The organism is Arthrobacter sp. CJL-S3, assembly GCF_056711635.1.
Window position 1 is genome coordinate 509,274 of sequence record NZ_CM160046.1, and the last position, 55,064, is coordinate 564,337.

The following is a 55,064-nucleotide window of genomic DNA, read 5'->3' on the forward strand; positions in this document are numbered from 1 at the left end:
CTAACCGGTACCGGCGTATGACTTGTGCGCACCTCCTGCGGCCGATACCCTGATCGAGGTTGAGCCGTCGGCCATAGACACCCTTTTTTGGAGTACCTATGGACACCTCGTTGAACGCCCACGCCAAGCTGGACATCGCCTCAGATGTCCTCCGGATCGATGTCCGGGGCAGCCTCACGCAGCACTCCCGCCCCAGCCTGATGCAGCTGATCCAGCGCGTCCGCCGGATGGGCATCACGTCCCACATCCGGGTGGACCTCGGCCGCGCCGCCTTCGTGGAGTCCGCTGCCCTGGCGGGCCTCCGCAACGACCTCAACGCCATCGACGGCGCCGCGGCGCTCGTCGACACCGCCGGAGCCCTGCCGAGCTCGGCCGGCGTGTCCCTGGAGCTGAGTCCGTCCCGGGATACCGCCGTCGCCGCGCTGCCGTCCCTCGATCTCTCGGCGGACTTCACCGCGTCCATTGACACCTCCGGGACACGGCCGCTAAACGTCTTCTCCGACGCCGAACTGCTCGCCGCGAGCGACTCCGTGTTCGGCCTGCTGGACAATCCGGCGGACATGGCCCGATCGCAGCTCCTCGCGACCTACGACGAAATCGGCCTCGAAATCAGCCGCCGGGAAGCCGGACCGGCAACCGTCCGCCACGACGTCGGCCTGGAAATCAGCCGCCCCGGGTTGGGCCGGGAACCGGAACCGGCCTAGGCGGCGCCAGCCGACCACGCTGTAACTGAGCTGTTATCCGGCACCGTTTCTGATCCGCGTTCCTCGGTGGCTACGGTAGAGATGTGCCGCGTGAGCCTGAAGTTGAGGATGTGGGCGGGAACGGCGATGCCGACGCCCGTGTGCTCCGGCACGCCGCCGAACTCCGGCGGTTCTCCCGGCGGGGCTTGCTGATCGGTGCCGGCGCCGCCTCCGTGCTGGCGGCGGACATGCTGCTGACCCGTCGGGTGCAGGCCGAACGCCGCGTTCATAAAATCCTCACGGTGCCGGACGAGACCGCCGAGAAGTACTTCCCCAACGCCAGCTGGTTCCTCTTTCCCGGCTACAAGACGAGCTGGGAGGAAGCCCTGTGGATCCTGAACGCCCTGCGTGGTGCGCTGAACAAGCGCGGCCAGCTCGCCGCCGTCGGGTACTCCAATGTGGGCCTCGACATCGACCAGATCGTCATCGCCGTGGTCGAGCACGCGCGGGCGCATCAACTGACCACGTTCTACTTCTACGGCCACAGCTTCGGCGGCATGGTGGCCACCCAGGTCGCGGCCCGGCTCCGGGAACTGCACGGGATTGAGGTGGCGTTTATCCTGCTGGACTCCAGCCCGTACAGCAAGTACGACGTGCTGGACCAGAGCTGGTTCGAGGGCGTCGTGTTCCTCTACGAGAGCGGCTTCCGGTTCCCCTCGGTGCTGCGCGGCGGCTACGAACTTGGTGAGCGAATGATGCACAAGGACGAGCGCAGCTGGGGGCAGGTCGTGGACCAGACCCTGGAGCAGCTCTCGCCGATTGCACCCTCCAGCGTGCTGATCCAGTCCGAGTCCGCCTACATCTACCACTATGACGCCACCCGCTTCGCCGGCAAGCTCGGCGGGACCCGGATGGCCTTCGTCGGCAACCCGCGGGACCGGACGGTCGACTACGAGACTGCCCGGGACTCCTGGTCGCTGATCTTCAAGGACAACATGGCCGCCGATTCACTGCGGACCGACGGCGCCCAGCCGGCGCACGCCAGCCCTGGCTGGAATCCGTTCATCTACCGGCCGATCATCGAGGAGCTGCAGGACGGGATCCTCCCGCTGCCCTCCGGCGGAGGCAAGAAGACCGCCTTCTAGGGTGCTAGATCTGGTTCTTCAGGTCGGCCACGGAGTTCAGGATCTGGTTGGGCCGGAACGGGTAGGCGGCGATGTCGTCCTTGTGGGTGATGCCGCTGAGGACCAGCACCGTGTGCAGCCCCGCTTCCATCCCCGCGATGATGTCGGTGTCCATACGGTCACCGATCATGGCCGTGGTCTCCGAATGCGCGTCGATCTGGTTCATGGCCGAGCGGAACATCATCGGGTTCGGCTTGCCCACAATGTAGGGTTCCCGGCCCGTGGCCTTCGTGATGAGCGCCGCGATCGCGCCTGTGGCCGGCATCGGGCCGTCCTTCGAGGGGCCGGTGGCGTCAGGGTTGGTGGCGATGAACCTCGCCCCGCCCAGGATCAGCCGGATGGCCATGGTGATGGCTTCAAAGGAGTAGGTCCGGGTTTCGCCGAGCACCACGAAGTCCGGGTCCTGGTCGGTGAGGATAAAGCCGGCCTCGTGCAGCGCCGTCGTCAGCCCCGCTTCGCCGATCGTGTAGGCGCGGTTGCCGGAATCCGAGCCGCGCACCTGGTCCTTGAGGAACTGGGCCGTGGCCAGGGCGGAGGTCCAGATGTTCTCCTCGGGGATTTCCAGGCCCGAGCTCTTCAGCCGGGCGGCGAGGTCCCGGGGGGTGAAGATCGAGTTGTTGGTCAGGACGAGGAAGCGCCGGGACGTGTCCACCCAGCGCTGGATGAGTTCAGCGGCGCCGGGGATGGGCTGGTTTTCGTGGACCAGGACACCGTCCATGTCCGTCAGCCAGCACTCGATCTCCTGGCCGCTGCGGTACACGGATTTGGATGAAAGCACGTGGTCCGCGTCTTCCCTGTGGTCTGCCTGCTGCTCCGCCATGCTGTCCTCCGCCGATAATGTGCCGATGCCAGTCCCAGTCTAATGTTGAGTCGTGACTGAACCCGAGATCCCCAGCGAAACCCTTTCCGGCACCCCGGCGGAGCCGGAGCCGGAGGCAGAGGCCAAGGCGGAGGTCGGCGTCGGGCCCTGGGAAGGGGAACTGCCGGAGGGCGCTCACTGGGACCCGGACCTCCTGGCGGACGGTGACCGCCGCAACGTGGTCGATAAATACCGCTACTGGAAGCACGAGTCGATCGTCGCGGACCTGGACTCCAAGCGGCACAACTTCCACATCGCGATCGAAAACTGGCAGCACGACATGAACATCGGCACCGTCGTGCGCAGCGCCAACGCGTTCCTGGCCAAGGAAGTCCACATCATCGGGCGACGCCGGTGGAACCGCCGCGGGGCCATGGTCACCGACCGGTACCAGCACATCCGGCACCACCCCACCGTCGCGGACTTCGTGGCGTGGGCAGAGGGGGAGGGCCTGGCCATCATCGGCATCGACATCTTCCCGGACTCCGTTCCGCTGGAAACCTATGAACTGCCCAGGGACTGCGTGCTGGTGTTCGGCCAGGAGGGCCCGGGACTTTCCCCCGAGGTCCACGAAGCGGCGGTGGACACCCTGTCGATCGAACAGTTCGGCTCCACACGATCCATCAACGCCGCCTCCGCCGCCGCCATCGCGATGCACGCCTGGATCCGCCGGCACGTGTTCAACCAGCTCCCGGGGTAGGGGCGCGGCCGGCGCGCTCACATCGAGTTGGCATTTCGTGGCAATGTTTCACGCCAGCACTGCCACGAAATGCCAACTCGATGCCCCCGGCTGCATAGGGCTGTGGATAACTCAACCGAGACGTGATCGAAGCAGGCACAATGGGCCATGCGCAGGGCACCGCTTCCGCTCCATCTCACTACCGGATCCTTTTCCCTGCGTGCCGCGGACCAGGCGGGCGTCACCCGCACGCGCACCGCGGCGCGGGACCTGGTGACGGTCTCTCGCGGCATCCGGATCTGTGCGGGCTCCGCCGCCGCCGGAGCCGCCGCGCTGCGGGCCTACACCGATCTCGACGACGAGGCCACCCTCAGCCTCGGGTCGGCGGCGCGCCTGTGGAGCGCGCCCCTGCCCGGCTGGCTGGAGGAGGACTGGCGCATCCACCTCGCCCGGCGCAGGGGTCTCAGCACACCGCGTCGGGTCAACATCGTAGGGCACCAGTTGGCGCTGCTGCCGGACGAGGTGGTGGAGCTCGACGGCGTCCGGCTCACGTCGCCCGCCCGGACCTGGCTGGATCTGGCCTCGGTACTCAGCATCGACGACCTTGTCATTGCCGGCGATTCCATGGTTTGCCAGCACGGGCCGGAGTTTCCCGTTCCCCGGGAAGCCTTGTGCAGCATCGAAGACTTGCGGCGCATGCTTGAGCGGCACCGGGGAAGCCGGGGCGTGCGGAAGGCGCGGGCCGCCGTCGAGCTAATCCGGGTGGGTGCCGATTCGCCGCCCGAAACGCGGCTGCGCCTGGCGCTCGTGCGTGCCGGGCTGCCCGAACCCGTCCTGAACCATGTCATCTGGAGTGAGGACCCCTGGGGCGGCCCGGGCTCTCCCGTCCTGTGGCCTGACGCCGCCTACCCGCAGCGGCGGATTGCCCTCCAATACGAAGGGGCGCACCACAATGGGGAAGACCAGTATTTGCGTGACATCCGGAGGGCAGACACTACGGCGCGTTCCGGCTGGCTCGAGGTGCGCGTATCCCGTTGGGACCTCGCAGGGGAGCGTCCGGCAGCCGTCCGCAAGGTCCGCGCCGTCCTCGAAGGCCGCATCAGGCCCGCGAGTTGACAGTTCGCGGCAATGTTTTCGCATGATACTGCCGCGAAGTGCGAAATCGATGGGATGCCGCGCGCCGATCACGCGGTCGAGTATTACAGGCACGAGTGACCGGAACCACTGCCCGGGCGAAGGAATGGCTAGGATGGTTCCTAGCCGACGAGGTTCACTCCAGGGTGAGCCCAGCCCGCAGACGAAACTCACTTTAGGAGTCAGCATGCCCATTGCAACCCCAGAGATCTACTCCGAGATGATCGACCGCGCCAAGACGGGTGGCTTCGCCTTCCCCGCCGTCAACGTCACGTCCTCCCAGACCCTCAACGCGGCCCTCCGCGGCTTCGCCGAGGCCGAGTCCGACGGCATCGTCCAGGTCTCCACCGGCGGTGCCGCCTACTGGTCCGGGGCCTCCACCAAGGACATGGTGGCCGGTTCGCTCGGCTTCGCCGCGTTTGCCCGCGAAGTCGCCAAGAACTACGGCGTCAACATCGCCCTGCACACCGACCACTGCCCCAAGGACAAGCTGGACGGCTTCGTCCTGCCGCTGCTGGCAGCTTCCGAGGCCGAGGTCAAGGCCGGCCGCAACCCGCTCTTCAGCTCCCACATGTGGGACGGCTCCGCCGAGACCCTGCCGGAAAACCTGCGCATCGCCCGTGAGCTGCTGGAGCGCACCGCGGCCGCCAAGATGATCCTCGAGGTCGAGATCGGCACCGTCGGCGGCGAGGAAGACGGCGTCGAGAACGCCATCAACGACAAGCTGTACACCACGGTCGAGGACGCCCTCGCCACCATCGAAGCCCTCGGTGCCGGCGAGAACGGCCGCTACATCACGGCACTGACCTTCGGCAACGTGCACGGCGTCTACAAGCCCGGCGGCGTCAAGCTCCGCCCGGAGATCCTCAAGGACATCCAGGAGCAGGTCGGCGCCAAGATCGGCAAGGCCAACCCGTTCGACCTGGTCTTCCACGGCGGCTCCGGCTCCTCCGAGAAGGAGATCGCCGACGCCGTCTCCTACGGTGTGATCAAGATGAACATCGACACCGACACCCAGTACGCCTACACGCGCCCCGTGGCGGACCACATGTTCCGCAACTACGACGGCGTGCTGAAGGTCGACGGCGAGGTCGGCAACAAGAAGCTGTACGACCCGCGCGTCTGGGGTGCCTCCGCCGAGGCCGGCCTCGCGGCCCGTGTGGTCGAGGCCGCCCAGCAGCTCGGCTCCACCGGCAAGACGTTCTAGGCATGTCGGACGAGTTCCGCAAGAACCTGATGGGTCCCGAGCCTACGCTCCTGCCCGCCGAGACTGAGGTCTACGCGGCGCTGGACGCGGGCCAGGAAGCCCTGGACCTGGTGGAAAAGCACCCGACATCCTCGCTGCTTTGGGCAGTGCTGGCCGAGGAAGCGTGGAGCGAGGGCCGGACCATCGACTCCTACGCCTACTCGCGGGTCGGCTACCACCGCGGCCTGGATTCGTTGCGCCGCAACGGCTGGCGTGGCGTCGGGCCCATCCCGTGGGAACACGAACCGAACCGCGGCTTCCTGCGTGCCCTGTATTCGCTGGGCCGGGCTTCCGCGGCGATCGGCGAGGCCGAGGAGCCGGAACGGATCGAGAAGTTCCTCAACGACTCGGACCCCTTCGCCAAGGCAGCCATCGAAGCCGAAAAGCGCTAACCACAACGCGGGGTCGCTTTCGGCCCATTCCGCACCTTGGGATGGGCCGAAAGCGACCCCGCGTTGCTAGTTAAAGTCCGACGGCGGGCGCCCACCACTCAGGTGGGCGCCCGCCGTCGTTGTGGCGAACAATTAGCTGGTCTTGGCCAGACCGGTCCGGGCCATGGCGTCAGCGTAGACGGTGCCCATCTCGTCGAGGTACTGCTCCTGGCGGGCCGGGGTGCCGGCGAAGGCGCGGCCGCTGAGCGAGCGGACCTTGTAGGTCTTGAGGCCGCGGCGCCAGATCATGGGCACCTCGGTCTTGAGAAGCAGGTTCGCGAGGCGGTTGGCCTCGGTGCCGTGGGCCACAATCACCGAGGCGCGGGGCACGACGGCGAGGAACTTCAGCAGCGGCTTCAAGCCTGCGGAGATCTGGTCCGGCGTGAACTTGCCGTTGGGTTCGCCCGGCACGTACCAGGGGTGGACGTTCCACGGCATCACGTACTCGGGCCGCAGGCCGAGCTTCCACTGGACGCCGAGCAGGCGGGTGGCCGCTTCCTCGTCGCCGGCGGTGATGAATCCGGACTCGTCCTCGGTTCCAATGTTGGAGAAAAGGCTGATGATCCGGCACTCGTCGACGTCGTGCAACGGGTCCACATACGGGACGTTCGTGCCAGCTTTGGTTGCCTGCAGCGTGTCGCACAGCTCGTTGACTGCTGCAACGCTAGGTTCGTAGCGGCGGCTCAGAAGCTGTTCGCGTGAATTTTCAGTGGCCAAGGCTGTCATATATTGCTGAGTCTCCTGCGGGTTTGGTAAAGCTGCCAGACCGTACGCGGCATGCCGGGCACCGGGGCATGCCAAGTACGGTGTGGTTTGAAAATGTGGTGTGGACCGATTCCTGGTCGATCCTTATTAGTCTATCAAGCCCTGCGAAATGCCGTTTCGGCCGACGCCGGATTACCAGAGCCGCGTGGTGGCGCGGCGGGCGCCTTCCCCCAGGGATTCCAGCTTGGCGAAGGCGATTTGCGCGTGCACGCGGCCGCCGAGGCCGCAGTCTGTGGAAGCAATCACATTTTCCCGGCCCACCAGGTTGGCGAAGCGTAGGATCCGGTCCGCCACTAGGTCGGGGTGCTCCACGACGTTGGTGGCATGGGAGACGACGCCGGGGATGATGACCTTGCCGTCGGGGAGCCTGGTGTCCTCCCAGACGCGCCATTCGTGCTCGTGGCGGACGTTGGCGGCCTCGAAGGAGTAGCCGCCGGCATTGATCTGCAGCACGGAGCCGATGATGTCCGCGAAGGGGATGTCCGTGGTGTGCGGGCCGTGCCAGGAACCCCAGCAGACGTGCAGCCTGATCTGCTCCGGGGGGAGGTCGCGCAGGGCCCAGTTGGTGGCTTCAACCCTGAGCTGGATGAATTTGAGATAGTCCGCAAGGCTCGGTTCCGGGTTGATCTGGTCCCAGCTTTCGGCCAGCGACGGATCGTCGAGCTGGACCGTGAGCCCGGCGTCGACGATGGCCTGGTACTCCTCACGCATGGCGTCGGCGCAGGCGTAGAGGAGTTCCTCATCGGTTTTGTAGTACTCGTTGGCGACGCGGGCGCAGGAGCCGGGGGAGAGGGAAGCGACGAAGCCTTCGGTCAGCCCGGCGGCGGCCAGGCCGGTTTTGAGGTTGGCAATGTCCGAGGCCACGAGGTCCTGCCCGGTGTAGTGCAGCGGGCCGGCAATCTTCGGCTGCGTGACACTCTTGCGGTGCGCCAGGATCCCGGAGGACGGGTCGTTGTAGGCCTCGTTGAACTTTTGCCGGTCGCGACGGTCCGGGAAGGAAGTCAGCACGATGTTGCCCGGTGTGGAGCGGTGCACCGCGGCGTCGGCCCAGCGGTCGACCTCCGTCGGCTCGAGGCCGCCGAGCCGGCTGAAGGAGTAGTTCCACCACGCCCCGTAGTCCACCGAGCTGGACATCGTGTGGCCGTATTCGCCGTCGTTGGGGATGTCGATGCCGAGGTCCTTCTGCCGCTGGACGATGTCCACCACGGAGGTTTCCAGCAGATCCAGGAACTCGGGGGTGACGCCGTCCGCTTCCCTGGCCTCGTTCGCGGCGATGAGTTCGGGGGTACGGGGCAGGGATCCGGCGTGCGTGGCGCGGATATGGTCGGTGTTCTGGCGCACGGGGTGCTTCCTTTCCATCGGTCCTGGCGGTAGCACCCTTCGCCGGCACAAGGCTGTGTCCGGCCAGGGTTGCTGCGGCGTCAGCGGTCCAGGTCCCTCGGCCGCTCGGGATGGTCAACTCTCACTTAATTCCACCCGGCCGGCCGGCGCAAGTGCGCGCGCCGAAGTTCCGCTGGCTGGACGCCTGGGCGCGGGCCGCAGCCAGCGGGAAGTCCATTGGATGGTCAAATGAACTGCCGCGACCGTGATCGGCTAAACTTGGGTGGTAAGAGCCCCGGACTCTGGCGTTGATGGTAAGAGCACAGCGGTAGATTCGGGGCATTCTCATGAACGGCGCTGAGTTCCGTTGACCACCCTGGTGAGTCACGCGGACTTCGGCCCGAACGAATGGGGGAGGATCCCATGCCAGCAATCGTGATCGTCGGAGCCCAATGGGGCGACGAAGGCAAAGGTAAGGCCACTGACCTGCTTGGTGGCCGAGTCGACTACGTCGTCAAGCCCAACGGCGGCAACAATGCCGGGCACACCGTCGTCGTAGGCGGTGAGAAGTATGAGCTCAAGCTCCTTCCGGCCGGCATCCTGAGCCCCAACGCGATACCGATCATCGGCAACGGCTGCGTGGTGAACCTCGAGGCGCTGTTCCAGGAGATCGACGGCCTCGAAGCCCGCGGCGCCGACACCTCCAAGCTGCGTGTCTCCGCCAACGCCCACCTCGTGGCGCCCTACCACCAGGTCCTGGACAAGGTCACGGAGCGGTTCCTCGGCTCCCGCGCCATCGGCACCACCGGCCGCGGTATCGGCCCGGCGTACATGGACAAGGTGGCCCGCCTCGGCATCCGCGTCCAGGACGTCTTTGATGCCTCGATCCTGCGCCAGAAGGTCGAAGGGTCGCTGCGGCAGAAGAACGAACTCCTGGTCAAGGTCTACAACCGCCGCGACATCGAGGTGGATGAAATCGTGGAGTACTTCCTGTCCTTCGCCGAACGGCTCCGCCCGCTGGTCATCGACAGCACCTATGTCCTGAACACCGCCCTGGACGAGGGCAAGGTGGTCCTCATGGAAGGCGGCCAGGCCACGTTCCTGGACGTTGACCACGGCACCTACCCCTTTGTGACCTCCTCGAACCCGACGGCCGGCGGCGCCTCCGTGGGCTCGGGCATCGGCCCCACCCGCATCTCGCGCTCCATCGGCATCATCAAGGCGTACACCACCCGGGTGGGCGCGGGCCCCTTCCCCACCGAGCTGTTCGACGAGATGGGCATGTACCTGCAGAAGACGGGCGGCGAGTTCGGCGTCAACACCGGCCGGCCGCGCCGCTGCGGCTGGTACGACGCCGTGCTGGCGCGCCACGCCTCGCGCGTCAACGGGTTCACGGACTACTTCGTCACCAAGCTGGACGTGCTCACGGGCATCGAGCAGATCCCGGTCTGCGTGGCCTACGATGTTGACGGCGTCCGGCACGATGAAATGCCGATGACCCAGACCGAGTTCCACCACGCCAAGCCGATCTTCGAGCACTTCGACGGCTGGACCGAGGACATCACCGGCGCCCGCACCCTGGAGGACCTCCCGGAGAACGCCAAGAACTACGTGCTGGCGCTCGAGAAGCTCTCCGGCACGCGCTTCTCGGCGATCGGCGTGGGCCCGGACCGTGATCAGACGATCGTGATCAACGACCTGATCAACGACTGACGCTTCAACAATTGAGGTACGACGGCGGCGGATCACCTGGAAAGGTGCCCGCCGTCGTCGTCATAGTCCCCGTGATTGCCGGCTGGGCCGGCCCGTACGGGATGCCCGGGGATATTGACCCGGAATCCTGTCCGAGCCACGATGAAAGAAGCAGCACTCCCGGCACACCGATGGCCCCCATTGCAGACTCTTGGGCAGCGACCCGAGTCAAGCAGGGGAAGCCACACGAAAGGACGCGACATGAGCGACATGCCCGGCGCAGAACGTCGCCACAGCGAGGCTCCGGCTGAGGGGGATCCGACCGCCGACGTGTCGGAGATCCGGCTCCATTCCCAGGAACCGGCCGAGGGCGAAGATTTCGTCGACGCCGCACCCGGCACGCCACCGACCCCCGGAACAGCAGGGGTCGACGACGCCGGCCCGGCCCAGGAACCTTAGGCCAGGACCTGGCGCCTGGAGGATATGACCCCGGTGTCGAAGCCGGCCAGGTGCAGGCCGCCGTGGAACCGGGCATGCTCAATCTTCACGCAGCGGTCCATCACGACGTCGAGCCCTGCAGCTTCCGCTTCCTTCGCCACGTCCTCGTGCCAGGAGCCGAGCTGCAGCCAGAGCGTCCTGGCGCCGGCGGCGATGGCCTCGTCCAGGACTCCCGGCAGGTCATCGTGCTTGCGGAAGACGTCCACGATGTCCGGGCTCTCCGGCAGGTCCGCGAGCGAGGCGTAGGTCTTCTCGCCCAGGATCTCCTTCACCACCGGGTTCACGAAGTACACCTTGTAGCGCGTGGAGGACTGCAGGTAGGTCGCCACAAAGTAGCTCGCCCGGGACGGCTTGTCCGAGGCGCCCACAATCGCGATCGATTTCGCCTGCCGCAGCAGGTTCAGCCGCTCCGGCGCCGACGGCCCGGCCCAGGTTCGCTCTTCAATGGTCATCAGTTCGCTCCAATCGTGCAGGTGTCAGCCTCTGGTGCATCCGCACGCGGCTTAGCATTCCCGGCTTTCCCCGGACTCGCAAGCTCGTCCGGGGACCCCGAGCCGGTCTCTTCACCGCCTCGTTCCTCGGCGGCGCGATGCGCCGCTTCCGCGGATACACCGTCGGCCCCCATGAAACACGCCAGGTCCAGGGCCTGGTCAAGGTCCCAGAGGATGTCCTCGATGTCTTCCAGGCCGATCGAAATCCGGATCAGGTCCTCGGGGATACCGGCGGATTCGAGCTGCTGCGGGCTGAGCTGCTGGTGGGTGGTGGAGCCCGGGTGGATCACCAGGGTCCGTGAGTCGCCGACGTTGGCCAGGTGCGAGGCCAGCTGCAGGGACTCGATGAACTTCTGGCCCGCGGCCCGGCCGCCTTTCACGCCGAAGGAGAACACCGAGCCCGGTCCCAGCGGCAGGTACTTTTTCGCCCGCTCGAAGTGCGGGTGCGAGGGCAGGCCGGAGAAGTTCACGTAGGCCACGCGCTCGTCGGCTTCGAGCCATTCCGCCACGGCCTGGGCGTTCTTGAGGTGCTCGTCCAGGCGCTGCGGGAGGGTCTCCACGCCCTGCAGGAGCTGGAACGCGGACATCGGCGACAGCGCGGGTCCGATGTCGCGCAGCTGCTCGCAGCGGAGCTTGGTCAGGAAACCGTACTCGCCGAAGTTCCCCCACCAGGAGACGTTGCCGTAGGACGCGACCGGCTCGGTCATGGTGGGGAACTTCCCGTTGCCCCAGTCAAAGCGGCCGCTCTCGACAATGACGCCGCCGAGGGTGGTGCCGTGCCCGCCGAGGAACTTGGTGGCGGAGTGGATCACGATATCCGCCCCGTGTTCGATCGGCCGCACGAGGTACGGGGTGCTCAGGGTGGCGTCGACGACGAGGGGGATGCCGGCGTCGCGCGCGACCTTGGCCAGCCCCTCCAGGTCCTGGACTTCCGAGGACGGGTTGGCGACCACCTCGACGAAAATCGCCTTGGTGTTCTCGCGGACCGCCGCGGCGTAGTCCGCCGGGTCGGTGCCGGGGACGAACGTGGTGTCCACCCCGAAGCGGCGCAGCGTCACGTCCAGCTGGGTCACGGTGCCGCCGTACAGCTGGGAGGCCGCGACGATGTGGTCGCCGGACTGGGTGAGCGCGGCGAAGGTGATGAACTCCGCGGCCATGCCCGAGGACGTGGCCACCGCGCCGATGCCGCCCTCGAGGGACGCAATGCGTTCCTCGAACGCGGCGACCGTGGGGTTGCCGATCCGGGAGTAGATGTTGCCGTACTTCTGCAGCGCGAAGAGGTTGGCGGCGTCCTGGGTGTCCTTGAACACGAAGGACGTGGTCTGGTAGATCGGCACGGCCCGGGCGCCGTGCTCGGCGTCGGGCGTTCCGCCGGCGTGCAGGGCGCGGGTGCGGAAACCGAACTTGCGGTCGGCCATTACGCGTTCACCAGCTCGCCGGCAGTGCCGGCCGGAACTGCCGGGGTGCCGGACAGGTCCAGTTCGGTGCCGTTCTTCCGGGCGAGGTCGGCCTCGAGTTCGCGGACGATCGGCAGGATGTCCTGGCCGAACGCCGCGACCTCTTCCTGGAAGTGCAGGTAGCCGGTGAGGAACAGGTTCACGCCGATTTTCTTGTACTCCACGATCCGCTCGGCGATCTGCTCCGGGGTGCCGATCAGCTGGGTCTTGAAGCCGTCGTTGTACTGGACCAGGTCCTCGAAGCTGGAGTCGGCCCACATGCCCTTGCCGTCCTTAGTGGAGGCGCCGGCTTCCTGGACCGCGGCACGGAAACCCTCGACGGCGGGCTTGTGCGCCTTCGCGACGATCTCGCGGAGCGTGTCCCGGGCTTCCTTCTCGGAATCGCGGGCGATCACGAAGCCGTTCAGGCCGAACTTGGGGGAGGGGAGGGCCCCGTCGGTCCCGCGCCGGGTCTCGCCGGCCGCGGCGACGACGCCGGCGATGTTCTCCTTGAAGCCTTCGAGGTCCTTGCCGTTGGAGAAGTACCAGTCCGCCACGCGGCCGGCCGTCGCCTGCGCGGCGGTGGAGTTGCCGCCGAAGAAGATCTCCGGGTGCGCCCGGCCCGGAACGTCCACCGGGGCCGGGTTCAGGGTGAAGTTGTTGATGTTGTAGTACTTGCCGGACTGGCTGTAGTCCTGCTCGGTCCAGAGCCCGCGGAGGACCTTGATGAACTCCTCGGTGCGGACGTAGCGTTCGTCGTGCTCGAGCCATTCGAGGCCGAAGTTCTCGAACTCGGCCTTGAGCCAGCCGGAGACGATGTTCACGGCGGCGCGGCCGTTGGAGATGTGGTCGGCGGTGATGATGAACTTCGCCAGCACACCGGGGTGCCACATGCCCGGATGGACAGCGGAGATCACCTTCAGCCGCTCGGTGGCGGCCAGCAGCGCGAGGCTGAACGAGGTGGCCTCGTGCTGCTTGTCCGCGCCGTAGGAGGCTGCGTAGCGGGTCTGGGTTAGGGCGTATTCGAAGCCGGAGTTCTCCGCGATCCGGGCCAGTTTCTTGTTGTACTCGAAGTCCCAGCCGGTGCGCTGTTCGATCGTGGAGACCACGAGGCCGCCGGAGACATTCGGAACCCAGTAGGCGAACTTGAGCGGATCGGAAAGACGGGCGACGTTGCTGATGTCAGTCATGGATGTTCCTTACTTCTGGGTTATTTCGGGTTGGTCATTGCGTTCACGCAGGACGGTCTGGATGCCGGCGATCGACGGCTCGTTCTGCAGCGAGGTCGTGTCACCGAGCGTGGTTCCTTCGAACAGCTGGGTCAGCAGCCGGCGCATGATCTTGCCGCTGCGGGTTTTCGGCACATCCTCGACGACGACGACGTCGCGCGGCTTAGCGATCGGCCCGATCTCCTTCGCGACCCAAGCCTTCAATTCGGACGCGATGTCCTCGGTAGCCGCGCATCGCGCGAGCGAGGAACGAGCGAGTGAAGTGATCGGACCGGGGTCCCCGGGCGAGCTTGCGAGCTCGGGGGAGTCCGTGAACGCTAAGCGGCGCGAGGACATCGCGTCCGAACTCTTCAGCACCACGAACGCGACGACGGCGTGGCCGGTCTTCGGGTCCGCGACCGGGCAGACGCCGGCCTCCACGACGTCCGGGTGCGAGACGAGGGCCGATTCGATCTCGATCGTGGAGAGCAGGTGGCCGGAGACGTTCAGGGTGTCGTCCACCCGCCCGAGGATCCAGATGTCGCCGTCGTCGTCGTACTTGGCGCCGTCGCCGGCGAGGAACCAGCCCCGGTCGGCGTACTGGCGCCAGTATGAGTCGAAGTAACGCTGCGGGTTGCCCCAGACCGTGCGGGCGATGGCGGGGCCGGGGGCGTCCACCACAATGAAGCCCTGGACGCCCGGCGGGACCGTGTTGCCGGCGTCGTCCACGATCCGGGTGCTGACGCCGGGCAGCGGCCGGGCGGCGCAGCCGGGCTTGAACTCGGTGTCGGTCGGTGCGGGGGAGAGGATGGTGGCGCCGGTTTCGGACTGCCACCAGGTGTCCACCACCGGGACCGTGCCGGACCCGACGTTCTTCCGGAACCAGCGCCACGCCTCGGGGTTGACGGCTTCGCCGACGGTGCCGAGCAGGCGGATGGAGGAGAGGTCGTAGCCGGCCGGGACGCCGTCCGGGAACCAGCCCATCAGCGAGCGGATGAGGGTGGGCGCGGTGTAGTACTGCGTGACGCCGTAGCGTTCGATGATTTCGAAGTGCCGGCCCGGGTGCGGGGTGTTCGGCGTGCCCTCGAAGATCACTTGGGTGGCGCCGTTGGAGAGCGGGCCGTACAGCTCGTAGGTGTGGGCGGTGACCCAGGCGAGGTCCGCCGTGCACCAGTGGACGTCGCCGTCGCGGAGGGCCGGGTCCGGGTTGCTGAAGAGGTGCTCGAAGCTCCAGGAGGCCTGGGTGAGGTAGCCGCCGGAGGTGTGGACCAGGCCCTTGGGCTTGCCGGTGGTGCCGGAGGTGTACATGATGAACAGCGGCGTTTCGGCGTCGAACGCTTCCGGCGTGTGGTCCGCGGAGGCCTGCCCGACGGCGTCATGCCACCACACGTCGCGGCCCGCGGTCATCGGGACGGTGTCCAGCAGTTCCGGTGCGGTGGTGCGGTTGACCACCAGGACGTGCTCGACGGCGTTGTCCCCGGCGACGGCCGCGTCCGCGTTGTCCTTGACCGGCACGGCCACGCCGCGGCGGAACTGCCCGTCGGTGGTGACGAGCAGTTTGGCGCCTGTGTCCTCCACCCGGAACCTGAGCGCCTCGGCGGAGAAGCCGCCGAAGACGAGCGAGTGGATGGCGCCGATGCGGGCCACGGCCAGGGTGATGATCACGGTCTCCGGGATGACCGGGAGGTAGATGACCACCCGGTCGCCCTTGGTGATGCCGAGGTCCAGCAGGGCGTTGGCTGCCCGGGAGACCTCGCGCTGCAGTCCGGCGTAGGTGATGGTGCGGCGGTCGCCGGGCTCGCCCTCGAAGTGCAGGGCCACCTTGTCACCGCGTCCCGCCGCGACGTGGCGGTCGACGCAGTTGTAGGCGACGTTGAGCCGGCCGCCGTCGAACCAGGTGATGTCCGGACCGGTGCCGGCGCCGACGTCGGCCGGGACGCGGCGGTGGGTGGTGTGCCAGGGCTTGTCCTGCCCGGGAACGTCCGCCCAGTCGAGCCGGAGGGCCGCGTCCTCCCAGAAGGAGAGGCGCTCGGCCTCCGTGACCGGGTGGCCGGGCGGGGCTGTTTGGTGCACCGTGCGCGCGGGCGAGGAAAGGGCAGTTGTCATTGGGATACTCCATCGGTCCTGGCGGTAGCACCCTGCGGTCAGGGTTGCTGCGGCGTCATGGATCCAGGTCTCTTGGCCGCTCGGGATGGTCCTTCCCAACTAAAACGGATTGGGGGCGTTTCCTCAAATTCCGAGGTTTTGTCGCGTAATATTCGGCCAGATGCCCTTCGGTGCTGAAGTGTCGGTCAATTGTTCGGAATGCCGTGGCCCTCGGATGCCCTGTCGCTGGCCGGGAGCCGGCGCGGTGGCGGTTAGGCTGTGCTCATGGCCCACGTCAACGATCCGGCAGTCCTCGAAAAGCTCATGCGCACCAAGGGGCGGTGGGCCATTGTCGGCCTGTCCACGAACCAGTGGCGTGCCGCCTACGACACATCCCTGTTCATCCGGGACCGGCTCGGGATGGAGATCATCCCGGTGAATCTGCCGGGCGATCCTGTGCACGGGGAAACCGGCTACGCCGCGCTTGCCGACATCCCGCCCGAAAAGCAGCCGATCGACGTCGTCGACTGCTTTGTGAATTCCCGGAAGGTGGGGGCCGTGGTGGATCAGGCGATCGCCGTCGGCGCCAAGGCTGTCTGGATGCAGCTCGGTGTGATCGACGAAGCGGCCGCGGCCCGGGCGAAAGCCGCCGGGCTCGACGTCATCATGAACGCCTGCCCCGCGCAGGACGCCAGGCGCTTCGGCCTCTGACCGGACTCGCGCCGCAACCGGGGCCGCGGCCGGCGGTCCCGGCAGTAATGCCTGCAGAATGTCCGGGCCGGCCAGTAGGCTCGGAACATGGATGCAGCTGCACTCCGGGGAATCTGCCTGGGCTTTCCCGGCGCCTTCGAGGACTTCCCGTTCGGGCCGGAGACGTCGGTGTTCAAGGTGCGGGCCGCAGTGTCCGGCGGCAGCCGCCGTGACGCCAAGATGTTCGCCCTCTCCGCCCTGGCGTCGGCCGACTTCTCCGTCAGCCTGAAATGCGAGCCCGCCCTGGCCGAACAGTTGCGCGCCGCGCATCCGGAGATCACCGGAGCGTGGCATATGAACAAGAAGCACTGGAACGGGGTGCGCCTGGACGGGTCCCTGCCCGATGCAATGGTGCGCGACATGGTGGAGGATTCCTACGACCTCGTGGTGGCCTCGCTGAGCCGCCGCCAGCAGGAGCAGCTGGGCTGGGCCCGGCTGGCCGACGGCGGCCGCGCGTGAGCGCGCGGATCGCCCGGGGCGAACTGAACTACCCCGGCATCGGATTCACCAGCGACGGCCGGTCGCCAGCGGGCTTCGACCGGTCCCGGGCCAGTGCCCATCTGGGCGAAGGGTTCGAGACCTACCGCCGCGTCGCCGCCGGGATCCTCACCTGGCAGATCCAGCGCCGGTCCGGGCTGCGGGTCCGGACCGAAACCGAGGCGGTGGAGTCCGGCTCCCGGATTGTCAGCGGATTCGGCATCGGGCCCTTCCGGATCAAGGCGCCGTGCGAGGTCGTGTGGGTCCGGCGCCCGGCCCCCGGAAACACGGCGCAGTCGGCAGGGTTCGGTTATGGCACGCTCCCCGGCCATCCGGAGCGCGGCGAGGAGGCGTTTGAGGTCTCCATCGACGCCGCCGGCGCCGTGACCTTCACCATCACCGCCTTCAGCAGGCACTCCAACTGGTTCTACGCCGTCGGCGGGGCAGCGGCCAAGGCCGCCCAAAGGCTCATCACTTCCCGATACATTGACAGTGCACGTCAACTGGCCGCAGGTGAGAGCCGATCAGGAGCAGGCAATGCTGAACCAAACCACGCTTGACGAACTTTGGAACTTCGAGGACCCGCAGGCCTCGGAAGCCCGCTTCCGGGCGGCAGCGGCCGATCCGGCCTACGACGCCGACGAACGCGCCGAGCTGACCACCCAGCTGGGCCGCGCCATCGGCCTGCAGGGCCGGTTCGAGGAAGCCGACGCGCTGCTGGACGCGGTCGACGGCGACGAACCCACCGTGGCGGTCCGGGTGCTGCTGGAGCGCGGCCGGGTGCTGAACTCCAGCGGGCACGCGGAGATGGCCGTGCCGCTCTTTGAACAGGCCGCCGAACTCGCGGACCACCTGGGCGAGGAATTCCTGGCCGTGGACGCGCTGCACATGCTCGCCATCGCCGATGCGGCCCACGCCGAGACGTGGACCCGCAGCGCCCTGGAATACGCGTCCACCGTGCACGACGAGCGGACCAGGCAGTGGCTCGTGGCCCTGCACAACAACCTGGGCTGGACGCTGCACGACGCCGGGCGCTGCACCGAGGCGATGGTGGAGTTCCAGCTCGCGGCGCAGTGGGCGGACCGCGTGGGCACCCCGCGGCAGCAGGAACTGGCGCGCGAGGCGATCGAGGCCTGCTGAAAACAGTCCCTTCGACTGTAAGAATGGAACACCGTCCCGCCATACCGAAAGGCAGTTCCGTGATCTTCATTGTCGTCAAATTCAAGGTCAAGCCCGACTGGTCCGACCGCTGGCTCGGCCTCGTGCAGGACTTCACCCGTGCGACCCGGCAGGAACCGGGCAACCTGTGGTTCGACTGGTCCCGCAGCGTGGAGGACCCCAACGAATTCGTCCTGGTCGAGGCCTTCAAGGATGACGCCGCCGGGGACCACGTCAACAGCGCACACTTCAAGCAGGCCATGGCGGATATGCCCCAGGCCCTGCGGGAGACGCCGCAGATCATCAGCCGCCAGTTCGACGGCGAGGGCTGGGACCGGATGGGTGAGCTCACCATCTAACCCCCGTCGACTGCTCCGTAACCGCCCTTTTGGCGCCCCAAAACGGCGGTTACGGAGCACTCGCTACGATAAATGCATGTGGATCGGCTGGATTGAATTCGACGTCCTCCTCGGCGACGTCCACAGCCTGAAGGAGAAGCGCTCCGTGGTGCGCCCGGTGCTCGCCGAGCTCAAGCGCCGCTTCGACGTCTCCGTGACCGAGGCCGGACTGCAGGACCAGTACCGCCGCACTGTGATCGGCGTCGGGCTGGTCGCGGCGGACCGGGCGCACCTCGTCGAGGTGCTGGCCGCTGTTGAACGCTTCGTCGCGGCCAGGCCGGAACTGGAACTGCTCAGCGCCCGCCAGCGCGAACTCCGCAGCGACGACTGAAACCATCGATTGCTCCGTAGGCGCCCTTATGAGGTGTCATAACGGCACCTGTGGAGCAGCGGATTGGGTGGTGTGGATAACTTCTGCGGCGTTCCCGCGGTTCTGGTCTCATGAAGCCATGAAAACCGCACGCCCGCTGCCGGACGATTTCCGGGGACGCCCCTTCACCGTTGTGGAAGCCGCCGCGGCCGGAGTGTCGCCCAAGCGGCTCCGCCACCGCTCCCTCGCAACGCTCGGGAAGGGGATCCGTTCCCAGGGCCCGACGCCGGGGATTCCGTTGAGCGTGAGGGTGCGGCCATTCATTGAGGTCAATGAGCGATGCGCCGCGTCGCACCTCACCGCGGCGGAGCTTGATTCGCTTCCGGCGCGGCGTCAAAAGGAGGGACCGCCGATGTATCACGTGATCAGGCCCGAGGGTGCAGCCCATCTCAACCGTCCACATGTCATCGTTCACCGGATGAAGCTCTACGACGACGAGATCACGCTCCTGGACGGGATTCCCCTCACCACACCGGAGCGAACCTGGCTGGATCTCGCCGAGATGCTGACCGTGGAGGAACTTGTGGTGGCCGGCGACAGCTGCGTCCGCGTCCCCCGGCTCGAGTTCGAGGGCAGGGACATGCCGTTATGCAGCCTCGCGGATCTGCAGCGGATGATCGACCGCCACCGGGGGAAGCGAGGAATCCGCAAGGCGCGGGAGGCCATCAGACTCATACGCGTGGGCTCGGATTCGCCGCAGGAATCCATGCTGAGACTTGCCATTGTCCGGGGCGGTCTTCCGGAACCGGAACTGAACGTGCCGATCGTGGACGATGCAGGAACGCGGCACCACGAACCCGACTTGTCCTACCGCAAATACAGGATCGGTATCGAGTACGAGGGCGAGCAACACGGCGAAGAGGGACAGATTGTCCGGGACATCGCCCGATCCGAACGGTACACGGCCCTCGGCTGGACCGAGGTCCGGATCTCCAACCGGCATATGCACAATGACGCCAAGGCCGCCGTGGCCAAGGTCCGGGCCGCGCTGGTCCAGGCCGGCTGGCGTCCGGGCCGTTAACCCACATCGACTGCTCCGAAACCGCCGTTCTGAGGGTTCAAAAGGGCGGTTGCGGAGCAGTCGATGGTGGTGGGGGGCGGTGGGGCTAGCCGAAGTACTTCGGCAGCGTCGCCTCGTGGGCTTCGCGGAGGGATCCGAGGTTCATGGTCTCGACGCCGGTGATCTCCAGCGTGCCGCCCTCAGCGTCGACGACGCCGATCCGCAGATGCGGGAAGCCGCGGGCGGTGCACATGTCCGTGAAGCGGATCTCCTCGGAGCGGGGCACCGCCACAATGGCGCGGCCCTGGGTCTCGGAGAACAGCGCCGTGAACAGGTCCACGCCGTCGCGGTCCAGGACATCCTGGAGCGCGACCCGGGCACCCACGCCGTAGCGCAGCGAGGACTCCACGAGGGCCGCCGCCAGGCCGCCTTCGGAGAGGTCGTGCGCGGAATCCACCATGCCGTCGCGGGAGGCATTGATCAGGATCTCACCCAGGGCCCGCTCGGCGGCGAGGTCAACCTTGGGCGGCAGCCCGCCGAGGTGTCCGCGCATGTTGGACCATTCGGAGCCGTCCAGTTCCGCCGCCGTCGTGCCGAGCAGGTAGATGGCCTGGCCGTCTTCCTTCCAGCCCGACGGCGTGCGGCGGGCGACGTCGTCGAACTTGCCGAGCACGGCCACCACCGGGGAGGGGTGGATGGGGGTGGTGCCGGTCTGGTTGTACAGCGAGACGTTGCCGCCGGTGACCGGGATGCCCAGCACCATGCAGGCATCCGACAGGCCGCGGATGGCTTCGGCCAGCTGCCACATCACGTCGGGGTCCTCGGGGGAGCCGAAGTTCAGGCAGTCGCTGACCGCCATCGGCACGGCACCGGAGGTGGCGACGTTACGGTACGCCTCGGCCAGCGCCAGCTGCGCGCCGTGGTACGGGTCGAGATAGGTGTAGCGGCCGTTGGCGTCGGTGGCGAGGGCCACGCCCAGGCCGGTTTCCTCATCCACCCGGACCACGCCGGCGTCGTCCGGGAACGCCATGGCGGTGTTGCCGCCGACGTAGCGGTCGTACTGGTTGGTGATCCAGGACTTGTCGCACATGTTAGGCGAGGCGACGAGTTCGGTGATGGCGGCGGCCAGCTCCGCAGGCGCGGACGGGCGGCCGGCGTCCTGCACGGACCCGGTGAAGGCATCGGCCTGCACGGCGTCCTGCCACTCGGGGCGGGCGTACGGGCGGTCGTAGACCGGGCCGTCGTGGGCCACGGTGCGCGGGTCGACGTCGACGATCACGTCGCCCTCCCAGGTGATGATGAGGCGGCCGGTATCCGTCACCTCGCCGAGCCAGGAGTACTCCACGGCCCACTTGTCCATGACGGCTTCAAACGCGGCGACGTTCTCCGGGGTGACCACGGCCATCATGCGTTCCTGCGACTCGGACATCAGGATTTCGCCCGGGGTCAGGGTCGGGTCGCGGAGCAGGACGGAGGTCAGTTCGACTTCCATGCCGCCGTCGCCGTTGGAGGCGAGCTCGGAGGTGGCGCAGGAAATGCCGGCGGCGCCGAGGTCCTGGATGCCGTCCACCAGGGAGCCCTTGAACAGCTCGAGGCAGCATTCGATCAGGACCTTCTCGGCGAAGGGGTCGCCGACCTGCACGGCGGGGCGCTTGGACGGCTTGGTGTCGTCGAAGGACTCCGAGGCCAGCACGGAGGCGCCGCCGATGCCGTCGCCGCCGGTGCGGGCGCCGAAGAGCACCACCTTGTTGCCCTTGCCCGAGGCGTTGGCGAGGCGGATGTCCTCGTGCCGCATGACGCCGACGGCGAGGGCGTTGACCAGCGGGTTGCCCTGGTACACGGAGTCGAAGACCATTTCGCCGCCGATGTTCGGCAGGCCCAGGGAGTTCCCGTAACCGCCGATGCCGGCCACGGCGCCGTGCATAACGCGGGCCGTGTCCGGGTGGTCAATGGCGCCGAAACGCAGCGGGTCCATCACGGCCACCGGGCGGGCGCCCATCGAGATGATGTCGCGGACAATGCCGCCGATGCCGGTCGCGGCGCCCTGGTAGGGCTCCACGAACGACGGCGAGTTGTGGGACTCGATCTTGAACGTCACGGCCCAGCCGTCGCCCAGGTTGGTGACACCGGCGTTTTCGCCGATGCCCACCAGCATGTCCTTCTTCATCTCGTCGGTGACCTTTTCGCCGAACTGGCGCAGGTGGTTCTTCGAGGATTTGTAGGAGCAGTGCTCGCTCCACATCACGGAGTACATGGCGAGTTCGGCGCCGGTCGGGCGGCGGCCCAGGACCTTGACGACCTCGTCGAACTCGTTCTGCTTCAGGCCGAGTTCGGCCCAGGGGAGTTCGACGTCCGGGGTCTTGGCCGCGTTCTCGACGGTGTCGATGTTGAACTTCTTGGTCTCGGTGGCGGTGCCGGCCGTCCGGCCAGTCGACGTCTCCGTCATTTGTTGTCTCCCACGATCTTGTTCAGTACAGAGGTGAAGAAGCCGAGGCCCTCGGTGCCGGAGCCGTCTTCGGGGCCGAAACCGGCCTCGACGGCGTGCTCCGGGTGCGGCATGAGGCCCACCACGTTGCCCGCGGCGTTGGAGATGCCGGCGATGTCGCGGCGGGAGCCGTTCGGGTTGAAACCGACGTACCGGAACACGACCCGGCCCTCGGCCTCCAGGGCATCGAGGGTCTTCTCGTCCGCAATGTACTGGCCGTCCTGGTTCTTTAGCGGCACGGTGATTTCCTGGCCGACGGCGTAGTCCCGGGTCCAGTCGGTGGTGTTGTTCTCCACCCGCAGGATCTGGTCGCGGCACATGAACAACAGGCCGTCGTTCTTGATCATCGAGCCGGGCAGCAGGTGCGACTCGGTGAGGATCTGGAAACCGTTGCAGATGCCCAGGACGGGCAGCCGGGCGTCCGAGTTGGCGGCGTCGATGATCCTGGCCATGAGCGGCGCGAACCGCGAGATGGCGCCGGCGCGCAGGTAGTCGCCGTAGGAGAAACCGCCGGGAATCACGACGGCGTCGACGTCGCCGAGGGTGGTGTCGGCGTGCCAGAGGGGCACGGGCGTGGCGCCGGCCAGGCGGACCGCGCGGACGGCGTCGCGGTCGTCCAGGGTGCCGGGGAAGGTGACAACGCCGATCTTCGCACCCGCGAGTTGCGGGTGTGCTGCGACGGCGACGGCCTCGCCGATCAGGGGGAGTTCAGTCATCTCAGGCCTCGACGACCTCGACGTTGACGACGTCCTCGATGACCGGGTTGGACAGCAGGGTCTCGGCGGCGTTTCGGGCCTGGGCCAGGATCTCCTCCGTCACCTCGCCATCGACCGTGAGTTCAAAGCGCTTGCCCTGGCGGACAGAGCTAAACGCGGTGAAGCCCAGACGGGGGAGTGCACCCACGATGGCCTTCCCCTGCGGGTCGAGAATCTCGGGCTTGGGCATGACGTCGACAACGATCCGGGGCATCCGGCAACTCCTGTGCGTGAGCATTGGTAAGGGCGCAGCGGAGTGATGCCGTCTCACGCCGGTCCGCTGTGTGGTGAGGACTGCTTGATGAACACAGCGTGAAAGGGCGCTCCGCGAGCTTGCATGCCCATTCTACCGGCCGCGGCGCGTCCGGCCGCATTCGTGGCCGGGAGTGTGAACGATGCCTGCCCGGCCGCCCGGACAGCACTCGGCGGGCGACCACATCAGACGCGCCGTGGCCGGGCGTGGCCTGCGCCGATCTATGGTCACCCCGGTGCGCCGTCAGTAGGATGTGCGCATGTCTGAGAAATCAAAATCCATGGTCTTGCCCGTCGTCGCTGCCGCCGTATTCGCCGGCCTGGGCCGAATGGTGCTCCAGAAGATCAAAGCTGACCGCAAAGCCCGGGAAAGCAATGTCGCCGGGCCGCTGGATGACAAGACCCGCGCGTGGATCAGCGAAGTGGTCAGAACTCCCCGCCAGTAATGGGCTGGAGTTCCCTGACTCCCCGCAAGTAGCGGGCGCCTCCGGCGCTTTGAGACCTCACCGATCGGCCGACCCGGCAGGGCCGCCCGCGCCCCTCCGGCGCGGCCGGCCCGCCGGGTCTTGTCGATTTGATTGACAAATTTTGATTTACCCTTTGTGGGCTATGTCATATCTGGCTCTCAGTCTGTACTGTATGAATCGGCTGGTATCCGTCGGGCCCGTGAGAGTCTCAGCTCTTTCTGTCCGGCCAGTCCGTTGACCCGGCACCACCGTCGGGACCGTTCCTTATGAAAGGTTCAACCACACGTGAAATCACCAGGAAAGAGCTTCCTTCGAAGCGGGGGACTCCGGAGGGCCATGGCACTGACCCTGGGCTTGCCGATTCTCTTGTCAACAGTCGCGATCGCGCCCGCCACCGCGGCACCGGGATCCACCGTTGCTCAGGTTGCGCAGAAGAATCTGGATCCCAGCAGCTACCCGGACGGGCGCTACATCGTGCAGCTGGCTGAGAAGCCGGCAGCGAGCTACGAAGGCGGCACGCCTGGTTTTGCCGCCACCAAGCCGGCGACAGGCAAAAAACTCGACGCCGGGAAGGCCGAGGTCAAGCAGTACCGGGCCCATCTGGAGAAGAAGCAGGCCGAGATCGCCGGGCAGCAGGGTGTGCAGGTCAAGCGCCAGTTCTCCGCAGCGGTCAACGGCTTCAGCGCCACGCTCACCACGGACCAGGCCCTCCAGCTGGCCAAGGATCCCAGCGTCCTGCTGGTTTCCCCCGACACGGAAAACGCCCCGGATTACTCCAGCACCGATTTCCTGAAGCTCAGCGGCGAAAACGGCACGTGGAACACGAAGTTCGGCGGCCAGGACGGTGCCGGCAAGGGCGTCGTCGTCGGCGTCATCGACACCGGCTACACCCCGGGCAGCGCCTTCTTCGCCGGCGAAGAGGTCAAGCCCCTCGTCGGCAGTCCCGTCGTTGGTGTGCCGTACAAGACGGCGGACGGCAAGATCGCGATGCTCAAGTCCGACGGAGAAATCTTCACCGGTGAGTGCCAGGCGGGCGAGGACTTCGACGGTTCTGCCTGCAACTCCAAGGTCCTCAGCGCCCACTACTACTCGGAGGACTTCGAGGCGAACGTGCCCCCGGCCAACCGGGCTCCGCAGGAGCTGCTGTCCCCGGTCGACGTCGACAGCCACGGCACCCACACCGGCAGCACCGCGGTGGGCAACGCCAATGTCGAGACGTTCGTCGACGGCCGCAGCTTCGGCTTGACCAGCGGCATCGCGCCCGCCGCGAAGCTCGCCGTGTACAAGGTCTGCTGGGAAGACACCGACCCGAACACCGGCGGCTGCTACAGCTCCGCGTCCGTGGCCGCCGTCGAGCAGGCCATGGAGGACGGGGTGGATGTGCTGAACTACTCCATCTCCGGCTCCGCGACGTCCGTGATCGACCCCGTCTCGGTCGCCTTCCTGAACGCCTCCACCGCGGGCATCTTCGTCGCCGCGTCGGCCGGAAACTCCGGACCGACCGCCAGCACCGTCAACCACGGCGGCCCCTGGGTCACCACGGTTGCCGCCAGCAGCTTCTCCCAGGAGCTCCAGGGCACGGTCGAATTCGCCGACGGCGCCAAGTTCCGCGGCGCCAGCATCATGAACAAAGAGGTCAAGGACGCCGGCGTTGTGCTGGCCGCCAACGCGGCCGCAGCGTCCCCGCCGACGTCCCCCGCACTGTGCGGTCCCGGCACCCTGGACCCTGAGAAGGTCGCCGGCAAGGTCGTCGTCTGCGACCGTGGCGTTGTCGACCGTGTCGCCAAGAGCGCCGAGGTCGCCCGCGGCGGCGGCGTCGGGATGATCCTGGTGAACCTCAGCAGCTCCTCGCTGGACACGGACAAGCACGCCGTCCCGACCGTCCACGTGAACCCGCCGGCCACCGAGGCCATCAAGGCCAAGGTCACCGCCAACCCGGCCATCACCGTTTCACTCGTAGCCAAGGACACCACCGGGCTGGCGCTGGAAGCTCAGCCGCAGATCGCCGGATTCTCCTCCCGCGGCCCGCTGCTGGCCACCGACTCCGACCTGCTCAAGCCTGACGTCGCCGCCCCCGGCGTCGCCGTCCTGGCCGGCGTCTCGCCGATCGGTACGGGTGGCGACGACTTCGGCTTCCTGTCCGGCACCTCCATGGCCGCACCGCACGTTGCCGGTTTCGGCGCCCTGCTCCTGGGCAAGAACCCGAACTGGTCCCCGGCCACGGTCAAGTCCGCCATGATGACCACGGCAGGCAACGTGGTCAACGCTGACGGCTCCAAGAACACCGACGTCCACGCCACCGGCGCGGGCCAGGTGGACCCGGCACGTATGGTCGATCCGGGTCTGGTCTACGACGCTAACCTCGGGGACTACCTGAAGTTCATCCAGGGCACGGGCGTCAACCTCGGCCTGGCGTCCAGCACCCTTCCGCGGGACATGAACGTTCCGTCCTTCTCACTGGGAAGCCTGACCGGAAAGATCACCGTGACCCGCACGCTGACTGCCCTGACCCCGGGCGTCTACAAGGTCAAGGCGAACGTGCCGGGCATCAAGGTCAGCGTGGCTCCGGCCTCCCTGAACTTCAAGGCCGCCGGCGAGAAGAAGACCTTCAAGGTGAGCTTCGAAAACAAGGGAGCCGCCCTGGCCCAGTTCGCCATGGGCTCCCTGAGCTGGGAGGGTGCGGGCAAGACCGTCACCTCGCCCATCGCCGTCCGTCCGCAGTCCGTCCTGGCTGCCAAGGAAGTCTCCTTCACCTCGGAGGCCGGCACCGGCTCCGGTGACATCAACGTTGTCTCCGGCACCGACAAGCCGATCTCGATGACGCTGGATGGACTCTCCAAAGCGGATTCCTCCGCAGTGGAGCTGATCCCGGGTGCGTTTACCGGCCGCGCTGATGCCTCAACGTTCGTCAAGACGGTGCAGGTCCCTGCCGGTGTCCCGCTGGCCAAGTTCTCGGTCATCTCCTCTGACGAGGCCTCGGACTTCGACATGTGGGTCGTCACCCCCCGGGGTGTCGAGCAGGTCGCCACGGCTTCGGCCAGCGAGTCGCTGTCCATCCCGAACCCGGCTGCCGGCTCGTACACGATCTACGCGAACCTGTACTCCAGCCCGGATAACAAGGCCCGCAAGGCGTCGGTGGACGCGGCTGTCCTCGGCGCCAATGAGAAGAACGCGACGCTCACGCCGAACCCGCTGGTGCTGCCCAACGGCGAGGCCGGCAAGGTCACGCTGAACTGGACCGGCCTGAAGCCGGGCTCCTACATCGGACGCGTCACCTTTGCCGGTACCAGCGAGCCGACGTTCGTCAGCGTCCTGGTGAACGGTGCCGGCGAGGCTGCGGTCGCGCCGACATCGGACGGCTCAGCCGGGCTCTCCAAGTTCCTGAACCCGGAGCTGGACCGCCCGAACAACGCCATCTAGGCGGAGTCCAACCCTGACAGCAAAGGCCAGTGGCCGGCGGTTTCCACCGCCGGCCACTGGCCTTTAATCTGCCATTCAGACTTCCGGTGAGGCCAGCACCGGCGTTCAGCGGGGGCGGTTCAGATCGCGCCGGTGGAGCCCGCGACTCCGCCCAGCAGCGGCGCCATGGTGCGCCAGCGGGCGATCTCGCAGCCGTCGGTGCGGCTGAACTCGCTGCTGACTTCCCGGCCCAGGAACCAGCCGGTCACCACGGCGACCTGCGGGCCGCCGTACTGCTGGGTGCACAGCTTCGGCGGGCCAGGCTTGGGGAAGAAGATGTCCTCCCCGTGCTGCGTGACTGCCGCGAGGGCGGCTGCGGAATCCGGCAGGGTGCAGCCCTCGGCGAGGATGCCGCCGCTGGCCTCCAGCCGGAAGACGTGCTCCGGGGCGCCGGGTGCCTCGGTCAGGCGGACGGTGAGGTCGATCTCGTGGGTGGCGGTCATTGCTGTCCTTCCGTGCGTTCAGGGGCAGGGCCGGGGCCGGAACCCGCCGACTGCAGCAGGGGCGAGAGCTCCCGCAGCAGCCTGCGCCGCAGCTCCTGCGATTCGTCGGAGAAGGCCCGCTGGTGCTCAACGTACTCGGCCTTCCCTTCGGCCGTTTCGATCAGGATGGCGGGATAGCCCCATTCCTTCAAGTCATAGGGTGACGCCTGCATGTCCATGGCCCTGATCCGCCAGGACAGCTCGAAGCAGTCCATCACCAGCTCGCTGGGCAGCAGCGGCGCGAGTTTGTAGGCCCATTTGTACAGGTCCATGTTGGCGTGCAGGCACCCCGGCTGTTCCATGCTCCGCTGGTTCTCCCGGCTCGGCGCCAGGCTGTTCAGCGGCACGGCGTCCGGCGTGTAGAAGCGGAAGGCATCGAAGTGCGAGCAGCGGATCCGGTTCTCCTCCACCACCTCGTCGGTCCGTCCGGAGCCGAGCCGCAGCTGGAGGTACTCGTGCCGGAGCTCGAATTTGTCCTGCCGGTAGACCATCGCCCACTCGTGCAGCCCGAAGCAGCCGAACTGCGCCGGCCGCGCCGCCGTCCCGGCCAGGATGATCCCGGCGAACTGCAGTGCGTCCCGCCGGTCCCGGACGAACGCCTCGACGTCGACCGTAATGGCCGCGCTGCCCGGCGGCAGGCCGGCGGCGGCGAGTTCGCCGTCGTCGGGCGTGCGGTAGTACTTCCAGCCGGTGCGCTCCGCCGCGGCGGGGCCGGTGAGCACGACGCCGGCGCCCGGGTGCCAGCGCAGCAGCTGGCCCGGCTTCTGGGTGTAGTAGGTGAAGAGGAAGTCCTCGACGGGGTGCTTCCTGCCGGCGGACCGCCGGGCGAGGTAGGGATCCGCATAGCGCCGGACTCGCGCCTGATGGGCGGCCTGGCGCTGCAGCCAGGCTTCCTGGGGGAGGCAGTGCAGCTTAGACAGCCCCGCCGGTGGAGCCAAGGACGTCCTTGGCGGCATTCCAGGCCGCGATCTCGCAGCCGTCGCGCAGCGTGAACGTCGCTTCGACCGGCTGGCCGTCCACCACGCCCGTGACCGTGGCCTCCTGCGGGCCGCCGTACTGCATGGTGCAGGCCTGGTCCGTTGGCCGGGGCGCGGGACTGAGCAGCGCCGCGTTGTTCTTTACGGCCAGGCAGGCCGCGGCAGCGTCGGGATGCTGGCTCTCGGCGGCCGGGACCCCGCCCTGGCAGACCAGGGTGAAGTTCGCGGGTGTGCCCGTCTCGGACGGCTTGACCATGATCGCGAGTTCGGCATTGCCCTCCCCGGGACCGGAGGTCACGGGGACGGCAGACGGCGAGGGCGCCGGCGTCGTCGTTTCAGTGTCGGGCGAGGGGGTGTCCGTCGCGGAGGGGCTTGTCTCCGTCGGGCCGGGGGACGTGGCCGACGGCGACGGGGTTCCGCCGCCCGGCGTGCAGGCGGCCAGTCCTGCTACCGCCATCAGAACGAGCGCCGCGTGGCTCAGTTGCTTGCGCATCAGCTGTCCTCCTGTGTTTTGCCCAGTCTACCGCCGGGGCGGGCCGTTGGGACCAGCCTTCGTGGCCGCAATCAGATCCATCATGGAGGCGTGCAGCTGGCCGACCTGCTCACGGGTCAGGCCCAGCCGGTCCATCATGGTGCCGGGCACGGCGGTGGCCTGCTGCCGCAGCGCAGCTCCTTGCGGGGTCAGTCCCACGGCCAGGGTTCGTTCGTCGCCGGGCACCCGCTGGCGCGTGATGAGGCCGGCCGCTTCCAGGCGGCGCAGAAGGGGCGAAATCGTTGCCGGCTCCTGGGCGAGGGCCTCGCTGATGTCGCGCACGGAGCGGGGGCTGGACTCCCAGAGGCACAGCATCACCAGATACTGGGGGTGGGTGAGTCCGAGCCTGTCCAGCACCGGCTTGTAGGCGCCGACGACGCTGCGGGAGGCCACCGTGAGCGCGAAGCAAAGCTGGTGCTCCAGCAGGAGGTCGTCCTGGGTTCCGTCGGTCACATCCGCCACGTGGGCCCTCCTTGAATAGTTAGTGCACTAATCATTAGCGTACACTGACAGGAACGTCTCGTTCTTAGGAGTGGATAGTCATGGCCAAGGAAAAAGCCGAAAACGCCTCGCAGAGGTTCATGCACGCCATGGGTAAACTCCGGATGATTTTCGGACCCGCCAACCGCAGCTCCCTGGGACACGAGATGACCGAGCAGAACCGTGAGTTGCTGGCCCGGCGCGAAGCCGAAACCCAGCAGTGGGAGACCCTGCACCGCCCCGACGGCAGCACCTATGTCGTGCCGCGCAACCCCGAGGACAAGTCGCTGCGGTAAAGCCGAAGCCGCTGCCGCGCTGCACCTGCGGCCGTGCTTTCCGGGCTGGTTCCCGCGGGGTTTCGGCCGGCACCCATGCCTTTCCCCGGCGTCGGGCGTAAAATAAGGTCACTGGCACCAGCACTTCGCCACGGCCGTTCCCCGTGGCCGGACAGGGGAGAGGGGGTGGGAATTGTGGCACTTCCACTGAAGAAGGCTGCCCTGAGGCAGCACCTGCACCCGTCTTCATGGGCTCGCTTCCTTTTCGGCCCTGCCTCACGGGGGGATTACTCCGCACCGGTCGTTCACAAGCATGACGAGTTCGAAACGGCTTCCGAGGCGGAGCTCGCCGGTTTTGAAGTGGAGACCGACGCATTCGGACATCACTACGCTGTCCGAAAGGAAGACCTCCCGAAAGAGGAAGTCTGAGCAGCGCCCCGCGCAGGGCACAACGAAGGGAGCGGCAGATGCCGCTCCCTTCGTCGGTTAATTCCTGGGGCTAACCCCCGCGGGTGGCTCAGCGGCCGGTACCGCCATGCACCGTCGCCTCATCATCGCTGTCCAGGTCGAAGGCCTTGTGGATCACGCGCACGGCGTCGTCGAGCAGGTCCGCGTGCGTGACGACGGAAATCCGGATTTCCGAGGTGGAGATCATGTTGATGTTGATCCCGGCCTCGGACAGCGCCGCGAAGAACCGTGCCGAGACGCCCGGGTGGGATCGCATGCCGGCGCCGATCAGCGACAGCTTGCCGATCTTCTCGTTGTACTCGATGCTCTCGAAACCGATCCGGTCCTGCGCGGCGTGCAGGGCGGCCAGGGCATCGGCGCCCTCGACGATCGGCAGCGTGAAGGAGATGTCGGTCCGGCCCGTGCCGTGGGTGGAAACGTTCTGGACGATCATGTCGATGTTCGAGTGCGCATCGGCGATGACCTGGAAGATCGCCGCAGCCTTGCCCGGGATATCGGGAACCCCGACGACCGTGACCTTGGCTTCGGAACGGTCATGTGCAACACCGGAGATGATTGGCTGCTCCAAGGCAACTCCCTCTTGGGTTGTGATTTTGTCGTCGGCGCTGGGCATGACCCAGGTGCCTTCGTTCTGGCTGAATGAGGAACGGACATGCAGCGGGACGCCGAAACGGCGGGCGTACTCGACGCAGCGCAGGTGCAGGATCTTGGCGCCGGACGCCGCCAGTTCCAGCATTTCCTCGCTGGAGATCCGGTCGATCTTGCGGGCCGAGGGCACGACGCGCGGGTCGGCGGTGTAGATCCCGTCGACGTCGGTGAAGATCTCGCACACGTCCGCGTCCAGGGCGGCGGCCAGCGCCACCGCCGTCGTGTCCGAGCCGCCGCGGCCCAGCGTGGTGATTTCGTTCGTGGTGCGGCTCATGCCCTGGAAGCCCGCGACAATCGCGATGTGGCCCTTGTCCAGGGCGGTGCGGATGCGGTGCGGGTCGACGTCGATGATCCGGGCCTTGCCGTGGATGCCGTCGGTGATCATGCCGGCCTGGGAGCCGGTGAAGGACTGGGCCGACGCGCCGAACTTGTTGATGGCCATGGCGAGGAGTGCCATCGAAATGCGTTCGCCGGCGGAAAGGAGCATGTCCATTTCACGGGCCGGGGCGGAGTCGGTGACCTGGGCCGCGAGATCGAGCAGCTCATCGGTGGTGTCGCCCATGGCGGAGACCACCACGACCACTTCGTCGCCGGCGTTCTGGGCATCCACGATCCGGCGGGCCACGCGCTTGATGCCCTCGGCGTCCGCCACGGAGGAACCGCCGAACTTCTTCACCACAAGGTGCTTCGTCGTGGCGGCAGCAGCGGGCAGATCCTGCGGCTGCGGTCCGGGGTGGACTTCGGTAGTGGGCAAACTCATGCGCGCACCCTCACTGGATTATCGGGTCTGGGCCAAGCAACCAAACGGCGCGACGGCGTTACTTCTCACCCCAGTTTATCGCCGGGACCCCTTGGATGCTGAATTGTGACCGTATGCCAGACAGCCCCGCATCCGTTCCGCGGGACATGCGCTCCGCCGCGGTCCAGGGGTGGGCATGTGCTCCGGCCCGTCGCGGACATGCCCCCCGGTGTGGCCGGGGGATGGGCATACTGGCCCTATGTCCATCCGTGGGCGCGGAGGCTGGGCATGTCCACGCCGGGGCGGGAGGGCGACGGCGGCAGCTGCCGGGCGCTTGGCCAGGCGCTTGGCGGAGCCGCTAGCTCAGGGCGTTGCGCCGGCCCTCGAAGGCGCGGCCGAGAGTGACCTCGTCGGCGTATTCGAGGTCACCGCCCACGGGCAGGCCCGAGGCCAGCCGGGTCACGGCGATGCCAATCGATTTGAGCATCCGCGCCAGGTAGGTCGCGGTGGCCTCGCCCTCCAGGTTGGGGTCGGTGGCGATGATGATTTCCTGGATGGCGCCGTCGTTGAGCCGGGTGAGGAGTTCCCGGATCCGGAGCTGCTCGGGGCCGATGCCGGCAATGGGGTTAATCGCCCCGCCGAGCACGTGGTACCGGCCCCGGAAGGAGCGGGTGCGCTCGACGGCGAGGACGTCCTTGGATTCCTCAACCACGCAGATGATCGAGGGGTCCCGGCGGGGGTCGCGGCAGATGTTGCACAGCTCCTGTTCCGTGACGTTGCCGCAGACGGTGCAGAATTTGACGCGTTCCTTGACGCTGGTGATGGCGTCGACGAGCCGCTTCATGTCCTGCGGGTCGGCCTCGAGGATGTGGAAGGCCAGCCGCTGGGCGGACTTGGGCCCGACTCCGGGAAGGCGTCCGAGCTCGTCGATCAGCTCTTGAACTGCGCCTTCGTACACTGTGTCCTCGTTCGTTTGGGGTGGTGACGGGTGGTGGACCCGGCGGTGCGGCTAGAAGCGCGGCGGCAGCGGGCTTCCGTCCAAGGACCGCTCTTCAACAAGTTTTCCGCCCAGAATGCGCTCGACGGCGGCCCGTCCGAAGACGCCCGATTCCTCGATCGTTTCGTCATCCGCGCTGGGGATGTCCTGGACATAGGTGGTCGTGGCGGCCGCGGCCCGGGCCGGGGCTTTCGCGCGGCCGGCTTCGGCTTCCGGGCTGTTGGACAGCCGTTGATAGAGGCTTTGCCGGCCCGTCGAAGGCGGCGCCGCCACGGATGCGGAGGCCGCAGCCGGCGACGCGGCCGGTGACGCGGTTGGTGGAGCGGGTGCGGCCACCGGGGCGGCGGTTGCCGAGGACGCGGGCACAGCCATCGGCGCGGCGTTGGTGGAGGCCGGAAGGGACGGGGCGCCCACCGACACCAGCTCCGCGGAATCCCCCCACCCGTTGGACGATGAGGCGACCGGCTCATACGCGGCGGTAGCCGACACTGCTGCGGCGTAGTGCGGGACCTGGGCCGCCGCAGGTTCGTAGTGCGGCGGTTCCGGTTCCGGCTCCGGCTCCGGCTCGGACGCGACGGGCTTCCCGGGCGCGTAGCTTCCGACGTTGGAGTCCGAGCCGATCGTCCAGATTCCGGGGGCCTGCTCGACGGCGCGGGCCCACGGGTCGTTGGCAGTGTCCGGAGCCTGCGGTGCCGGAGTGCCGGCTGGAGGCGTCGCGGCAGCAGTGCGGGAACGCGCCGGCGAAGCGGCCCTCTTGCGGGCGGGCGCGGCGGACGGCGGGGCGGGGGCCGGCTGGACGGCCCGCGCCTCGAATGGGGCCGCGGGGTCCCAGTCCATGGGCGGTTCCTCGTCCAGCGGCGGAGCGTCCTCGTCCCGGGGCGGGCCCCAGTCATCGTCGGGGTAGGCGTAGGATCCGGCGGCCTCCGGGGAGGCGATCGGGAATTCACCTGCGGCCGAGGCCGCCGGCACAGCAGACGGGGATTCCTCGGGGGCAGCCGCCGGAACGTGCGTCGGCGCCGGGGAAGGGGAGATGGATGCGGCGACGGGTGTCTGGACCGGAGCGCCCGGTGTGACAGGTGTCTGGGCCGCAGCCGCCGGTGTGACAGGTGTCTGGGCCGCAGCCGCCGGTGTGACGGGACCAGGTGCAGGTGTCACTGCAGCTGGCCCGGAAGGAGCCGGGGCGGCGGCCGGGGTCAGGCCCCAGTCCGCGTCGGTGGACGAGGCCGGGACGTCCCGGCTAACGGGTGCTTTTGGGTTTGGCTCAGAGCTCGCTGCGCTGTTGCTTCCGCTGGCCACGGCATTGATCTGGCATTCGATGCCGATGGTCTTGTGGATCGCCTGCCGCAGGTTCTCGGAGTGATCCGCCCGGCCGAACGCGCCGGCCAGCCCCGAAGTGGTGAAGGCGAGCGTCAGGACATGGTCTTCGAAGTGGCCCACCTGGGCATTGGGCTCGACCAAGGCCCAGGTGCTCCGCTTGATCTTGGTCAGCGTCTGCAGGATCTCCGGCCAGGCGCGGCGGAGCACTTCGACGTCGGGCCCGGAGCCGGTGGCCGCGGCGCGCGGGGCTGAGGGAGCCGCTGGGGCCGGCTGGTTCCTGGCAGGTGCGGGTGAAGGAACGGCTGGGCCGGCTGACTCTGGACAGCTGCTGGGGAAGGAGCGGCCGGAGCCGGGCTGGACGGGGCTGGGGGTGCCTCAGCCGCCGGCTGCAGCGGCTCGGACGTCGGGGGTGCCGGGGCCCGCCCGGGCTCCGCACGGTTGACCGCGGCGGACTCGTCGACAGGCCAGTCGCCGGTGCTGACGCGCGGCGGGGTGAGTGTTTCCCTGGCCGGTTCGCCGTCGCGCCCGGGTGCGACGGCAGGTGCGGAGGCTGCCGGTGCTGCGGGGACCGCGGCGGCCGGAGCTGCAGCCGCAGGAACAGGAGCCAGCGGGGCCGAGGCCGGGGCAGCTACGGCGGGCGCGGCTGTGACCGGGACAGCGGACGCGGCGTGCGGCGCGGCGGGAGCCCCGACGTCGTTGCCGGCGTAATTCAGGCGGCGTTCCACCCTGTCGATCCGGGCGGCAATGCCGCGCTCGGTCTGCTCGGAGGACGGCAGCAGGATGCGGGCGCAGAGCAGCTCCAGGTGGAGCCGCGGCGACGTGGCGCCGGTCATTTCGGTGAGCGCGGTGTTGGTGACGTCCGCCGCGCGCGACAGCTCGGCCGCGCCCAGGTTGTGGGCCTGGTTCTGCAAACGCGCGATCTGGTCCGCGGGCATGCCGCGGAGGATCGACTGGGCGCTCTCCGGCATGGCCTGGACGATGATGAGGTCGCGGAAGCGCTCGAGCAGGTCCTCCACAAAACGTCGCGGGTCATGCCCGGTCTGGATCACGCGGTCCACCGCCCGGAACACCGTGGCGGCGTCGGAGGCTGCGACGGCCTCGACGACGTCGTCGAGCAGGGACGCGTGGGTGTAGCCGAGCAGCGCGACGGCGAGTTCGTAGTCCAGGCCGTTGGGTCCGGCGCCCGCCATGAGCTGGTCCAGGACGGAGAGCGAGTCCCGCACCGAGCCGCCGCCGGCGCGGATGACGAGCGAGAGCACGCCGGGGGCCACGGCGACGTTCTCCTGCGTGCAGAGCAGTTCGAGGTACGCCATGAGCGGTTCCGGCGGCACGAGCCGGAACGGGTAGTGGTGCGTGCGGGAGCGGATGGTGCCGATGACCTTGTCCGGCTCCGTGGTGGCGAAGATGAACTTGATGTGTTCCGGCGGCTCTTCGACGATCTTGAGCAGGGCGTTGAAGCCGGCGGACGTGACCATGTGGGCCTCGTCGATGATGAAGATCTTGTAGCGGTCGCGGACGGGGGCGTACGTGGCCCGTTCGCGCAGGTCACGGGCGTCGTCGACACCGCCGTGGCTGGCGGCGTCAATTTCAATGACGTCGAGGGATCCGGAGCCGCCGCGGGCGAGTTCAACGCAGCTGGGGCACTTGCCGCAGGGTGTGTCCGTGGGGCCCTCGGCGCAGTTCAGGCAGCGGGCCAGGATGCGCGCGGAGGTGGTTTTTCCGCAGCCGCGGGGGCCCGAGAAGAGGTAAGCGTGGTTGACGCGATTCTTGCGCAGAGCCGTCATCAGCGGCTCGGTGACGTGTTCCTGCCCGATAACGTCCGCGAACGAATCGGGACGGTATCTGCGGTAAAGGGCGGTTGTAACAGTCACAGATAAACCCTACCAATCGGCACAGACATAAAAGACCCCTCATGCACCCGCCAGAGCCCATTTACCCTTGCTACCTTCCGGTCCTGGGGGAGTTCAACAGGATGACGCCACATGAGGGGCCGTCAGCAAGTTTACCCGACGTTTGAGTGTGCCCCGAATCGTGCACTTCGCACCCTGAAAATCCCGCGGGACATGCCCATTTTTCGCGGCTCCGAGTGCGCATGCTGGGCTTCTGTCCAGTGGCGGCGCGCAACGCGGGGCATGTCCCGTGGGCGGGGTAGTGCGCGGGTGGACATGCTCATTTTTCGCGGCTCCGAGTGCGCATGCTGGGCCTCTGTCCAGTGGCGGCGCGGGACGCGGGGCATGTCCCGTGGGCGGGGCCCGAGGGGTCAATTGGGCGATGCCGGGAAGTTCAGGTATTCTAGTATCTGCTTTTGATTCAGAAGCTACTGGAGAATTCGCCTAGCGGCCTATGGCGCACGCCTGGAACGCGTGTTGGGTTAACGCCCTCGGGGGTTCAAATCCCCCATTCTCCGCGGTTGGCCCCGGTCCCTTGGACCGGGGCCTTTTTGCGTCCGGAAGAGTCCCGCGCTTAAACCTGTTCTCAGGACAGGCCCAGTCTCAGCAGGCGGGCCCGGGCGGCCTGCTCGCTGGGCCCCACCCGACCCAGGGCAAGATGGACGACGCCGAGCGTCACCTTTGTGGCCAGCCGCACCGGCAGCGGGATGGGGCCCAGCCGTGCGGTCCGCAGGCCCAGCAGGTCGCGGTATTTGGGCTCCAGACTGGCCACGGCTGCCGCGAACAGCACCCGGTAGCCAGGCCTGAGCACCGGATGGAGCGGCGGATTGCGGATGAACGCCACCGTCTCCGCGACCCTCTCGTCGGAACGGAGCTCGCCGGCGTCGTGCCACCGATCCAGCTGCCGGCGCATTTCCGCCTCGCTGAGTGGCGGTGACTCCACTCCCATGAGCTGGCCGGCCTGCGCCCACTCCCGCACGTAGGCGTCGGGGCCGCCGGGAATTGGCCTGCCCCAGATCTTGTGCGCAGACAGGAAAGCGTCGGTGAAGGCAATGTGCACCCAGCGGAGCAGCTCAGGATCGTTCGCCGCGTAGCTCCGGGAGACGCCATGGCCGTCCACGTAATCCCCGCGCACCGGCCCGTGGAGCCGCAACACCCAGTCGGAGGCTGCCCGGGCCGCGGCGGTTGAACCGTAGGAAACCGTAAAGATCCAGCGGATCGTCCCGGCAAGCCGGCCCAGGGGGTCCTCTCGGAAGCGGGAGTGGTCGTGGACGCCGGCCAGCGCCCCGGGATGGAGCGCCTGCATGAGCAGGGCGCGGATTCCCGCCACGATCGTCGGCATGTCCCCGTGGACGGCCCAGACCGCAGATCCTGGCAAGTGGTAGCCAGGATCGTCGCCTTCCGCCAAGCGCGGGACCCAGTCCGGGACGGCGTCCCGGGTCCCGGTGAACGTCTGCTTGAGTTCTGCCTGCCATTCCCTGAGGAGGTTGCGCATACTCCATTCTCACCCACCGCGGCGGAGCCCAGTACCTGCCCCGATTCTGAGTACTACTGGTCCACCACCTGTAGTTGGAAAGGGGTAGTTGATACGGTTCCCACGCCCCCGCGATTGTGGTCCCATAAGAGCGTGAGTCCGCAAAATTGGGGACTGGCGAACAGGATGCGGGAGTCACATCGTGGGAAAACACTGGGGAAACTCATCGAGTGAGCAGGCAGTCAGAGCGCGAATCATTGCTGCGCGCTGTCTATCCGGCGGCTTCTGCCTCTCCCTGGCGGTCCTGACGTTCGGCGTCCAAGGACTCTCGGGCAGCGGCGCGGCAGTTGTGCCGTCCCCCTCCCAGGCCTATGGCGTCGTGGGACCCGGCACGCTGAATCCGGACACTCCGGGCACGGCCGGGGCCCGCACCTCTCCGGCCGCTGACGCCCCGACGTCGGCGGCCTTCACTGCGGATGCCTTGGCGCTCGTGGCCTATACCCGGTCAACGGTGGAGACGACTTCCAAGGATGGCGTCCCCGGGGAACTCAATGTGGCGTCCGCCGGACTGAAACGGCCCGCCGAAGGCTTTCTCATGGCCCCACTCGAATCCCTGCGGGAGTCCTCGTCGTTCGGGCTGCGCACCAGCCCCATCACGGGGTCATCCGGGGAATTTCACTGGGGCCAGGACTTTGCCGCGGCGTGCGGCACCCGAGTCTACTCGGCCGACTCCGGCGTGGTGCGGGCTGTCGGCTGGCACCCGTGGGGCGGCGGAAACCGCGTGGAAATCGACCACGGCAACGGGCTCATCACTACGTATAACCATCTTGAGGGGATTGCCGTCAAGAAGGGCGACTCGGTGCGGGTCGGCGAGGTCATTGCCCGGGTGGGAACGACCGGATCCTCCACCGGATGCCACCTGCATTTTGAGACCATCCTGAACGGCTCGCACAAGAACCCGCACGACTGGATCCTTCTTCCGATTGTGCAGACGGACCCGTTGAGCGCCCTCGAGATGGCCAGCTACGCGCCCGACGCCGGCAAGCCCTCCAATACTTCCCTTGGCTGGGCGATCCCGGTGTCCGAAGACGGGACTCACGTAGTTGCTGGCGGCGCCGAGGAAGTGCCCGCCGCGGCGCTGCCGGGAGTGCCGTACTCCTCGTCCCCCGCCCCCGAGCCCACTCCGTCCATCTGGGACGCGCTGTCGCCGACGAAGACGCGGTCGGACACGCCAACACCCGAACCCAGCCAGCCGCCAGGCGGAACCACGACGACGGCGGGCACAGTGACGCCGAGTGACACCCCGCCTCCCTCGGAGCCGGGCACCGCCCCGCCGGCTCCCTCGGAGCCGAGCACCGAGCCCCCGCCACCGACAGAAACGCCGACGCCGACGCCGACGCCGGAGCCCACCTCGGAGCCGGCTCCGCCGCCGCCCCCGCCACCGACAGAAACGCCGACGCCGACGCCGGAGCCCACCTCGGAGCCGGCACCGCCGCCTCCGCCCCCGGCGCCCATCGAGGAGCCCGCACCGCCCCCGCCGCCGCCGCCCACGTCGGAACCGGCACCGCCGCCGCCTCCGCCTCCGGCGCCGGTGCCCACCTCGGAGCCGGCACCTCCACCTCCGCCTCCGCCGGTCGTGGAGCCCGCACCGCCGCCGCCCCCGCCCCCGGCGCCCATCGAAGAGCCGGCGCCGCCCGCGCCCACCGTGACCGCTGAACCGTCGGCGACCACGGACCTGTCACTGACCCCAGGCCCGTAGACGGCACAAACCCATACCTCCGCGCGTTGGTATCGAATGACTGTCGTGACCAAATTCCGGAACACCGCTCCGGACACGAACTTCATGACCGACTTCGCGAGGAACCTTCCCATGACCGCTCTGCACAGCATTCCGCTCACCCTCATCGACGGCACGGACACCGATTTTGGCCGCTTCAAGGGGGAGGTGGTGCTGGTAGTGAACGTTGCTTCACAGTGCGGTTTCACGCCGCAATATGCCGGCCTGGAGGCGCTGCACAACAAGTTCGCCGGGCAGGGCTTCCAGGTCCTCGGTGTGCCCTGCAACCAGTTCGCGGGCCAGGAACCCGCCGCCGACGCCGAGATCGCCGACTTCTGCGAGCGGAATTTCGGTGTGACCTTCCCGCTCACCACCAAGGCCGACGTCCGCGGCAAGAACCAGCATCCGCTCTACGCAGAGCTCACCAAATTCAAGAACAGCTTTCTGCCGGGACTGGTGAAATGGAACTTTGAGAAGTTCCTGGTGAACCGGGACGGCGAGGTGGTGGCCCGTTTCGCCCCCACCGTGGAGCCGGACTCGCCGGAAATTATTGAAGCGGTCCAGTCAGCCGTTAGCTGAGAGCCGGCTCCCAGAGCACAAGGGGACAACGGCCCCTATCCCTAAGTATGCTTACGGCCCTAGACTGGCCGGACCGTCCAAACCAACCGGGCACACGCACGGCGCAGACACGCGTGTGTGAGCTGGCTGTACCGCTGCCACGGGCCCGGGGACGGTGCATCAGCACGCTTCGTGAATCACAACTGGACACTCATATCGGGGTCCGTGAAACCAGGAGGAAAGCGATGACAGGGAACAAAGCCGTTGCCTACAAGGGGCCGGGCAAGGTCGAACTGATCGACATTGACTACCCCAGCTTCGAGCTCAAAGACGGCCCGGGGGTCAACCCCGCCAACGTGGGCCGTTCGGTGCGCCACGGCGTAATCCTCAAAACCGTTGCCACCAACATTTGCGGCTCCGACCAGCACATGGTTCGAGGCCGCACCACAGCCCCGGCGGACCTGGTGCTGGGCCACGAAATCACTGGCGAAGTCGTGGAAGTCGGACCGGACGTGGAATTCATCAAGGTGGGGGACATCTGCTCGGTCCCCTTCAACATCGCCTGCGGCCGCTGCCGCAACTGCAAGGAGCGGAAGACGGGCATCTGCCTCAACGTCAACCCCGCTCGCCCGGGTGCCGCCTACGGCTACGTTGACATGGGAGGCTGGGTCGGCGGCCAGGCCAACTATGTTCTGGTGCCGTACGCAGACTGGAACCTGCTGAAGTTCCCGGACAGGGACCAGGCCCTCGAGAAGATGATGGACCTGGCGATGCTGTCAGATATCTTCCCGACGGGCTTCCATGGCGCCGTCAGCGCCGGTGTGGGCGTGGGCTCCACGGTCTACATCGCGGGCGCCGGTCCGGTCGGACTGGCCGCGGCCACCAGCGCGCATCTGCTCGGTGCCGCCGTCGTGATTGTCGGAGACCTGAACGCCGACCGCCTGGCCCGGGCTCGCAGCTTCGGCTGCGAGACCATTGATCTGACCGAGGGCGGGCCCGCGGAACAGATTGAACAGATCCTCGGGGTGCCCGAAGTCGACTGCGGTGTCGACGCCGTCGGTTTCGAAGCCCGGGGCCACGGCCACGACGCCAAGGAAGCTCCGGCAACGGTGCTCAACTCGCTGATGGATATCACGGCCGCCGGCGGTGCGCTGGGTATTCCGGGACTCTACGTCACCGGGGACCCGGGCGGTATCGACGAGGCCGCCAAGAAGGGCGCTCTCTCGCTCAGTCTCGGCACCGGCTGGGCCAAGTCGCTGAGCTTCACCACCGGCCAGTGTCCGGTGATGAAGTACAACCGTCAGCTGATGATGGCGATCCTGCACGACAAGGTCCACATCGCCAAGAACGTCAACGCGAAGGCAATCTCGCTGGAGGACGCACCGAAGGGCTACGCGGAGTTCGACGCCGGCGCTGCCACCAAGTACGTGCTGAATCCGAACGGATACCTGAGCTAACCGCACGGAATCCGGGTAGTGATATTCCGGCGGGCACGGCCGGCCCTGACCAGGGCAGGTATGTGTCCGCCGGATTACTCGGTTATTGCCTCTTTTCGAACATGCCTACTGGAGTTTGCACATTGTTGGCCGAATGTCTGGTTGGATAGATATTACTGAGAGGGACGCTGGAGGCAACCGCTTCCACCCAACCAGGAAGGTAGCAATGGAGCTCATCGAGGCCGAGCACCCCCGGCCACGTCATTTCTTACTCCATCTGAGTGACCCCCACCTGCTGGGAGGTTCGGCACCATTGCACGGTGTGGTTGACAGCGACGCCCTGCTCCAGCAGCTCTTTGACGAAGTCCGGGCCTCCGGCGCCCGCCCCGAAGCCGTGATTTTCACCGGCGACCTCGCCGACCGGGGAGAACCCGAGGCCTACGCCAAATTGCGGGCCATCGTGGAGCCTGCCTGCAAGGCCATGGGCGCGAAAGTCATCTGGGCGATGGGCAACCACGACAACCGGGCCCACTTCCGCACCGGCCTGCTGGACCTGCCGGCCGACGACGCCCCCGTGGACCACACGTACTACATCAACGGGCTGCGGATCATCACCCTCGACACGTCCGTCCCCGGTTTCCACCACGGAGAGCTGAGCCCGGACCAGCTGGAGTGGCTGGCGGCCGAACTCGCCACTCCCGCCCCGGACGGAACCATCCTGGCCCTGCACCATCCGCCGGTTCCCTCGGTCCTGGACCTCGCCGTCCTGGTGGAGCTTCGGAACCAGACGGCTCTGGCCGGGGTTCTGCGGAACTCCGACGTCCGTTCGATTCTGGGCGGCCACCTGCACTATTCGACGACGGCAACCTTCGCGGGGATCCCGGTCTCCGTGGCGTCGGCCACCTGCTACACGCAGGACCTTAACGTTTCGGTCGGCGGAACCCGCGGACGCGACGGCGGCCAGGCCTTCAACTTGGTCCACGTCTACGAGCACACGATCGTGCACTCCGTGGTCCTGCTCGGCGACACCCCGGCAGTCGGCGAACTCGTCTCGGCCGCGGAAGCCCAGCGGCGGATCGCCGCGGCAGGGATCCGCATCCCGGCCAAGGCGAAGCTCGAAGACCCGGCCCGGACGCCCGGCCACCGCAGGCTGACCGCCAGCAACTAACCCCTACTTCTCCCAGGGAGCCTTGATGGGGTAGTACTTCTCCAGGAAGTCCGTCACGAGTTCGGCCCGTTCCTCGGCCGGGACCTCCGGGAAGCTGCCGTCGTTGAGGCAGAAGAAGTCCATGTTCCGCTTGGCGAGCAGCTTGGGCAGGTAGTTGAGTCCGGCCCGTGCGGTGGTGTCCACGTAGCGCACCTTGGCAGCCGTCTGGGTGACGGCGCGGCCGGTGAGCAGCGCGTAGTAGTGGTAGAACGAATTGGTCACCGAGATGTTGTCCGCCGCGCGGAACGTGCTGGCCGCCGTCTTGGCGAATTCCGCCGGAAACTCCTGCTCCATCTGGGCGACGACGCTGCGCCGCAGCGGCGCGGCCGTGTGCTCCAGGTGCCGGGTGGTGATCCGGCCGAACCGGTCCCAGAGCAGCTTTCGGTTCACCCGGGCCGCGTTCTCGAACCCGCTGCGCTCCGTGTCGTTGTCCCCGAGCCCGATCCGGGTTTCCGCCTCGATGAACTTCGTGATGCCGCCCGGGGTGAAGAACATGTCAGGTCCGACGGCGCGGCCGAAGAACATGTCGTCATTTGAGTACAGGAAGTGCTCGGACAGGCCTTCGATGTGGTGCAGCTGGCACTCCACCGCCTGCGAGTTGTGGGTCGGCAGCACGGAGGGGTCCGCGAAGAACTCCTCGCTGCGGACGATCGTGACACTCGGGTGGTCCGCCAGCCAGGAGGGCGCGGGGGAGTCCGTGGCGATGAAGATGCGGCGGATCCAGGGCGCGAACATGTAAACCGAGCGCAGCGCGTACTTGAGTTCGTCGATCTGGCGGAAGCGGGCCTCGTGGTCGTCGCCTTCGCCGACGACGACGCCGGCCATCCGTGCGCGGCGCGCCGCAATGTACTCCGGGGAGCTGCCGTCCACCCAGGAAAACACGAGGTCGATGTCGAAGCTGATATCGCTAGCGTGGTCCGCGAACATGTTCTCGATGGTCGGCCAGGTGTGGCCGTACCGCTCCACCGTGCCGCGGACGGCGTCCTGGGCCAGCATCGTCCGGCGGGTCAGCGAGTTCTCGATCGGGAGGATCAGCTCGTCGCCTTCGAAACTCCACAGTTCCAGCTGCACGCCGGCCGAGGCCCCGAACTCGAAGCCGCCTTCCGGTTCGACCCGGGGACGGTACAGCCGGAAGATCCGCGACTGCCGGTTGGGGGAGAGCTCGCCGTCGGCGACCAGCACCGAGGACTTCTTCTTGGCGTCGACGCTCATCGAGTAGAAGGGCTCATCGTGGCAGGCCTCCACGAGCGCGTCGCGGAGTTCCTTGCGGTCCTTCGAGTCCACGGCGATGACGGGCCGGTCGTTGTTGCCGCGGACCAGAAGGTAGTCCAGCCCGGCGCCGTCCAGCACCGAGCGGATGAACATCAGGTCCTCGACCATGGCCTGGTACGGCGTGCGGTTCTCGTTGATCAGTCCGTACCGGCCCCGGCGGCGCACAACGTCCTGGCGCGCCCGGAATCTCGCGACGGCAGCCGCGGAGGTGACCTCGTCGTGGGCGTCTACCGATGCCTGGCTGCCGTAGTAGATCTCGTCCTGGACCAATGCGTCTGTAATTTCGATTCTCCGTGATTGTTTGCGTGAATGTGTCCCTACTTGCATAATAACGTCCGCCCCAAAATCGACCCGAATTTCCGCGGCTGGAACGCCGCCAGTATGGGCCGCAAGAGGCCCCTGTCCGCCCCCCGGAACCCTCGGCCCGGGGGTTGCTGCAGTCCGCCGGTTCAGCCCAGCAGTGCCTGGCGCCAGCTGCGCAGGAAAGCCGCCCCGGCGTCGTCGTGGATGACGTCCTCGCCAAGCCCGAGATCCGCCGCGGTGAGTACCTCGTACGGTTTCACCGGGATGCCGTCGGCGGGCCGGACGTCGACGTGTTTCACCGGGTGGTCGTTGTGGTGCAGCCAGTCGGCCATGGCGTAGTCGGTGCGGGAATCGCCCACCGTACGCCAGGCCTGCGGGGTGACACCCTGCGCCGCCAGCAGCTCCACGGCCCGGCTCGCGCCGAGGTCCTTGCCGAGCCGGACCGACTCGATGTCCGTGGAGATGATGGTCGGATCCACCCGGTAGTCGATCCGGTCATCGGAATCCGGGGCGTGGTGGTCCAGCCGCACCACACCGAGGCCGTGCCGGCCCATCAGCTCCATGGCATCGGCATCGAACAGCTGCTGCTCGGCGCGGTAGTCGGAGTTCTCGACGGCGATGTGCTGCTCCACGGAGACCATGGCCAGCTTGGTCTCGTCGAAGAACATGTGGCCGGCGTAGTCCTCGGCCACCAGACGCCGGACGTCGTCGCCAAAGCTCCGCGGGATGGCCAGATCATGATCGACGTGGACCGGGCCGGGTCCCGCGGCGGTGTAGCTGAACCAGACGGCGCCCTTCTCGCACACGGCGTGGATGAGGGTGCCGGCCGGCATTCCGGCGGTGATCATCGGTTCCATCACCTGTTCGCGGATGAAGGCCGCCGATCGGCCGGTGTTGAAGACGACCGGGATCCCCGCCGCGGCCAGCGCCAGCAGGTCCGCGATGATCACCGGCTGCACCGCACGGGTGACGGGGCTCGCCACGGGACCGTCGACGTCGAGCAACAGTGCCAGCGGGGGAGCCGACGGCGAGAGGGAAGCTGAGGTCTCGGGAATTGTCATGGCCCCATTCTCCCAGCAGCCGGGCATCTTTGCATGTCTTGTGGACCGTACCGCCGTCACGGTGTTGACTGTGACAGCACGAGCCGCGCGGTATGACAAATGGTTACTGTTTGGCTACAACCTCCCGGCACCGGGAGTCGTGGATTCCTTTGGCCGTCCAAGTTCCTTAGTCTTGCAGGGTGATATTCAAAGCCGTGGGCGAGGGACGCCCGTACCCCGACCATGGTTACAGCACGCCCAAGGACTGGGCAACGCTGCCGCCGCGGCCGGTCCGGCTGGATGAGCTGGTGACCACCAAGCGCACGCTCGATCTCGAGGCGCTGCTGGCCGAGGACTCGACGTTCTTCGGCGATCTGTTCCCGCACGTGGTGGAATACCGCGGCGTCCTGTACCTGGAGGACGGCCTGCACCGCGCCGTTCGGACCGCGCTGCATCAGCGCACAGCGATCCACGCGCGTGTGCTGGTGATAAATGGCTAGAAAGCCGAAGGACGTCACCGTCCTGCACGGACACCAGGTCATAACCGGCTCGGATCTGCGGGCCACCTTCGTGGAGGACGAGGAGCTGAACGACAACCCCGTCAGGATGCGACGACGCATCCTGCACGGGGTCGTCCTGGTGCTGCTCGTCGGGCTGGTGGCCGCCGCCATCATCGTTGCGCTGGCGATCATGAACGGCCAGATCAAGATCCCGACGGCGGAGCGCAGCCAGGCCGCCGCGTCCGTCTGCCCGGAAGCGCGCTTCGACTACACGCCCCCGGAGACGATCAACCTCAATGTCTTCAACTCGACCTCCCGCCCGGGCCTGGCCCGCTCCGTGGCCGACGAGTTCGCGGCCCGCAAGTTCATCGTCGGTGCCGTTTCCAACACGACCTCGAGCTACCGCGGGATAGCGCTGGTCGTTTCCGGCGCCGCGGGCCAGTCCGCGGCGTTCACCGTGCAGCGGAACCTGCCGGGCTCGGACTACTTCCAGGACGGCCGGACGGACCCGAGCGTGGACGTCATCCTCACCGGAGACTTCCAGCAACTGGCGAACCCGGACCTCGTCGACCAGACGCCGGGCCAGCTCAGCTGCCCGCGCGAGGACCGGCGGATCGCCGACGAATCCGGGTCGCCCGTGACGCCCACGCCGCCGCCGGCGGGGTAGCGCGGGGAGCCGGGCCCGGACGTTTAGGTCGCTACGCGGAGAGGCCGACCGTCGTCGTCGAACCGGGCCCCGGCGCCGAGCTGGACGAACCGCACAGTCCGGGCAACCCGGGCCTCCGCCTCGGCGTCTTGGCCGGCGCCGTCACCCCGGGCGGCGCTGGAGGACAGCGTGCCGTGGATGAGCTGCGCGAGCTGGGTGATGTCGGACTCGGGCAGGTAGCCCTGGGCGATGCCGTCCCGGAGGATGCCCTGCAGGAGCACGCTGAGTTCCCCGACGTGGTCCGCCAGCTTCGCGAACGACGCCGGGGAGAGCACGGCCCCCATCGCGGGGCCGGGCGGCAGGTGCCGCCGGCTGAGGTCCTCGACCTGGGCGCGGACGTACAGGGCCAGGCGGTCCACCGGGTTCTCCAGCGCCGCGAGGGATTCGCGCAGGTCGACCAGGAACCGCTCGGTCTCATCCAGCGCATAGGCGATCAGGAGCTCTTCGATGTCCGCGTAGTAGTTGTACACGGCGGTGCGGCCGATCCGGGCGTGGCGTGCGACGTCGGTCATGGTCAGCCCCGGTAGCCCGTGCGTGAAGAGGAGCTCGCCGAAAGCAGTCAGGATGCGGTGCTGGGTCTCGGCTCGTTGGGCGGCGTTGCTCGCGGCCGAAATCCTGGGCATACGGACACTTTAGCGCGATCTGTCAGTAAACCGGCGCTTATTGCCGGCAGCGACCCGGCGCCGGAATCCGGTCCTAGGTGTCGCAGCCCTCCGGGCCGCAGGCGTCCGCGGTTCCGCGGGCGTCCGCGCCGCCGGCGGCGCCGACCATTTCCAGCGGGCGGCTGTCCTGCCACGCCTGCTCCAAGGCTGCGGTGAAGGTCTCGGCGGGCTGGGCGCCGGAGAGCCCGAACTTCCGGTCGATCACGAAGAACGGAACGCCGGTGACGCCCAGGGCGCGGCCCTCCTCGAAGTCCAGCCGGACGTCGTCGGCGTACTTGTCGGTGGTGAACAGTTCCTCCACCTCGGCGGCGCCGATCCCCAGATCCAGCCCCAGCGAGGTCAGGTAGTCACGGCTGCCGATGTCCAGGCCCCGCTCGAAGTGGTCGCTGAGCAGGCGTTCCTTGGCGGCGTCCTGCTGCCCGTGCGCGGCGGCGAGGTGGATCAGCCGGTGCGCCGTGAAGCTGTTGGCGACCACGACGTCGTCGAAACGGTAGTTGAGGCCCTCGCCCCGGGCCTGCTCCGCCACGTGCGCGAACATTCCGGCGACCTGGGCCGGCGCCAGGCCCTTGCGGGTGCTCAGGTAGTCCAGTTCGGTGCCGTCATAGTGGTCCGGCAGCGACGGGTCCAGCTGGTAGCTGCGCCACGTCACCTCCACAGCCTCGCGGTGCGGGAAGGCCGCCAGGGCGGTTTCAAAGCGGCGTTTGCCGATGTAGCACCAGGGGCACGCGACGTCGGACCAGATCTCAATCTTCATGCTCGCCACAACCCCGGCGCGGCCGGCTCCATTCCCCGGCGGACTGTCGGCTTGGTCACGGGACCCGTGCGAGCGGGAGTTCCATGACGAAGTCGTGCTCCACGGTGCTGCCGAGCCGGAAGGATTTGGTGCCGACCCTTCGGAAGCCGGACTTCTCGTAGAACCGGATGGCGCGGGCGTTCTGGCTGTTCACGCCGAGCCAGAGCCCGCGGCCGCCGTCCCCCGCGGCCGCGCCGATGCTGGCGTGCATCAGTTCGGCTGCGGCGCCGAGCCCGTGGTGGTCGGGATGGACGTAGCACTTGCTGAGTTCGGTGCACGGCAGTTCGCTCAGGACCGCGGCCACGTCCGGGTCGCTGGCGGGACGGGCCACCAGCAGGCTGTAGCCGCGCAGGTCACCGTCGGCGTCGATCACCAGGACGGTCACATCAGTGTCGGACAGATAGGCGCGGAAGTGGGCCTCGCTGAGCGTGTTGGCCAGGTGCGCCGCGATGTCCTCCGGCCGGGACTCGGGCGGACACGCGAGCGGGAAGGTGACGGCCGCTAGCGCGGCCAGCCTCCCGGCGTCGTCCGCTGTTGCCTGTCTGATCACGTGTGTCATCCCAGAACCGTCCGGTCCCTAAGGGTGGAGGCCGTGGGGTCCCAGTCCTCGGGGAGGGCAGGAACCTGGGCGACGGAGCTTTCGACCTCCACGAAGGCGCGGGTATCGATCGACTCGGAAATGGAGGCCATGGTGTCGAGGATGTGGAACGCCAACTCACCCGGGGCCCGGTGCGGCCGGCCCGCGCGGATGGCGCGGGCCATTTCGAGCACCCCGGCGCCGCGGCTGGCGGTGGAGCCGACCGACGGGACGGTGGTCCAGCCGTCCGCGCCGAGCGCGCAGATCCGGATGTCGCCGTCGAAATTATTGGGATCCGGCAGAGCGATGGTGGCATCGGAACCTGTGATCTCCACGAATCCGGCACGCTGGAACGGGGAATCGAAGCTGAAGATGCTCTGTCCGGACTCGCCGCCTGCGAACTCCAGGATGGAGCTGACATGAGTCGGGACGGTGACGGCGAAGGCCTGGCCGGCCTTGGGCCCGGAGCCGATAACGCGAGTTTCACGGGACTTGGAGCCGAACGCCGCGACCCGGCGGACGCTGCCGAAGGTCTGGACGAGGGCCGTGAGGTAGTACGGTCCAATGTCGAACAGGGGTCCGGCGCCGTCCTGGAACAGGAAGGCCGGATTGGGGTGCCAGGATTCCGGACCGGGAGACTGCATCAGGGTCAGTGCGGTCAACGGTGTGCCGATGTCACCGCGTTCAATCATCCGGCGTGCCGTCTGGAGCCCCGCACCGAGGAAGGTGTCGGGGGCACAGCCGAGGCGGACCCCGGCGGAACCGGCGGCCTTGAGCAGCCCGCGGCCGCTTTCCCGGTCCAGCGAGAAAGGCTTCTCGCTCCACACGTGTTTGCCGGCGTTGATAGCCTGGGTGGCCACCTCGACATGCGCGGCCGGGATGGTCAGGTTGATGACGATCTCGACATCGGGGTTGCCGAGGACAGCATCGACTCCGCCGTGGGTGTCAATCCCGTACTCGGCAGCGCGGGCGGCGGCGGCGGCCTCGAAGAGATCCCCGACCGCCACGACCCTGACATCCGGGAAGCTCGTGAGGTTATCCAGATACTCCTTGCTGATGACGCCAGCGCCGATGATGCCGACGCCGACCGGCCCCGATCCGGAGGGGACGAAGGCGGCTCCCGCTGCGTGGTTCACGCGGAGGCCTTTCCGGCGGTGAGGTAGTTGTAGCTGTCCGCCACGGCCTCGAACATGTCGCCCTGGAAGTCGTCGAGTTCGACCACCGCGGCCTCGACGGAGCGTGCCGCGTCAAGGACATCCCAGATGGGCATTTTGCCGTCCCCCACGGCCAACTGGCCGGAGGGGTCCGCCGTGACGGGGCCGTCTTTGATGTGGATGAACCGCACCCGGTCACCCAGCCGGCTGAGGAGTTCAGCAGGGTTCTGGCCGCCGACGGCGGCCCAGTAGGTGTCCACTTCAAGGACAACGCCCGGGTCCAAATAATCGGCGAGGTGTTCCAGGGCGGTCTTCCCGTCGATCACGGACTCAATTTCCCACCAGTGGTTGTGGTACCCGACGCGGACGCCGTAGCCGGCTCCCTTGGCTGCCGCCGCGTTGAGCTGGGCCGCGGTTTCCCTGATGTCTTCGAGCGTGTTCCAGCGCTCGGCCGGGACGTGCGGATCGATCACCGTGCCGATGCCGAGCTGCCGGGCGGCGGCGAAAATGGCATCTTGGTCTTCGCTGAGCAGAGGGGCGTGGCCGGACGGGGCCGTGAGGTTGTGCTCGGCCATGGCCTGCTTCAGTTCGGCCGCCTTGGCGACGAAACGGTAAGGCTCAACCATGGTGAAGCCAATTTCGGCCAGGCGCCGGATGGTTCCGGCGAGGTCACCTTCAAGGGCCTTCCGGACCGTGTAGAGCTGGATCGAGTAAGACACTGTCTCCCCCTCTCATTGGGGTGGATCGGGGGCGGGCCGGCAAAGCGGCCGTGATGGTCTACACCCCAAGCTAGGACGACTTCTGCTGAGCGTCAACGCGTCGCGCATCGACGCCCTGATGCACGCCGGACTGGTTGGACCGGCGGGCGAGCCCAGCTCCAGCGCGGTGCCAACGGCACGGCCGGCGACCTCGGCGGGTGTCATAATCGCCGGGTCCGGCCGAGGCCCGTGATAGCAATGGGACTGATGAAAGCATATTTCTGCCCGCCGGCCGAGCCGCGGCACCCATGAGCGCCAACGTCCTGGCGAACGTGCCGCGCAGCTGGATCCTGCTGGCCGCCATCGGGCTCATCGCACTGAACATGCGCGGCCCGTTCGTGGCCGTGGCGCCAGTGGTCGGCCCGATGCAGGCCGAACTTGGCTTCTCCCCGGTGGAGCTTGGTCTCCTGACCGGCATCCCGGTGCTGTGCTTCGCCCTTGCCGCGCCGCTCGCCGCGATCACCGGACGCAAGCTCGGCGCGGAGGTCGCCATCACGCTCACCCTGCTGGGCGTCCTGCTGGGCGTTATTGTGCGATCGGCGGGCAACGGCGCCGTCGTTATGCTCGGCACGGTGATTCTCGGCGTCGCCATCACGATTGGCAACATCGTCGTGCCGCTGATCATCCGGCGCGACTTCACCCCCGTCCGGCAGGGCACGGCGATGGGCATCTACACCGCAGCCCTGAACATCGGTTCCTTCGTCACCGCCATGGTGATGGCGCCGCTGGCCGAACTTTTTGGCTGGCGGCTGGCCCTCGCCTCCTGCGGTCTCTTCGCCGTCGCGGCCCTCGTTGCCTGGGTGCTCGCCTTCGGTAGCCGGGCGTTCCGGCCCGAACCGGTTCCCGCCCCGGAGCCGGCCCGTGCCGGGATCAAGCGGGCGTCGCGGTGGATCACGGTGGGGCTGACCGCCGGGTTCGCCGGGCAGGCGTTCTCCTACTACGGTGTGACCGCCTGGCTGCCCAGCATCCTGGCGGACGAACTGGGCATGACGGCCGCGGAGGCGGGCGCCGGGTCCTCGCTGTTTCAGATTCTCGCCATCGTGGGCGGCCTGGGCGTTCCGCTCGTCGCGCGTTTAGCCAGCACGACGACGGTGGGCCTCACCCTGGGGCTGTTGTGGGTGACCGTTCCGGTGGGCCTGCTGCTGGCGACGGAGCTGTGGTGGCTGTGGTCCTCGTTGGGCGGCATCGCCCAGGGCGGCGGCATCACGCTCATCTTCATCGCCATCATCCGGCTGGCCCGGGACCAGGCCTCGGCCGGCCGGATGTCCGCCGTCGTGCAGGGTGTGGGCTATTCCTTCGGTGCCCTGGCGCCAACCCTGCTGGGCTACGTCAACGGGGTCTCGGGGTCGTGGACCGGTCCGCTGCTGATGGTGCTCGGCTCGGTCGCGATGTTCATCCTCGGGACCGCGCTTTCCCTCCGCCACGTCCCCAAGGCGCACTGACCCGAACTGCCTGGCTGCCGCGCCGAGGTGACAGTTGAGGCCCATGTTCATGGCGAACATGGGCCTTAACTGTCACCTCGACGCCGTTGTCGAGTCCCCGAGGGGTCTTCCGTCGCTGGGCCACCGCCCCGGATCTCGGGGGTGCCTGTTGCGAAGGGCATGGCAGCCCAGCAGACGGAAATCTGTACCTTCCGGTGTGCTCCCGTATCAGGCGGGGACGAGGGCGGGGTCCTCGGTGGGGAGGTCACCGCCGTCGCGCGCTTCATGCAGGAACCGGTCGTAGGCCGGAAGTGTCAGGAAGGCCGGGAACGCCGGGGTGAGCGTGACTTCCTCGAAGATGTCCCGGGAATCGGCGAAGCGGTCGCCTTCGAAACGTTCGAGCTTGGCGAACTCCTCGTCCAGCATGTCCTCGACCCATTCGCGGGTGATGACCTCGCCCTGGTCCGTGATGGCCCGGGAGAAGATCCACTGCCACAGCTGCGAGCGGGAGATCTCCGCGGTGGCGGCGTCCTCCATCAGGTTGTGGATGGCCACGGCGCCGTTGCCGCGGAGCCAGGACTCGATGTAGCGGATGCCGACCTCGATGTTGTTCCGGATGCCCTGTTCGGTGATGGTGCCGGTGGTGGAGGCGATGTCGAGCAGGGCGCGGTCGTCGGGGGTGACGTCCTCGCGGAGCCGGTCCAGCTGGTTCGGGCGGTCGCCGAGGACGCCGTCGAACACCTCGCGGCAGACCGGAACCAGGTCCGGGTGGGCCACCCAGGAGCCGTCGAAGCCGTCGGCGGCCTCGCGGGTCTTGTCGGCGCGGACCTTCTCGATGGCGATCGCGTTGGCTGCCGCGTCCTTGCGGTTGGGGACGGCTGCGGCCATTCCGCCGATCGCCATGGCGCCGCGCTTGTGGCACGCCCGGACCAGCTGTTCGGTGTAGGCGCGCATGAACGGCTGGGTCATGGTCACCTGGCTGCGGTCCGGCAGGACGAAGCGCGGGCCGCGGGTGCGGAAGTTCTTGATCAGCGAGAAGATGTAGTCCCAGCGGCCGGCGTTCAGGCCTGCGGCGTGGTCGCGCAGTTCGTAGAGGATCTCCTCCATTTCGAACGCGGCCGTGATGGTCTCGATCAGCACGGTGGCGCGGATGGTGCCCTGCGGGATGCCGAGCAGGTCCTGGGCGAGGACGAAGATGTCGTTCCACAGGCGGGCCTCGAGGTGGTTCTCGATCTTCGGCAGGTAGAAGTACGGGCCCTTGCCCTGGGCGATCAGCCGGCGGGCGTTGTGGAAGAAGTACAGGCCGAAGTCGACGATGCCGCCGGCGACCGGGGTGCCGTCAATGAGCATGTGCTTTTCCGGCAGGTGCCAGCCGCGGGGACGGACCACAATCGTGGGCAGCTCCTCGGCGGAACGGAGCTTGTATTCCTTGCCCTCGGGGGAGGTGAAATCGATCCGGCGCTCCAGGGCGTCGGTGAGGTTGAGCTGGCCCTGGATGACGTTCCGCCACGACGGGGTGGAGGAATCCTCCATGTCCGCGAGCCACACCTTGGCGCCGGAGTTCAGCGCGTTGATGGTCATCTTCTTGTCCACCGGGCCGGTGATTTCGACGCGGCGGTCCTCGAGGCCCGGGGCCGGGGGAGCAACGCGCCAGTTCGGGTCGTTCCGGACGGACTCGGTCTCGCGGAGGAACCGCGGGTCCTGGCCCTTGCCGATCTGCTGGCGGCGGTCCCGGCGGGCCTGCAACAGCTCCAGCCGCCGTCCCTTGGTCGCCTTGTGCAGCTTGGCAACAAATGCCAAGGCGTCAGGAGTCAGGACCTCGCTCTGCCGGCAGATCGGCTGTGCGGTCAACGTAACCCCGTTGATGGTGAAGTTGTCAGTGAAGCTGTTCATGGGAGTTGCTCCTTGGATGTCCGCCGTTGCCCTATCACTTTTGGTCTCCAAAGGAGGTCGATGGGGACCAAAAGTGATAGGGCAACTGGCGGGAAAAGCTGGGGGTTTAGTGGAACTGGCCTTCTTCGGTGGATCCCACCAGAGCCAGGGTGGATGCGTTCGGGTTGAGCGCGGTAGCGATGTCGTCGAAGTAGCCGGTGCCGACTTCGCGCTGGTGCTTGGTCGCGGTGTAGCCGCGGGATTCGGAGGCGAATTCCTTCTCTTGCAGCTCGACGTAGGCGCTCATGCCTTCACGGGCGTAACCGTGGGCGAGATCGAACATCGAGTAGTTCAGGGCGTGGAACCCGGCCAGGGTGATGAACTGGAAGGTGAAGCCCATGGCGCCGAGTTCGCGCTGGAACTTGGCGATCGTGGCGTCGTCGAGGTGCTTCTTCCAGTTGAACGACGGGGAGCAGTTGTAGGAGAGCATCTGGTCCGGGAAGTCGGCCTTGACGGCTTCGGCGAACTTGCGGGCCAGCTCCAGGTCCGGGGTGCCCGTCTCCATCCAGATGAGGTCGGAGTACGGGGCGTAGGCCTTGGCACGGGCGATGCAGGGTTCGATGCCGTTGCGGACCTTGTAGAAGCCCTCCGCGGTGCGCTCGCCGGTGACGAATTCCTGGTCGCGCTCGTCGACGTCGGAGGTGATCAGGGTCGCTGCCTCAGCGTCGGTGCGGGCGATGATGACGGACGGGGTGCCCGCGACGTCGGCGGCCAGGCGGGCGGCGTTGAGGGTGCGGACGTGCTGCTGGCTGGGGATCAGGACCTTGCCGCCGAGGTGGCCGCACTTCTTTTCCGAGGCGAGCTGGTCTTCCCAGTGCACGCCCGAGGCACCGGCCTGGATCATGGACTTCATGAGCTCGTAGGCGTTGAGCGGGCCGCCGAAACCGGCCTCGGCATCGGCGACGATCGGGACCATCCAGTCCTCGACGGTCTGGATGCCCTCGGAGAACTCGATCTGGTCGGCGCGGAGCAGGGCGTTGTTGATGCGGCGGACCACGGTCGGCACCGAGTTGGCCGGGTACAGGGACTGGTCCGGGTAGGTGTGGCCGGAGTTGTTGGCATCTGCGGCGACCTGCCAGCCCGAGAGGTAGATGGCGCGCAGGCCGGCCTTGACCTGCTGCACGGCCTGGTTGCCGGTCAGGGCGCCGAGGGCGTTGGTGTACTTGCCTTCTTTTTTCTCCTCGGTGAGCTGCTTCCACAGCTTTTCGGAGCCGCGGCGGGCCAGGGTGTGTTCCTCGGAGACGCGGCCGCGGAGGCGGACGACGTCGGAGGCCTTGTAGTCCCGAGTGACACCTTCCCAGCGCGGGTTGGCAGCCCACTCGAGCTCCAGTGCGGTGGCCTGCTGTTCGGGCGTCTGGGTGGGCTCAAATGCTGCAGTCATCTTTGTCTCCTTAGTGGGGCCCCGGGC

Annotated in this window: 55 protein-coding genes, 1 tRNA gene, 1 other RNA gene and 1 pseudogene (1 of these 58 only partly in view); 28 read left to right on the top strand and 30 right to left on the bottom strand. The window is 67.6% G+C overall.

Features of this window, described 5'->3' with window-relative positions:
• The 3 genes from AC06G6_RS02405 to AC06G6_RS02415 all read left to right on the top strand — a co-directional run.
• Nucleotides 1-4 carry the end of a GAF and ANTAR domain-containing protein gene (locus tag AC06G6_RS02405; RefSeq protein ID WP_479826007.1) on the top strand. The gene continues 770 nt to the left of window position 1, outside the view, so only the last 4 of its 774 coding nucleotides appear in the window; its start codon lies beyond the left edge, outside the window; it ends in the stop codon at nt 2-4.
• A 94-nt stretch (nt 5-98) separates the two neighbouring features.
• Nucleotides 99-704, top strand: coding sequence for a hypothetical protein (locus AC06G6_RS02410; RefSeq protein WP_479826009.1), 606 nt, complete (start codon nt 99-101; stop codon nt 702-704).
• An 83-nt stretch (nt 705-787) separates the two neighbouring features.
• A complete protein-coding gene (locus tag AC06G6_RS02415; protein ID WP_479826011.1) occupies nt 788-1,828 on the top strand; it encodes a thioesterase domain-containing protein in 1,041 nt (346 codons plus the stop codon).
• Between the two features lie 4 nt (nt 1,829-1,832).
• Here AC06G6_RS02415 and AC06G6_RS02420 read toward each other — a convergent pair whose 3' ends face one another.
• On the bottom strand, nt 1,833-2,687 hold the full coding sequence (locus AC06G6_RS02420; protein ID WP_354351940.1) for an HAD-IIA family hydrolase: 855 nt from the start codon (nt 2,685-2,687) through the stop codon (nt 1,833-1,835).
• A gap of 67 nt (nt 2,688-2,754) precedes the next feature.
• Here AC06G6_RS02420 and AC06G6_RS02425 point away from each other — a divergent pair, with 67 nt between their 5' ends.
• From AC06G6_RS02425 to AC06G6_RS02440, 4 genes are all read left to right on the top strand, one after another.
• The gene (locus tag AC06G6_RS02425) at nt 2,755-3,426 is read left to right on the top strand and encodes a TrmH family RNA methyltransferase (protein WP_479828829.1); all 672 of its coding nucleotides are present in this window, start codon (nt 2,755-2,757) and stop codon (nt 3,424-3,426) included.
• 147 nt (nt 3,427-3,573) lie between these two features.
• The gene (locus AC06G6_RS02430) at nt 3,574-4,521 is read left to right on the top strand and encodes a hypothetical protein (protein WP_479826013.1); all 948 of its coding nucleotides are present in this window, start codon (nt 3,574-3,576) and stop codon (nt 4,519-4,521) included.
• A gap of 205 nt (nt 4,522-4,726) precedes the next feature.
• On the top strand, nt 4,727-5,746 hold the full coding sequence (fbaA, locus tag AC06G6_RS02435) for a class II fructose-bisphosphate aldolase (protein WP_479826015.1): 1,020 nt from the start codon (nt 4,727-4,729) through the stop codon (nt 5,744-5,746).
• A gap of 2 nt (nt 5,747-5,748) precedes the next feature.
• Nucleotides 5,749-6,177: a DUF3151 domain-containing protein gene (locus AC06G6_RS02440; RefSeq protein WP_479826017.1), complete on the top strand. Its 429-nt coding sequence runs from the start codon at nt 5,749-5,751 to the stop codon at nt 6,175-6,177.
• Nucleotides 6,178-6,309: 132 nt separating this feature from the next.
• On the opposite strand, the gene AC06G6_RS02445 is transcribed toward AC06G6_RS02440, so the two are convergent.
• Together AC06G6_RS02445 and AC06G6_RS02450 are read right to left on the bottom strand one after the other, a co-directional pair.
• On the bottom strand, nt 6,310-6,942 hold the full coding sequence (locus AC06G6_RS02445) for a uracil-DNA glycosylase family protein (RefSeq protein WP_282378176.1): 633 nt from the start codon (nt 6,940-6,942) through the stop codon (nt 6,310-6,312).
• A gap of 171 nt (nt 6,943-7,113) precedes the next feature.
• Nucleotides 7,114-8,322, bottom strand: coding sequence for a cobalamin-independent methionine synthase II family protein (locus tag AC06G6_RS02450; RefSeq protein WP_479826020.1), 1,209 nt, complete (start codon nt 8,320-8,322; stop codon nt 7,114-7,116).
• Between the two features lie 402 nt (nt 8,323-8,724).
• Between AC06G6_RS02450 and AC06G6_RS02455 the strand changes: the two genes are divergently transcribed.
• Nucleotides 8,725-10,014, top strand: coding sequence for an adenylosuccinate synthase (locus AC06G6_RS02455; protein ID WP_479826022.1), 1,290 nt, complete (start codon nt 8,725-8,727; stop codon nt 10,012-10,014).
• A 240-nt stretch (nt 10,015-10,254) separates the two neighbouring features.
• Nucleotides 10,255-10,452 carry a hypothetical protein gene (locus AC06G6_RS02460; RefSeq protein WP_479826024.1) on the top strand — a complete coding sequence of 66 codons (198 nt, stop codon included), beginning with the start codon at nt 10,255-10,257 and terminating at the stop codon, nt 10,450-10,452.
• Here AC06G6_RS02460 and AC06G6_RS02465 read toward each other — a convergent pair.
• Genes AC06G6_RS02465 through AC06G6_RS02480 form a run of 4 tightly spaced genes read right to left on the bottom strand, consistent with a single transcriptional unit; the run spans nt 10,449 to nt 15,732 of the window.
• Nucleotides 10,449-10,943, bottom strand: a complete 495-nt coding sequence (locus AC06G6_RS02465) for a CoA-binding protein (protein WP_479826025.1) — start codon at nt 10,941-10,943, stop codon at nt 10,449-10,451. The two genes, AC06G6_RS02460 and AC06G6_RS02465, sit on opposite strands and share 4 nt — an antisense overlap.
• Complete coding sequence (locus AC06G6_RS02470) at nt 10,943-12,400, bottom strand: O-acetylhomoserine aminocarboxypropyltransferase/cysteine synthase family protein (protein ID WP_479826027.1); 1,458 nt, start codon at nt 12,398-12,400, stop codon at nt 10,943-10,945. Before AC06G6_RS02470 ends, AC06G6_RS02465 begins: the two co-directional genes overlap by 1 nt.
• A complete protein-coding gene (gene sfnG, locus AC06G6_RS02475; protein WP_479826029.1) occupies nt 12,400-13,608 on the bottom strand; it encodes a dimethylsulfone monooxygenase SfnG in 1,209 nt (402 codons plus the stop codon). Before sfnG ends, AC06G6_RS02470 begins: the two co-directional genes overlap by 1 nt.
• Nucleotides 13,609-13,617: 9 nt before the next feature.
• Nucleotides 13,618-15,732 carry an acetate--CoA ligase gene (locus AC06G6_RS02480; protein WP_479826031.1) on the bottom strand — a complete coding sequence of 705 codons (2,115 nt, stop codon included), beginning with the start codon at nt 15,730-15,732 and terminating at the stop codon, nt 13,618-13,620.
• A 264-nt stretch (nt 15,733-15,996) separates the two neighbouring features.
• On the opposite strand from AC06G6_RS02480, the gene AC06G6_RS02485 reads away from it, so the two are divergent.
• The 7 genes from AC06G6_RS02485 to AC06G6_RS02515 all read left to right on the top strand — a co-directional run bounded on the left by AC06G6_RS02485 (nt 15,997) and on the right by AC06G6_RS02515 (nt 19,885).
• Nucleotides 15,997-16,422, top strand: coding sequence for a CoA-binding protein (locus AC06G6_RS02485; protein WP_479826034.1), 426 nt, complete (start codon nt 15,997-15,999; stop codon nt 16,420-16,422).
• Nucleotides 16,423-16,509: 87 nt separating this feature from the next.
• Complete coding sequence (locus AC06G6_RS02490; RefSeq protein WP_479826036.1) at nt 16,510-16,920, top strand: MmcQ/YjbR family DNA-binding protein; 411 nt, start codon at nt 16,510-16,512, stop codon at nt 16,918-16,920.
• The gene (locus tag AC06G6_RS02495; protein ID WP_479826038.1) at nt 16,917-17,498 is read left to right on the top strand and encodes a DUF1990 family protein; all 582 of its coding nucleotides are present in this window, start codon (nt 16,917-16,919) and stop codon (nt 17,496-17,498) included. The genes AC06G6_RS02490 and AC06G6_RS02495 overlap by 4 nt, the downstream gene beginning before the upstream one ends.
• Nucleotides 17,476-18,078, top strand: a complete 603-nt coding sequence (locus AC06G6_RS02500) for a hypothetical protein (protein ID WP_479826040.1) — start codon at nt 17,476-17,478, stop codon at nt 18,076-18,078. Before AC06G6_RS02495 ends, AC06G6_RS02500 begins: the two co-directional genes overlap by 23 nt.
• A 59-nt stretch (nt 18,079-18,137) precedes the next feature.
• On the top strand, nt 18,138-18,455 hold the full coding sequence (locus tag AC06G6_RS02505) for a putative quinol monooxygenase (protein WP_479826042.1): 318 nt from the start codon (nt 18,138-18,140) through the stop codon (nt 18,453-18,455).
• Between the two features lie 76 nt (nt 18,456-18,531).
• Complete coding sequence (locus AC06G6_RS02510; RefSeq protein WP_069950535.1) at nt 18,532-18,825, top strand: DUF503 domain-containing protein; 294 nt, start codon at nt 18,532-18,534, stop codon at nt 18,823-18,825.
• Nucleotides 18,826-18,943: 118 nt separating this feature from the next.
• Nucleotides 18,944-19,885: a hypothetical protein gene (locus tag AC06G6_RS02515; protein WP_479826044.1), complete on the top strand. Its 942-nt coding sequence runs from the start codon at nt 18,944-18,946 to the stop codon at nt 19,883-19,885.
• An 85-nt stretch (nt 19,886-19,970) separates the two neighbouring features.
• Here the strand turns inward: AC06G6_RS02515 and purL are convergent, their stop codons facing one another.
• From purL to purS, 3 genes are read right to left on the bottom strand one after another with little or no spacing between them, the layout of a single operon-like run.
• Nucleotides 19,971-22,310 (bottom strand): phosphoribosylformylglycinamidine synthase subunit PurL, encoded by a 2,340-nt coding sequence (gene purL / locus AC06G6_RS02520; protein ID WP_479826046.1) that lies wholly within the window; start codon nt 22,308-22,310, stop codon nt 19,971-19,973.
• Nucleotides 22,307-23,065, bottom strand: a complete 759-nt coding sequence (purQ, locus tag AC06G6_RS02525; RefSeq protein WP_479826047.1) for a phosphoribosylformylglycinamidine synthase subunit PurQ — start codon at nt 23,063-23,065, stop codon at nt 22,307-22,309. The genes purL and purQ overlap by 4 nt, the downstream gene beginning before the upstream one ends.
• 1 nt (nt 23,066) lies before the next feature.
• Entirely contained in the window at nt 23,067-23,318 is a 252-nt protein-coding gene (gene purS / locus AC06G6_RS02530) for a phosphoribosylformylglycinamidine synthase subunit PurS (RefSeq protein ID WP_011690410.1), read from the bottom strand.
• Between the two features lie 298 nt (nt 23,319-23,616).
• Here purS and AC06G6_RS02535 point away from each other — a divergent pair, with 298 nt between their 5' ends.
• A complete protein-coding gene (locus AC06G6_RS02535; RefSeq protein ID WP_479826049.1) occupies nt 23,617-23,802 on the top strand; it encodes a hypothetical protein in 186 nt (61 codons plus the stop codon).
• Nucleotides 23,803-24,159: 357 nt separating this feature from the next.
• Nucleotides 24,160-27,243, top strand: a complete 3,084-nt coding sequence (locus AC06G6_RS02540; RefSeq protein ID WP_479826051.1) for a S8 family serine peptidase — start codon at nt 24,160-24,162, stop codon at nt 27,241-27,243.
• Between the two features lie 119 nt (nt 27,244-27,362).
• Here the strand turns inward: AC06G6_RS02540 and AC06G6_RS02545 are convergent, their stop codons facing one another.
• The 4 genes from AC06G6_RS02545 to AC06G6_RS02560 are packed head-to-tail and all read right to left on the bottom strand — an operon-like array spanning nt 27,363 to nt 29,735.
• Nucleotides 27,363-27,725, bottom strand: a complete 363-nt coding sequence (locus AC06G6_RS02545; protein ID WP_479826053.1) for a serine protease inhibitor — start codon at nt 27,723-27,725, stop codon at nt 27,363-27,365.
• Nucleotides 27,722-28,720 (bottom strand): 3-methyladenine DNA glycosylase, encoded by a 999-nt coding sequence (locus AC06G6_RS02550; protein WP_479826055.1) that lies wholly within the window; start codon nt 28,718-28,720, stop codon nt 27,722-27,724. Before AC06G6_RS02550 ends, AC06G6_RS02545 begins: the two co-directional genes overlap by 4 nt.
• A complete protein-coding gene (locus AC06G6_RS02555) occupies nt 28,677-29,234 on the bottom strand; it encodes an SSI family serine proteinase inhibitor (RefSeq protein ID WP_479826057.1) in 558 nt (185 codons plus the stop codon). The genes AC06G6_RS02550 and AC06G6_RS02555 overlap by 44 nt, the downstream gene beginning before the upstream one ends.
• 27 nt (nt 29,235-29,261) lie before the next feature.
• A complete protein-coding gene (locus AC06G6_RS02560) occupies nt 29,262-29,735 on the bottom strand; it encodes a MarR family winged helix-turn-helix transcriptional regulator (RefSeq protein WP_479826059.1) in 474 nt (157 codons plus the stop codon).
• Between the two features lie 80 nt (nt 29,736-29,815).
• Between AC06G6_RS02560 and AC06G6_RS02565 the strand changes: the two genes are divergently transcribed.
• Both AC06G6_RS02565 and AC06G6_RS02570 read left to right on the top strand, forming a co-directional pair.
• On the top strand, nt 29,816-30,049 hold the full coding sequence (locus AC06G6_RS02565; protein WP_479826061.1) for a hypothetical protein: 234 nt from the start codon (nt 29,816-29,818) through the stop codon (nt 30,047-30,049).
• A gap of 201 nt (nt 30,050-30,250) precedes the next feature.
• Complete coding sequence (locus tag AC06G6_RS02570; RefSeq protein WP_479828831.1) at nt 30,251-30,457, top strand: hypothetical protein; 207 nt, start codon at nt 30,251-30,253, stop codon at nt 30,455-30,457.
• Nucleotides 30,458-30,545: 88 nt separating this feature from the next.
• On the opposite strand, the gene AC06G6_RS02575 is transcribed toward AC06G6_RS02570, so the two are convergent.
• The 5 genes from AC06G6_RS02575 to ffs all read right to left on the bottom strand — a co-directional run bounded on the left by AC06G6_RS02575 (nt 30,546) and on the right by ffs (nt 36,192).
• Complete coding sequence (locus AC06G6_RS02575; RefSeq protein ID WP_479826065.1) at nt 30,546-31,904, bottom strand: aspartate kinase; 1,359 nt, start codon at nt 31,902-31,904, stop codon at nt 30,546-30,548.
• Between the two features lie 337 nt (nt 31,905-32,241).
• Complete coding sequence (recR, locus tag AC06G6_RS02580; protein WP_307461921.1) at nt 32,242-32,841, bottom strand: recombination mediator RecR; 600 nt, start codon at nt 32,839-32,841, stop codon at nt 32,242-32,244.
• A 51-nt stretch (nt 32,842-32,892) separates the two neighbouring features.
• On the bottom strand, nt 32,893-34,404 hold the full coding sequence (locus AC06G6_RS02585; protein WP_479826069.1) for a hypothetical protein: 1,512 nt from the start codon (nt 34,402-34,404) through the stop codon (nt 32,893-32,895).
• Complete coding sequence (locus tag AC06G6_RS02590) at nt 34,365-36,068, bottom strand: DNA polymerase III subunit gamma and tau (RefSeq protein WP_479826071.1); 1,704 nt, start codon at nt 36,066-36,068, stop codon at nt 34,365-34,367. Before AC06G6_RS02590 ends, AC06G6_RS02585 begins: the two co-directional genes overlap by 40 nt.
• 27 nt (nt 36,069-36,095) lie before the next feature.
• An RNA gene (gene ffs, locus AC06G6_RS02595) (signal recognition particle sRNA small type) lies at nt 36,096-36,192 on the bottom strand.
• Nucleotides 36,193-36,519: 327 nt separating this feature from the next.
• On the opposite strand from ffs, the gene AC06G6_RS02600 reads away from it, so the two are divergent.
• Nucleotides 36,520-36,604, top strand: a tRNA-Ser gene (locus AC06G6_RS02600).
• 68 nt (nt 36,605-36,672) lie between these two features.
• On the opposite strand, the gene AC06G6_RS02605 is transcribed toward AC06G6_RS02600, so the two are convergent.
• Entirely contained in the window at nt 36,673-37,581 is a 909-nt protein-coding gene (locus tag AC06G6_RS02605) for an oxygenase MpaB family protein (protein ID WP_479826074.1), read from the bottom strand.
• Between the two features lie 574 nt (nt 37,582-38,155).
• Here AC06G6_RS02605 and AC06G6_RS02610 point away from each other — a divergent pair.
• Nucleotides 38,156-38,461, top strand: a pseudogene (locus AC06G6_RS02610) (M23 family metallopeptidase); the annotation flags it as partial.
• 194 nt (nt 38,462-38,655) lie between these two features.
• Here the strand turns inward: AC06G6_RS02610 and AC06G6_RS02615 are convergent.
• Nucleotides 38,656-39,291 carry a hypothetical protein gene (locus AC06G6_RS02615; protein WP_479828839.1) on the bottom strand — a complete coding sequence of 212 codons (636 nt, stop codon included), beginning with the start codon at nt 39,289-39,291 and terminating at the stop codon, nt 38,656-38,658.
• A 139-nt stretch (nt 39,292-39,430) separates the two neighbouring features.
• Between AC06G6_RS02615 and AC06G6_RS02620 the strand changes: the two genes are divergently transcribed.
• The 3 genes from AC06G6_RS02620 (at nt 39,431) to AC06G6_RS02630 (ending at nt 42,499) form a co-directional block, all read left to right on the top strand.
• Nucleotides 39,431-39,916: a glutathione peroxidase gene (locus tag AC06G6_RS02620; protein ID WP_479826076.1), complete on the top strand. Its 486-nt coding sequence runs from the start codon at nt 39,431-39,433 to the stop codon at nt 39,914-39,916.
• Nucleotides 39,917-40,140: 224 nt separating this feature from the next.
• Entirely contained in the window at nt 40,141-41,352 is a 1,212-nt protein-coding gene (gene fdhA, locus AC06G6_RS02625) for a formaldehyde dehydrogenase, glutathione-independent (RefSeq protein WP_479826078.1), read from the top strand.
• Nucleotides 41,353-41,557: 205 nt separating this feature from the next.
• Nucleotides 41,558-42,499: a phosphodiesterase gene (locus AC06G6_RS02630; protein WP_479826080.1), complete on the top strand. Its 942-nt coding sequence runs from the start codon at nt 41,558-41,560 to the stop codon at nt 42,497-42,499.
• 3 nt (nt 42,500-42,502) lie between these two features.
• Here the strand turns inward: AC06G6_RS02630 and AC06G6_RS02635 are convergent, their stop codons facing one another.
• Nucleotides 42,503-44,137, bottom strand: coding sequence for a stealth family protein (locus tag AC06G6_RS02635; RefSeq protein WP_479826082.1), 1,635 nt, complete (start codon nt 44,135-44,137; stop codon nt 42,503-42,505).
• A gap of 122 nt (nt 44,138-44,259) precedes the next feature.
• Nucleotides 44,260-45,174, bottom strand: a complete 915-nt coding sequence (locus AC06G6_RS02640; RefSeq protein ID WP_479826084.1) for a hypothetical protein — start codon at nt 45,172-45,174, stop codon at nt 44,260-44,262.
• A 179-nt stretch (nt 45,175-45,353) separates the two neighbouring features.
• On the opposite strand from AC06G6_RS02640, the gene AC06G6_RS02645 reads away from it, so the two are divergent.
• Together AC06G6_RS02645 and AC06G6_RS02650 are read left to right on the top strand one after the other, a co-directional pair.
• Nucleotides 45,354-45,653, top strand: a complete 300-nt coding sequence (locus AC06G6_RS02645; RefSeq protein WP_282378093.1) for a type II toxin-antitoxin system VapB family antitoxin — start codon at nt 45,354-45,356, stop codon at nt 45,651-45,653.
• Complete coding sequence (locus AC06G6_RS02650) at nt 45,646-46,320, top strand: LytR C-terminal domain-containing protein (RefSeq protein ID WP_479826087.1); 675 nt, start codon at nt 45,646-45,648, stop codon at nt 46,318-46,320. The genes AC06G6_RS02645 and AC06G6_RS02650 overlap by 8 nt, the downstream gene beginning before the upstream one ends.
• A 23-nt stretch (nt 46,321-46,343) precedes the next feature.
• On the opposite strand, the gene AC06G6_RS02655 is transcribed toward AC06G6_RS02650, so the two are convergent.
• From AC06G6_RS02655 to AC06G6_RS02675, 5 genes are all read right to left on the bottom strand, one after another.
• Nucleotides 46,344-46,982 (bottom strand): TetR/AcrR family transcriptional regulator, encoded by a 639-nt coding sequence (locus tag AC06G6_RS02655; protein WP_479826089.1) that lies wholly within the window; start codon nt 46,980-46,982, stop codon nt 46,344-46,346.
• A gap of 73 nt (nt 46,983-47,055) precedes the next feature.
• The gene (locus AC06G6_RS02660; protein WP_479826091.1) at nt 47,056-47,775 is read right to left on the bottom strand and encodes a DsbA family oxidoreductase; all 720 of its coding nucleotides are present in this window, start codon (nt 47,773-47,775) and stop codon (nt 47,056-47,058) included.
• A gap of 55 nt (nt 47,776-47,830) precedes the next feature.
• Entirely contained in the window at nt 47,831-48,373 is a 543-nt protein-coding gene (locus tag AC06G6_RS02665; RefSeq protein ID WP_479826093.1) for an N-acetyltransferase family protein, read from the bottom strand.
• On the bottom strand, nt 48,370-49,527 hold the full coding sequence (locus AC06G6_RS02670) for a Gfo/Idh/MocA family protein (RefSeq protein WP_479826095.1): 1,158 nt from the start codon (nt 49,525-49,527) through the stop codon (nt 48,370-48,372). Before AC06G6_RS02670 ends, AC06G6_RS02665 begins: the two co-directional genes overlap by 4 nt.
• Nucleotides 49,524-50,264: a sugar phosphate isomerase/epimerase family protein gene (locus tag AC06G6_RS02675; protein WP_479826097.1), complete on the bottom strand. Its 741-nt coding sequence runs from the start codon at nt 50,262-50,264 to the stop codon at nt 49,524-49,526. Before AC06G6_RS02675 ends, AC06G6_RS02670 begins: the two co-directional genes overlap by 4 nt.
• Nucleotides 50,265-50,551: 287 nt before the next feature.
• Here AC06G6_RS02675 and AC06G6_RS02680 point away from each other — a divergent pair, with 287 nt between their 5' ends.
• Nucleotides 50,552-51,745 (top strand): MFS transporter, encoded by a 1,194-nt coding sequence (locus tag AC06G6_RS02680; RefSeq protein WP_479826099.1) that lies wholly within the window; start codon nt 50,552-50,554, stop codon nt 51,743-51,745.
• A 207-nt stretch (nt 51,746-51,952) separates the two neighbouring features.
• Here AC06G6_RS02680 and aceB read toward each other — a convergent pair whose 3' ends face one another.
• Entirely contained in the window at nt 51,953-53,617 is a 1,665-nt protein-coding gene (gene aceB / locus AC06G6_RS02685) for a malate synthase A (RefSeq protein ID WP_479826101.1), read from the bottom strand.
• Nucleotides 53,618-53,723: 106 nt separating this feature from the next.
• Nucleotides 53,724-55,037, bottom strand: a complete 1,314-nt coding sequence (aceA, locus tag AC06G6_RS02690; protein ID WP_282378062.1) for an isocitrate lyase — start codon at nt 55,035-55,037, stop codon at nt 53,724-53,726.
• Between the last annotated feature and the right edge of the window lie 27 nt (nt 55,038-55,064).

Coding starts and splice junctions, on each gene's coding strand:
- AC06G6_RS02440 (WP_479826017.1), top strand. CDS start 5,749: ATGTCGGACGAGTTCCGCAAGAACCTGATGGGTCCCGAGCCTACGCTC.
- AC06G6_RS02630 (WP_479826080.1), top strand. CDS start 41,558: ATGGAGCTCATCGAGGCCGAGCACCCCCGGCCACGTCATTTCTTACTC.
- AC06G6_RS02460 (WP_479826024.1), top strand. CDS start 10,255: ATGAGCGACATGCCCGGCGCAGAACGTCGCCACAGCGAGGCTCCGGCT.
- AC06G6_RS02470 (WP_479826027.1), bottom strand. CDS start 12,400: ATGGCCGACCGCAAGTTCGGTTTCCGCACCCGCGCCCTGCACGCCGGC.
- AC06G6_RS02480 (WP_479826031.1), bottom strand. CDS start 15,732: ATGACAACTGCCCTTTCCTCGCCCGCGCGCACGGTGCACCAAACAGCC.
- aceB (WP_479826101.1), bottom strand. CDS start 53,617: ATGAACAGCTTCACTGACAACTTCACCATCAACGGGGTTACGTTGACC.
- AC06G6_RS02465 (WP_479826025.1), bottom strand. CDS start 10,943: ATGACCATTGAAGAGCGAACCTGGGCCGGGCCGTCGGCGCCGGAGCGG.
- AC06G6_RS02635 (WP_479826082.1), bottom strand. CDS start 44,137: ATGCAAGTAGGGACACATTCACGCAAACAATCACGGAGAATCGAAATT.
- purQ (WP_479826047.1), bottom strand. CDS start 23,065: ATGACTGAACTCCCCCTGATCGGCGAGGCCGTCGCCGTCGCAGCACAC.
- aceA (WP_282378062.1), bottom strand. CDS start 55,037: ATGACTGCAGCATTTGAGCCCACCCAGACGCCCGAACAGCAGGCCACC.
- AC06G6_RS02515 (WP_479826044.1), top strand. CDS start 18,944: ATGAAAACCGCACGCCCGCTGCCGGACGATTTCCGGGGACGCCCCTTC.
- fdhA (WP_479826078.1), top strand. CDS start 40,141: ATGACAGGGAACAAAGCCGTTGCCTACAAGGGGCCGGGCAAGGTCGAA.
- AC06G6_RS02640 (WP_479826084.1), bottom strand. CDS start 45,174: ATGACAATTCCCGAGACCTCAGCTTCCCTCTCGCCGTCGGCTCCCCCG.
- purL (WP_479826046.1), bottom strand. CDS start 22,310: ATGACGGAGACGTCGACTGGCCGGACGGCCGGCACCGCCACCGAGACC.
- AC06G6_RS02575 (WP_479826065.1), bottom strand. CDS start 31,904: ATGAGTTTGCCCACTACCGAAGTCCACCCCGGACCGCAGCCGCAGGAT.
- purS (WP_011690410.1), bottom strand. CDS start 23,318: ATGCCCCGGATCGTTGTCGACGTCATGCCCAAGCCCGAGATTCTCGAC.
- AC06G6_RS02620 (WP_479826076.1), top strand. CDS start 39,431: ATGACCGCTCTGCACAGCATTCCGCTCACCCTCATCGACGGCACGGAC.
- AC06G6_RS02420 (WP_354351940.1), bottom strand. CDS start 2,687: ATGGCGGAGCAGCAGGCAGACCACAGGGAAGACGCGGACCACGTGCTT.
- AC06G6_RS02605 (WP_479826074.1), bottom strand. CDS start 37,581: ATGCGCAACCTCCTCAGGGAATGGCAGGCAGAACTCAAGCAGACGTTC.
- AC06G6_RS02430 (WP_479826013.1), top strand. CDS start 3,574: ATGCGCAGGGCACCGCTTCCGCTCCATCTCACTACCGGATCCTTTTCC.
- AC06G6_RS02455 (WP_479826022.1), top strand. CDS start 8,725: ATGCCAGCAATCGTGATCGTCGGAGCCCAATGGGGCGACGAAGGCAAA.
- sfnG (WP_479826029.1), bottom strand. CDS start 13,608: ATGACTGACATCAGCAACGTCGCCCGTCTTTCCGATCCGCTCAAGTTC.
- AC06G6_RS02660 (WP_479826091.1), bottom strand. CDS start 47,775: ATGAAGATTGAGATCTGGTCCGACGTCGCGTGCCCCTGGTGCTACATC.
- AC06G6_RS02680 (WP_479826099.1), top strand. CDS start 50,552: ATGAGCGCCAACGTCCTGGCGAACGTGCCGCGCAGCTGGATCCTGCTG.
- AC06G6_RS02410 (WP_479826009.1), top strand. CDS start 99: ATGGACACCTCGTTGAACGCCCACGCCAAGCTGGACATCGCCTCAGAT.
- AC06G6_RS02550 (WP_479826055.1), bottom strand. CDS start 28,720: ATGCCGCCAAGGACGTCCTTGGCTCCACCGGCGGGGCTGTCTAAGCTG.
- AC06G6_RS02650 (WP_479826087.1), top strand. CDS start 45,646: ATGGCTAGAAAGCCGAAGGACGTCACCGTCCTGCACGGACACCAGGTC.
- AC06G6_RS02445 (WP_282378176.1), bottom strand. CDS start 6,942: ATGACAGCCTTGGCCACTGAAAATTCACGCGAACAGCTTCTGAGCCGC.
- fbaA (WP_479826015.1), top strand. CDS start 4,727: ATGCCCATTGCAACCCCAGAGATCTACTCCGAGATGATCGACCGCGCC.
- AC06G6_RS02500 (WP_479826040.1), top strand. CDS start 17,476: ATGCTGAACCAAACCACGCTTGACGAACTTTGGAACTTCGAGGACCCG.
- AC06G6_RS02655 (WP_479826089.1), bottom strand. CDS start 46,982: ATGCCCAGGATTTCGGCCGCGAGCAACGCCGCCCAACGAGCCGAGACC.
- AC06G6_RS02535 (WP_479826049.1), top strand. CDS start 23,617: ATGTCTGAGAAATCAAAATCCATGGTCTTGCCCGTCGTCGCTGCCGCC.
- AC06G6_RS02540 (WP_479826051.1), top strand. CDS start 24,160: ATGGCACTGACCCTGGGCTTGCCGATTCTCTTGTCAACAGTCGCGATC.
- AC06G6_RS02565 (WP_479826061.1), top strand. CDS start 29,816: ATGGCCAAGGAAAAAGCCGAAAACGCCTCGCAGAGGTTCATGCACGCC.
- AC06G6_RS02545 (WP_479826053.1), bottom strand. CDS start 27,725: ATGACCGCCACCCACGAGATCGACCTCACCGTCCGCCTGACCGAGGCA.
- AC06G6_RS02490 (WP_479826036.1), top strand. CDS start 16,510: ATGGATGCAGCTGCACTCCGGGGAATCTGCCTGGGCTTTCCCGGCGCC.
- AC06G6_RS02555 (WP_479826057.1), bottom strand. CDS start 29,234: ATGCGCAAGCAACTGAGCCACGCGGCGCTCGTTCTGATGGCGGTAGCA.
- AC06G6_RS02485 (WP_479826034.1), top strand. CDS start 15,997: ATGGCCCACGTCAACGATCCGGCAGTCCTCGAAAAGCTCATGCGCACC.
- AC06G6_RS02510 (WP_069950535.1), top strand. CDS start 18,532: ATGTGGATCGGCTGGATTGAATTCGACGTCCTCCTCGGCGACGTCCAC.
- AC06G6_RS02665 (WP_479826093.1), bottom strand. CDS start 48,373: ATGACACACGTGATCAGACAGGCAACAGCGGACGACGCCGGGAGGCTG.